The sequence below is a fragment of the Rhizobium sp. Leaf371 genome, assembly GCF_001424045.1.
Lineage (GTDB): Bacteria > Pseudomonadota > Alphaproteobacteria > Rhizobiales > Rhizobiaceae > Ferranicluibacter.
Genome location: NZ_LMQB01000001.1, coordinates 855,516 through 913,186, shown reverse-complemented (window position 1 = coordinate 913,186; position 57,671 = coordinate 855,516). Strand labels below are relative to the sequence as shown.

At 65.9% G+C, this 57,671-nt stretch carries 49 protein-coding genes (2 of these 49 cut by a window edge); 22 read left to right on the top strand and 27 right to left on the bottom strand.

What is annotated here, in order from left to right; genetic code table 11:
- Positions 1-733 carry the 3' portion of a multidrug effflux MFS transporter gene (locus tag ASG39_RS04040; RefSeq protein WP_062592998.1) on the top strand. 545 nt of this gene lie to the left of the window's left edge, so only the last 733 of its 1,278 coding nucleotides appear in the window; its start codon lies off the left edge, out of view; the stop codon is at positions 731-733.
- 77 nt (positions 734-810) lie between these two features.
- Here the strand turns inward: ASG39_RS04040 and ASG39_RS04035 are convergent, their stop codons facing one another.
- The 4 genes from ASG39_RS04035 to rpsD all read right to left on the bottom strand — a co-directional run bounded on the left by ASG39_RS04035 (position 811) and on the right by rpsD (position 4,313).
- Positions 811-1,638 (bottom strand): inositol monophosphatase family protein, encoded by an 828-nt coding sequence (locus ASG39_RS04035; protein WP_062592996.1) that lies wholly within the window; start codon positions 1,636-1,638, stop codon positions 811-813.
- Complete coding sequence (gene ttcA / locus ASG39_RS04030; protein ID WP_162242409.1) at positions 1,635-2,444, bottom strand: tRNA 2-thiocytidine(32) synthetase TtcA; 810 nt, start codon at positions 2,442-2,444, stop codon at positions 1,635-1,637. The genes ASG39_RS04035 and ttcA overlap by 4 nt, the downstream gene beginning before the upstream one ends.
- 205 nt (positions 2,445-2,649) lie before the next feature.
- A complete protein-coding gene (locus ASG39_RS04025) occupies positions 2,650-3,594 on the bottom strand; it encodes a glutaminase (RefSeq protein ID WP_062592994.1) in 945 nt (314 codons plus the stop codon).
- A gap of 101 nt (positions 3,595-3,695) precedes the next feature.
- A complete protein-coding gene (gene rpsD, locus ASG39_RS04020) occupies positions 3,696-4,313 on the bottom strand; it encodes a 30S ribosomal protein S4 (RefSeq protein WP_062592992.1) in 618 nt (205 codons plus the stop codon).
- Between the two features lie 263 nt (positions 4,314-4,576).
- Here rpsD and ASG39_RS23635 point away from each other — a divergent pair, with 263 nt between their 5' ends.
- Positions 4,577-4,816, top strand: coding sequence for a hypothetical protein (locus ASG39_RS23635; protein WP_156468001.1), 240 nt, complete (start codon positions 4,577-4,579; stop codon positions 4,814-4,816).
- Complete coding sequence (locus ASG39_RS04015; RefSeq protein WP_062592989.1) at positions 4,770-5,201, top strand: TA system VapC family ribonuclease toxin; 432 nt, start codon at positions 4,770-4,772, stop codon at positions 5,199-5,201. Before ASG39_RS23635 ends, ASG39_RS04015 begins: the two co-directional genes overlap by 47 nt.
- Positions 5,202-5,203: 2 nt before the next feature.
- Here ASG39_RS04015 and ASG39_RS04010 read toward each other — a convergent pair whose 3' ends face one another.
- The 5 genes from ASG39_RS04010 to ASG39_RS03990 form a co-directional block, all read right to left on the bottom strand.
- A complete protein-coding gene (locus tag ASG39_RS04010) occupies positions 5,204-6,715 on the bottom strand; it encodes an ATP-binding protein (protein WP_062592987.1) in 1,512 nt (503 codons plus the stop codon).
- A gap of 103 nt (positions 6,716-6,818) precedes the next feature.
- On the bottom strand, positions 6,819-7,613 hold the full coding sequence (murI, locus tag ASG39_RS04005; RefSeq protein ID WP_062592985.1) for a glutamate racemase: 795 nt from the start codon (positions 7,611-7,613) through the stop codon (positions 6,819-6,821).
- Between the two features lies 1 nt (position 7,614).
- The gene (locus tag ASG39_RS04000; protein WP_062592983.1) at positions 7,615-8,472 is read right to left on the bottom strand and encodes an RNA methyltransferase; all 858 of its coding nucleotides are present in this window, start codon (positions 8,470-8,472) and stop codon (positions 7,615-7,617) included.
- A gap of 144 nt (positions 8,473-8,616) precedes the next feature.
- Positions 8,617-9,165, bottom strand: coding sequence for a hypothetical protein (locus tag ASG39_RS03995; protein WP_082476898.1), 549 nt, complete (start codon positions 9,163-9,165; stop codon positions 8,617-8,619).
- Positions 9,162-11,303, bottom strand: a complete 2,142-nt coding sequence (locus tag ASG39_RS03990) for an FUSC family protein (RefSeq protein WP_062592981.1) — start codon at positions 11,301-11,303, stop codon at positions 9,162-9,164. The genes ASG39_RS03995 and ASG39_RS03990 overlap by 4 nt, the downstream gene beginning before the upstream one ends.
- Positions 11,304-11,490: 187 nt before the next feature.
- Between ASG39_RS03990 and ASG39_RS03985 the strand changes: the two genes are divergently transcribed.
- The 4 genes from ASG39_RS03985 to ASG39_RS03970 all read left to right on the top strand — a co-directional run bounded on the left by ASG39_RS03985 (position 11,491) and on the right by ASG39_RS03970 (position 14,659).
- Positions 11,491-12,705, top strand: coding sequence for an NADP-dependent isocitrate dehydrogenase (locus tag ASG39_RS03985; protein WP_062592978.1), 1,215 nt, complete (start codon positions 11,491-11,493; stop codon positions 12,703-12,705).
- Between the two features lie 221 nt (positions 12,706-12,926).
- Positions 12,927-13,391 (top strand): GNAT family N-acetyltransferase, encoded by a 465-nt coding sequence (locus tag ASG39_RS03980; RefSeq protein ID WP_062592976.1) that lies wholly within the window; start codon positions 12,927-12,929, stop codon positions 13,389-13,391.
- Between the two features lie 102 nt (positions 13,392-13,493).
- Entirely contained in the window at positions 13,494-14,006 is a 513-nt protein-coding gene (locus ASG39_RS03975; protein ID WP_062592974.1) for a DinB family protein, read from the top strand.
- Between the two features lie 68 nt (positions 14,007-14,074).
- Positions 14,075-14,659 carry a TetR/AcrR family transcriptional regulator gene (locus tag ASG39_RS03970; RefSeq protein WP_156468024.1) on the top strand — a complete coding sequence of 195 codons (585 nt, stop codon included), beginning with the start codon at positions 14,075-14,077 and terminating at the stop codon, positions 14,657-14,659.
- Between the two features lie 139 nt (positions 14,660-14,798).
- Here ASG39_RS03970 and alaS read toward each other — a convergent pair whose 3' ends face one another.
- On the bottom strand, positions 14,799-17,477 hold the full coding sequence (gene alaS / locus ASG39_RS03965) for an alanine--tRNA ligase (protein ID WP_062592970.1): 2,679 nt from the start codon (positions 17,475-17,477) through the stop codon (positions 14,799-14,801).
- A gap of 389 nt (positions 17,478-17,866) precedes the next feature.
- Positions 17,867-18,958 (bottom strand): recombinase RecA, encoded by a 1,092-nt coding sequence (recA, locus tag ASG39_RS03960; protein ID WP_062592968.1) that lies wholly within the window; start codon positions 18,956-18,958, stop codon positions 17,867-17,869.
- Positions 18,959-19,192: 234 nt separating this feature from the next.
- Here recA and ASG39_RS03955 point away from each other — a divergent pair, with 234 nt between their 5' ends.
- Entirely contained in the window at positions 19,193-20,173 is a 981-nt protein-coding gene (locus ASG39_RS03955; protein WP_062592966.1) for a carbohydrate kinase family protein, read from the top strand.
- The gene (locus ASG39_RS03950; RefSeq protein ID WP_062592964.1) at positions 20,170-21,093 is read left to right on the top strand and encodes a pseudouridine-5'-phosphate glycosidase; all 924 of its coding nucleotides are present in this window, start codon (positions 20,170-20,172) and stop codon (positions 21,091-21,093) included. Before ASG39_RS03955 ends, ASG39_RS03950 begins: the two co-directional genes overlap by 4 nt.
- Positions 21,094-21,193: 100 nt before the next feature.
- Here the strand turns inward: ASG39_RS03950 and ASG39_RS03945 are convergent, their stop codons facing one another.
- Together ASG39_RS03945 and ASG39_RS03940 are read right to left on the bottom strand one after the other, a co-directional pair.
- Entirely contained in the window at positions 21,194-21,664 is a 471-nt protein-coding gene (locus ASG39_RS03945) for a DUF3828 domain-containing protein (protein WP_062592962.1), read from the bottom strand.
- Positions 21,665-21,748: 84 nt separating this feature from the next.
- Entirely contained in the window at positions 21,749-24,355 is a 2,607-nt protein-coding gene (locus ASG39_RS03940; protein WP_062592960.1) for a response regulator, read from the bottom strand.
- A 454-nt stretch (positions 24,356-24,809) separates the two neighbouring features.
- Between ASG39_RS03940 and ASG39_RS03930 the strand changes: the two genes are divergently transcribed.
- Positions 24,810-25,844 carry a flagellar biosynthetic protein FliO gene (locus tag ASG39_RS03930; RefSeq protein WP_062592956.1) on the top strand — a complete coding sequence of 345 codons (1,035 nt, stop codon included), beginning with the start codon at positions 24,810-24,812 and terminating at the stop codon, positions 25,842-25,844.
- 165 nt (positions 25,845-26,009) lie between these two features.
- Here ASG39_RS03930 and dksA read toward each other — a convergent pair whose 3' ends face one another.
- Positions 26,010-26,429, bottom strand: coding sequence for an RNA polymerase-binding protein DksA (dksA, locus tag ASG39_RS03925; protein ID WP_062592954.1), 420 nt, complete (start codon positions 26,427-26,429; stop codon positions 26,010-26,012).
- Positions 26,430-26,791: 362 nt separating this feature from the next.
- Here dksA and ASG39_RS03920 point away from each other — a divergent pair, with 362 nt between their 5' ends.
- From ASG39_RS03920 to ASG39_RS03910, 3 genes are all read left to right on the top strand, one after another.
- On the top strand, positions 26,792-27,307 hold the full coding sequence (locus ASG39_RS03920) for a histidine phosphatase family protein (protein ID WP_162242406.1): 516 nt from the start codon (positions 26,792-26,794) through the stop codon (positions 27,305-27,307).
- A gap of 188 nt (positions 27,308-27,495) precedes the next feature.
- Positions 27,496-28,947, top strand: coding sequence for a YcjX family protein (locus ASG39_RS03915; protein ID WP_062592950.1), 1,452 nt, complete (start codon positions 27,496-27,498; stop codon positions 28,945-28,947).
- Entirely contained in the window at positions 28,944-29,999 is a 1,056-nt protein-coding gene (locus tag ASG39_RS03910; RefSeq protein ID WP_062592947.1) for a TIGR01620 family protein, read from the top strand. The genes ASG39_RS03915 and ASG39_RS03910 overlap by 4 nt, the downstream gene beginning before the upstream one ends.
- 23 nt (positions 30,000-30,022) lie before the next feature.
- Here ASG39_RS03910 and ASG39_RS03905 read toward each other — a convergent pair whose 3' ends face one another.
- Both ASG39_RS03905 and ASG39_RS03900 read right to left on the bottom strand, forming a co-directional pair.
- Positions 30,023-30,814 (bottom strand): molybdopterin-binding protein, encoded by a 792-nt coding sequence (locus ASG39_RS03905; protein WP_062592945.1) that lies wholly within the window; start codon positions 30,812-30,814, stop codon positions 30,023-30,025.
- Positions 30,811-31,686, bottom strand: a complete 876-nt coding sequence (locus ASG39_RS03900) for a cytochrome b/b6 domain-containing protein (protein WP_062592943.1) — start codon at positions 31,684-31,686, stop codon at positions 30,811-30,813. The genes ASG39_RS03905 and ASG39_RS03900 overlap by 4 nt, the downstream gene beginning before the upstream one ends.
- 247 nt (positions 31,687-31,933) lie before the next feature.
- Between ASG39_RS03900 and ASG39_RS03895 the strand changes: the two genes are divergently transcribed.
- Positions 31,934-32,491, top strand: coding sequence for a hypothetical protein (locus ASG39_RS03895; protein ID WP_062592941.1), 558 nt, complete (start codon positions 31,934-31,936; stop codon positions 32,489-32,491).
- Between the two features lie 63 nt (positions 32,492-32,554).
- Here the strand turns inward: ASG39_RS03895 and folK are convergent, their stop codons facing one another.
- From folK to folP, 3 genes are all read right to left on the bottom strand, one after another.
- Entirely contained in the window at positions 32,555-33,106 is a 552-nt protein-coding gene (folK, locus tag ASG39_RS03890) for a 2-amino-4-hydroxy-6-hydroxymethyldihydropteridine diphosphokinase (protein ID WP_062592939.1), read from the bottom strand.
- A complete protein-coding gene (gene folB / locus ASG39_RS03885; protein ID WP_062592938.1) occupies positions 33,103-33,477 on the bottom strand; it encodes a dihydroneopterin aldolase in 375 nt (124 codons plus the stop codon). The genes folK and folB overlap by 4 nt, the downstream gene beginning before the upstream one ends.
- Positions 33,478-33,542: 65 nt before the next feature.
- Complete coding sequence (folP, locus tag ASG39_RS03880) at positions 33,543-34,406, bottom strand: dihydropteroate synthase (RefSeq protein ID WP_062592936.1); 864 nt, start codon at positions 34,404-34,406, stop codon at positions 33,543-33,545.
- Positions 34,407-34,544: 138 nt separating this feature from the next.
- Here folP and ASG39_RS03875 point away from each other — a divergent pair, with 138 nt between their 5' ends.
- Complete coding sequence (locus ASG39_RS03875; RefSeq protein WP_244481108.1) at positions 34,545-35,183, top strand: DUF922 domain-containing protein; 639 nt, start codon at positions 34,545-34,547, stop codon at positions 35,181-35,183.
- A gap of 451 nt (positions 35,184-35,634) precedes the next feature.
- Here the strand turns inward: ASG39_RS03875 and ASG39_RS03870 are convergent, their stop codons facing one another.
- Both ASG39_RS03870 and ASG39_RS03865 read right to left on the bottom strand, forming a co-directional pair.
- Positions 35,635-35,955, bottom strand: coding sequence for a 2Fe-2S iron-sulfur cluster-binding protein (locus ASG39_RS03870; protein WP_062592931.1), 321 nt, complete (start codon positions 35,953-35,955; stop codon positions 35,635-35,637).
- Positions 35,956-36,160: 205 nt separating this feature from the next.
- Complete coding sequence (locus ASG39_RS03865; protein WP_062592929.1) at positions 36,161-36,529, bottom strand: Hpt domain-containing protein; 369 nt, start codon at positions 36,527-36,529, stop codon at positions 36,161-36,163.
- A gap of 592 nt (positions 36,530-37,121) precedes the next feature.
- On the opposite strand from ASG39_RS03865, the gene ASG39_RS03860 reads away from it, so the two are divergent.
- The 3 genes from ASG39_RS03860 to ASG39_RS03850 all read left to right on the top strand — a co-directional run bounded on the left by ASG39_RS03860 (position 37,122) and on the right by ASG39_RS03850 (position 46,667).
- Entirely contained in the window at positions 37,122-45,683 is an 8,562-nt protein-coding gene (locus ASG39_RS03860; protein WP_062592927.1) for a hypothetical protein, read from the top strand.
- A gap of 291 nt (positions 45,684-45,974) precedes the next feature.
- Entirely contained in the window at positions 45,975-46,274 is a 300-nt protein-coding gene (locus ASG39_RS03855; protein WP_062592925.1) for a hypothetical protein, read from the top strand.
- Positions 46,275-46,430: 156 nt separating this feature from the next.
- On the top strand, positions 46,431-46,667 hold the full coding sequence (locus ASG39_RS03850) for a hypothetical protein (RefSeq protein ID WP_062592924.1): 237 nt from the start codon (positions 46,431-46,433) through the stop codon (positions 46,665-46,667).
- 149 nt (positions 46,668-46,816) lie between these two features.
- On the opposite strand, the gene ASG39_RS03845 is transcribed toward ASG39_RS03850, so the two are convergent.
- Genes ASG39_RS03845 through petA form a run of 3 tightly spaced genes read right to left on the bottom strand, consistent with a single transcriptional unit; the run spans position 46,817 to position 49,610 of the window.
- Positions 46,817-47,713: a cytochrome c1 gene (locus tag ASG39_RS03845; RefSeq protein ID WP_062593431.1), complete on the bottom strand. Its 897-nt coding sequence runs from the start codon at positions 47,711-47,713 to the stop codon at positions 46,817-46,819.
- 32 nt (positions 47,714-47,745) lie between these two features.
- Complete coding sequence (locus ASG39_RS03840) at positions 47,746-49,017, bottom strand: cytochrome b N-terminal domain-containing protein (protein ID WP_062592922.1); 1,272 nt, start codon at positions 49,015-49,017, stop codon at positions 47,746-47,748.
- Positions 49,018-49,031: 14 nt separating this feature from the next.
- On the bottom strand, positions 49,032-49,610 hold the full coding sequence (gene petA, locus ASG39_RS03835) for a ubiquinol-cytochrome c reductase iron-sulfur subunit (RefSeq protein ID WP_062592920.1): 579 nt from the start codon (positions 49,608-49,610) through the stop codon (positions 49,032-49,034).
- Positions 49,611-50,110: 500 nt separating this feature from the next.
- On the opposite strand from petA, the gene ASG39_RS03830 reads away from it, so the two are divergent.
- Complete coding sequence (locus ASG39_RS03830; protein WP_062592918.1) at positions 50,111-51,058, top strand: endonuclease/exonuclease/phosphatase family protein; 948 nt, start codon at positions 50,111-50,113, stop codon at positions 51,056-51,058.
- Positions 51,059-51,071: 13 nt separating this feature from the next.
- On the opposite strand, the gene ASG39_RS03825 is transcribed toward ASG39_RS03830, so the two are convergent.
- The gene (locus ASG39_RS03825) at positions 51,072-52,955 is read right to left on the bottom strand and encodes an ABC transporter ATP-binding protein (RefSeq protein WP_062592915.1); all 1,884 of its coding nucleotides are present in this window, start codon (positions 52,953-52,955) and stop codon (positions 51,072-51,074) included.
- Between the two features lie 284 nt (positions 52,956-53,239).
- Positions 53,240-55,096, bottom strand: a complete 1,857-nt coding sequence (locus ASG39_RS03820) for an ABC transporter ATP-binding protein (protein WP_062592913.1) — start codon at positions 55,094-55,096, stop codon at positions 53,240-53,242.
- 456 nt (positions 55,097-55,552) lie between these two features.
- Here ASG39_RS03820 and ASG39_RS03815 point away from each other — a divergent pair, with 456 nt between their 5' ends.
- On the top strand, positions 55,553-56,008 hold the full coding sequence (locus tag ASG39_RS03815) for a tRNA (cytidine(34)-2'-O)-methyltransferase (protein WP_062592911.1): 456 nt from the start codon (positions 55,553-55,555) through the stop codon (positions 56,006-56,008).
- Here ASG39_RS03815 and ASG39_RS03810 read toward each other — a convergent pair.
- Positions 56,005-56,265, bottom strand: coding sequence for a hypothetical protein (locus ASG39_RS03810; protein WP_062593429.1), 261 nt, complete (start codon positions 56,263-56,265; stop codon positions 56,005-56,007). The two genes, ASG39_RS03815 and ASG39_RS03810, sit on opposite strands and share 4 nt — an antisense overlap.
- A gap of 184 nt (positions 56,266-56,449) precedes the next feature.
- Here ASG39_RS03810 and hemF point away from each other — a divergent pair, with 184 nt between their 5' ends.
- Both hemF and ASG39_RS03800 read left to right on the top strand, forming a co-directional pair.
- A complete protein-coding gene (gene hemF, locus ASG39_RS03805; RefSeq protein WP_062593427.1) occupies positions 56,450-57,361 on the top strand; it encodes an oxygen-dependent coproporphyrinogen oxidase in 912 nt (303 codons plus the stop codon).
- A 119-nt stretch (positions 57,362-57,480) separates the two neighbouring features.
- On the top strand, positions 57,481-57,671 hold the 5' portion of the coding sequence (locus ASG39_RS03800; RefSeq protein ID WP_062592910.1) for a BON domain-containing protein. 85 nt of this gene lie beyond the right edge of the window; the window shows 191 of its 276 coding nt (coding positions 1-191); its start codon is at positions 57,481-57,483; its stop codon lies off the right edge, out of view.

Here is a 57,671-nt window from a genome sequence, read left to right as displayed (position 1 = left end):
GCTCGGCGTCATCGGCGCCATCCTGTTCGTCTGGGCGAGCATGCGCATGCGTGAGTCCCTGCCCGTCTCGGAACGGCTGCCGCTGTCGGTCGCCGCGATCTCGGGCGGCTTCCGCACGGTGCTCACCAACCGCATCACCTGCGGCTACATGCTCGGCCTCACCCTGTTCACCGCGGTCATCTGCACCTTCATCGTCACGGTGCAGCAGATCTTCGGAACGGTCTACGGCCTCGGCGACTGGCTGCCGATCGCCTTTGCCGGCACGGCCTCCGGCATCGCGGTCGCCAACTTTGTCAACGGTTACTTCGTTCGCCGCTTCGGCATGCGCCGCATTTCCCACGCCTGCATGATCGTCTTCACGGCGCTCGGGCTGCTGGGCGTCGGCGTCGCGCTGTTCGGCACGCCGTCCTTCCTCTTCACCTATCTCATGCTCAGCATCATGCTGATGTTCTTCGCCGTGATCACGACCAACTTCACCGCCATCTGCTTGGAACCGATGGGCCATATCGCAGGAACGGCGACCGCCGTCACCGGCTTCGTCTCGACCACCGGCGGCGCGCTCCTCGGCGGCATGATCGGGCAGATGTTCGATGGCACGGTGCGCCCGCTCTTCGTCGGCTTCGCCCTTTTCGGCATCTTCACCATCCTCGCCGTGCTCTGGGCCGAACGCGGCCAGCTCTTCACCCACCCGGGCGACGAACCGGAGATGGAACCCGGCATGGGCGGCCACTGACCGACAAGCTCGGAGACAGAATCGAAAAGGGCGGCCCGGTGGCCGCCCTTTTGTCATTGGATCCCTGGTGACACGCCTCAGATCGTGAAAACCTCCTGCCGCAGCAGGTGCCAGCTCGCTTCGTCGGACGCGACCAGCAGGCCGCCGTCGAGGTGCTGCGGCTGGTAGCGCGAGCCATCGAACCGACGCACATAGGCGCCCGCCTCTTCCGCAATCAGGCAGCCGGCCAGATGATCCCACGGCATCAGCTTCTGATACATGAGGAAGTGGAAGTGCCCGGCGGAAAAGGCGCGGTATTCGTGCGCGGCACAGCGATAGCTGGTCGCAATCCGCACGCTCGCCATATTGCCCATGATGGTCCGGCGCGCATCCGGCGCATAGAAACCGGTGGAGGCGCAGCCGACGAGATCGGCCAGCGTCGTCGGTGCCGGGGTCACCGAAAGCTGGTCCTGCGATCCGTCCGCGCGGCACAACCAGGCGCCTGCGCCCTTCTCGGCGATCACCCAGTCGTTGCCCATGGGATCGTAAATGATCCCGGCAATCGTCTCGCCGCCCGCAATCACGCTCGCCATGACGCCGAAGAGCGGCATGCCCGCGGCATAGTTGAACGTGCCGTCGATCGGATCGACGATGACGGCGAGATCGGCACCGGCAAGCTTGTCGAGGAGCGCCGGATCGGCAGAAACGGACTCTTCGCCGATGAACAGCGCGCCGGGCACGACATCGCCGATGCGCGCCTTGATCAACCGCTCCGCCGCCTCGTCCGCCTCGGTGACGAGGTCGATCGCCTCGGTCTTCATCCGCACGTCGCCGCTCGAGAGGTTGCGGAAGCGCGGCATGATTTCGACCGCGGCGGCCTCCTGCAGCAGGTTGGCCAGTCCGGCAATGTCGATCTCGCGGGTCATGAAAACGGTTCCACTGTCTGGGGTTTCTGGGTCGTCAGCGACTGGAAGTCGAAGAGTTTTGGGTCGAGCAGATGCGATGGATTGGCATGGCCGAGCGCGCGCAGCATCGTGTCCTTGCGGCCGGGCATGCGCGCCTCGATGTCCGCCAGCATCGCCTTCATCGCATTGCGTTCCAGCCCGTCCTGCGAGCCGCAGAGGTCGCAGGGAATGATCGGAAACTGCATGGCGGCGGCGAATTTCGCAAGATCGTCCTCCGCCGCATAGGCGAGAGGACGCAGCACCGTCAGGTCGCCCTCGTCGTTGACGAGTTTGGCCGGCATCGTCGCCAGCCGCCCGCCATGGAAGAAGTTCATGAAGAAGGTCTCGAGGATGTCTTCCCGATGATGGCCGAGAACGAGCGCGTCGCAGCCCTCCTCCCGCGCGATCCGGTAGAGATTGCCGCGCCGCAGACGGGAGCAGAGCGCGCAATAGGTCCCGCCTGCGGGCACCTTCTCCTTCACGATCGAATAGGTGTCGCGATACTCGATTCGGTGGGCCACGCCGATCGAGGCCAGATAGTCCGGCAGGATATGCTTTGGAAAGTTCGGCTGTCCCTGATCCAGATTGCAGGCGATCAGCTCGACCGGCAGCAGGCCGCGCCATTTGAGGTCGATCAGCAGCGCCAGCAGGCTGTAGCTGTCCTTGCCGCCGGAAACGCCGATCAGCCACCGCTTCTGCCCGTTCAGCATGCCGAAATCGTCGATCGCCTGGCGGACGTTGCGCAAGAGCCGCTTGCGCAGCTTGTTGAAGCTGACGCTGTCCGGCATGCCGCGGAAGATCGCCGGCAGCTCTGCCGGCGAAGCGGTCTGCGAAGGCGCGTCGTCGCTCAGCAGCAGGGATTGAGGTGTCATCAGGAGGCTTTCCGGCAGGCGCATTCCGAGGCGAATGCCGACGGCCACGCACAGACAGTTGGATGGCCCTGCCATGCCCGCCCCGCGTGGCAAGATCAAGACAAATCGAACGCAGGCTCCCTCAGGCGCCGAACACCGACCATCCGGTGCGGTTTGCGAGCATCTCCAGCGCCGCCGAGCCGAGCTGCGAATTGCCGTTCTCGTTCAGCCCCGGCGACCAGACGGCGACCGAGGCCTTGCCCGGCGCCACCGCCATGATGCCGCCGCCGACCCCGCTCTTGCCGGGAAGGCCGACATGATAGGCGAAGTCGCCGGAGCCGTCATAATGACCGCAGGTCAGCATCAGCGCGTTGATGCGCCGCGCCCGCTGGCGTGAGACGATCGAATGACCGGTTCCCGGCTGCTGCCCGTTATTGGCAAGGAAGAGCCCGGCCTTGGCCAGCTGGACGCAGGTCATGGCAATGGCGCAATGGTGAAAATAGACGCCGAGCACATGCTCCACCGGATGATCGAGCTTGCCGAAGGATCGCATGAAATTGGCGAGGGCCGCATTGCGAAAGCCCGTCGCGGCTTCGGACTTCGCCACCTGCGGATCGATCGAGATATCCTCGTCATCGGCGAGCATCCGCATGAACCGCAGGATCTCGCCGATCACCTCCCGCGGCGTATGGCCGGCGAGAATGAGGTCGCTGATGGTGATGGCGCCCGCATTGATGAAGGGATTGCGCGGCTTTCCGCCCTCGTGCTCCAGCTGCACGATCGAGTTGAAGGCGGTACCGGACGGCTCGCGCCCCACGCGGCTCCACAGGCGCTCGCCATGCTTGCCGAGCGCCAGGGTCAGCGTAAACACCTTGGAGATGCTCTGGATCGAAAAGGGGATCGCAGCATCGCCGACGGAAAACACCGTGCCATCGACCGTGACGATCGCCATGCCAAAACGCTCAGGATCGATTCGCGCGAGCTGGGGGATGTAATCGGCAACCTTGCCCTCGCCCCGCCGCGGCTCGATGGCGGCGTAGATGTCGTCGAGCACAGATTGGAGATCGAGAGTGTCCGTATCCGACATGGGGTCCTCACGTCGTTGCATGACCGTTTCCGCATGAAAAAAGCCGCCCCGAATGGAGCGGCTTTTTCCCGAATGTGCAAGGCCGAAGCCTGGCCGAAAGCTTATCGCGAATAGAATTCGACGACGAGGTTCGGTTCCATGATGACGGCGTAAGGCACGTCGGCAAGGAACGGAATACGCGCGAAGGTCGCAACCATCTTGTTGTGATCGACTTCGACGTAGTCGGGAACGTCACGCTCGGCGAGGCCGACAGCTTCGAGAACGGACACGAGCTGCTTGGACCTTTCGCGAACTTCGATCACGTCGCCGACCTTGCAGCGATACGAACCGATGTTGACGCGAACGCCGTTGACCGTGACGTGGCCATGGTTGACGAACTGACGGGCAGCAAAGACCGTGGGCACGAACTTGGCGCGGTACACGATCGCGTCGAGACGCGATTCGAGCAGACCGATCAGGTTCTCCGAGGTGTCGCCCTTGCGGCGGTTGGCTTCGTCGTAGATCGCGCGGAACTGCTTCTCGCGGATATCGCCGTAGTAGCCCTTGAGCTTCTGCTTGGCGCGCAGCTGGACACCGAAGTCCGAGAGCTTGGACTTGCGACGCTGGCCGTGCTGGCCGGGGCCGTATTCGCGGCGGTTCACCGGGGACTTCGGACGACCCCAGATGTTCTCGCCCATACGGCGATCGATTTTGTACTTGGACGATTCGCGCTTGCTCATCGCATTTCCTTTCAGAACGTTGCACCCGCCCGTTGCCAGACAGGATGAAGGAAACACGCCCTCCTCTGAACCGCTTGCGCCGTTCTGACAGGTATCTCACATTACGCTAACGGAGACGCCACGGGACATGTCAAATAAAACACCGGGCTTTGCGGCCCGGCGTTGTCGCGGTGTTTAGGGACAAGTCATGGAATTGTCAACATCGGGATGCGTTGAGCGGGCAACGCTTCTCCTGTATATGAGAGACAATCAAAGGACGAGCGATGCAGATAACCTTGAACATCGATGACGACGTGTTCGAGACCGCCAGAAGGGTTGCCGAACGCCAGAGCCGCCCGGTCGCCAGCGTGATCTCCGAAATGGCGCGTCTGGGTATGGCGAACGATAAAGCCGCTGCGTTGGAACATATCCGGCAGATTGAGGAAGAGATGGACGAGGAGGAGGTTCGCCGAGCCAATGATTTTTCTGCTGGACGTCAACCTCCTGATCGCGCTGGCCGATGAGAAGCATGCCCATCATGACCTCGTGGAGGAGTGGTTCGCCACACAGGTCCTGGACGGCTGGGCGACATGCCCCATCACGGAAAACGGCCTGATCCGCATTCTTTCAAACGCCGCCTACAGCAACACCGTGCGCCACTGCGCCGCAGCGCAAGCCGCCCTTTCATCGCTCCGTTTGCGGGGAAACCATCAATTCTGGTCAGACGATATCAGCCTGACGGATCGCGCCATCTTCGATCTGAAGGGCCTGTCCTCCAAAGACAGCACCGGCACCTATCTCCTCGGCCTCGCAGCATCGAAGGGCGGCAAGCTGGCGACCTTCGACCGGCGCCTGTCGAGGCAGGCCGTCATCGGTGGCGCCGACGCCCTTCACCTTATCCCCACCTGACCCTACTCAGCAGCGCTCCGCTCATCCATGTCGAGCGCGGCGTTCGGGTCGCCCGGCGCCGTCTCTGCGTTCAGATCGGGAAACGCGACGATCCGCCGGCCCGATGCATCGCCATGCACGACGACCAGGCCCTGTTCCTCGAAATAGCCGAGGAGACGGCGGGCCCGTCTGGCCGAATGCGTTCCGTAGGCGCGCGCGATCATCAGGTCGGACGGGCACGAGAGTCCGCGCAAAGCCGCCTGCGCGACATTCAGGAACACGCCCTGCAGATCTTCCGTCACCTGCCGCGACAGGTCGAGCGCCGTCTTCCACGCGTCGGTGGAGGCGGTGTCGGCATCGACGCCGGAACGGCTGATCGCCATCTTGCGGCGGAAGGCGGAGAGGGACAGAGCAGCACCCGGCACCCGGCGTATGCGGCAGCGCACGAGAAAATCCTGGAAGAGCTCGGCATCGGCCCGAAAGGCCGCACCGGGATGATCGAGGATTTCGGCAAGGATCTGGTCGAGCAGCGCCTCCCGGTCGGCGGGCGGCATGTCGGGCTGCTGCGGCCGCACCTCGACGGGTGCGACCGGGTCCGGACGGGGACGCGAGAGTTCGGCGAGGATATCGGTCGCCGGCCGGGGTGCGGGCGCGGCGCGGCGCGTCAGCGGCCGGGTCAGTTCGTCCGGATCGGGCGTGAAGATCAGGTCTTCCACGTCCGCCAGCGCCTCCGGCAGCGGCGTCAGCATCGGGCTCGTGGACCGCGCCGAGGTCTCCACCGTGCCGATCGTCACCGGCAGAGGCCGACGCGACAAAGCCGGTCCGAGCGCCACGAACGAGCCGCGCTTCAGGTCGCGGAACATCTCCGCCGTCCGCCGGTCCATGCCAAGAAGGTCAGCGGCGCGCGCCATGTCGATATCGAGAAAGGTGCGTCCCATCAGGAAGTTGGAGGCTTCCGCCGCCACGTTCTTGGCAAGCTTTGCCAGCCGCTGGGTCGCGATCACGCCGGCGAGACCGCGCTTGCGGCCACGACACATGAGGTTGGTCATGGCGCCGAGCGAGAGCTTGCGCACCTCCTCCGTTACGTCGCCGCCGACGGAGGGCGCAAAAAGCTGCGCCTCATCGACCACGACAAGGATCGGATACCAGAACTCGCGGTCGGCATCGAACAGCGCGTTGAGGAAAAGACCGGCCGTGCGCATTTGCTGCTCGATATCGAGCCCTTCGAGCGACAGCACGCAGGAAACGCGATGCTGGCGGATGCGCGAGGCGATGCCGACAAGCTCTGCCTCGGTCCGTTCGCCCTCGACGACGACATGGCCGAACTTGTCGGCCAGCGTCACGAAGTCGCCTTCGGGATCGATGATGCACTGCTGCACCCAAGGCGCGGACTGCTCGAGAAGACGGCGGAGCAGATGCGACTTGCCGGAGCCGGAATTGCCCTGCACCAGAAGGCGCGTCGCCAGCAGTTCCTCGATATCGAGCGGTACGGACTTGCCGTCCAGCGCCGTCCCCATGTCGATGCCGACCTTCATGAAACCCTCGTTCTCGTCTGGAATGCCGCGCCGCCACGCTGCCAGCCTTCAGGCCTATCAGATTTTCCCCCGCCCCGCGCCCATCATCGGGCGCAACCCACAGCTAAAGCGGCGGCGACACCGTCAACCCGAACCCCTGCATCAGGCGTCGGGTGGGAAAATCCGGCGTTCCCGATGTGAAGATAGCGGGATCGATTCCCGTCAGCGGCACATAGTTTTCCGGGGCCGGCACCAGCCGGCGGGTCTGCCGGGCGATCGCCTCTGCCGGATCGAGCCAATCGACCGGCCAGGGCGCCAGCTTGCGGAAGAGGTTCGCCATGAAGGGATAATGCGTGCAGGCGAGCACGACGATATCGGTGCGGCGCCCGCCAACCTCCCGAAAACAGGGCGCGATTTCCGCCAGCACGGCCGCGTCGTCGAGCGTCTCGCCGCGAATATAGGCCTCCGCCATGGCCGCCAAAGGCTGCGACCCCACCAGCTGGACATCGCACTGCGCGGCGAAGGACTGGATCAGGTCGCGCGTATAGGCGCGCTTCACCGTGCCGGGGGTGGCGAGCACGGAGACCATGCCGGATCGGGTCCGCTCGGCGGCCGGCTTGATCGCGGGAACGGTGCCGACGAAGCGCATCTGCGGAAAGGCCGCGCGCAGATCCGCGCCCACCAGCGTGAACGCCGTGTTGCAGGCGACGATGCAGACCTCCGGATCGTGCTCCGCCAAGAGGTCGTCGAACAGGCCGATGATGCGCGCCTTCAGCGCCGGCTCGTCCGTCCAGCCGCCATAGGGAAAGCCGGCATCGTCCGCGACATAGACGAAGTGCCGTTCCGGCATCAGCACGCGCGCCTCGCGCAGAACCGTCAGCCCGCCGATACCGCTGTCGAAGACGAGGACCGGCTTCATGTCAGGCGTCGCTCTCGTCTGGCGTCGTCGTTTCCGGCACGGCCGGCCGGCCGGCGCCGCTGCGTCCATCGGCAGGCGCGCCCGCACCGCGCGGCGTTTCCCGCGTAAACCGGTCGAGCGAGGAGATGACGCCGCGAATGACGCGGATTTCCGTGGCGCTGAAGCTCGGCCGCGTCAGCACGGCGCGCAGGTTGTCGACCAGCTTCGGACGCTTGGCGAGCGGCCGGAAGTAACCGCGCGCGTCGAGCGCCTCTTCCACATGGTCGAACAGCCCCTGCAGGTCCGTCTTCGTTGCCGGCTGCTGCGGCAGGGCCTGAAAGGATGTCTGCTCCTCCGACACCATGGATGTCTTCATCCACTCGTAGGACATCAGGAGAACGGCTTGCGCGAGATTGAGCGAGGCGAAGGCCGGATTGACCGGAAAGGTCACGATCTCGTCGGCCAGCGCGATCTCCTCATTGGTCAGGCCCGTGCGCTCGCGCCCGAAGAGGATGCCGGTCTTCTCGCCGCGGACGAAACGACCACGCAGCGTCTCGGCCGCGACACCGGGCGCGCGCACCGGCTTGTAGCCGTAACGGTCGCGCGCCGTCGTCGCATAGACGAAATTGAGGTCGGCAACCGCCTCCTCCGTGGTCTCGTAGAGCTTGGCCTGGTTGATGACATGGTCGGCACGGCTGGCGGCCGCCTGCGCCTTCTCGCTCGGCCAGCCGTCGCGCGGATTGACGAGGCGCAGCTCGGCCAGCCCGAAATTCGCCATTGCCCGCGCCACCATGCCGATGTTCTCGCCGAGCTGCGGATGAACCAGAATGATCGCCGGTCCTTCCGCCAGAAGCGGGCGCTCGCTGTTCGTGCCTGCCATATCGTCCTCATTCAAAGCTGTGCGGGCTTGGCCGACGGTCAGACGGTCCACGGCCTTAACGCCGGCCGTCGGTGTCGCATCGTCCCGCACCCGTCCAAGATCGCCGCTACGTCGCATAGATCGGCAGATTTTGAAAGACGCCGGCTACTGGGCGCCCTGCGCGGCGATGGCCACGAGTTCCGCCTTCAGCGACCCCTGCTCGCCGCCCCGCAGGATATCGTCGATCACGGGTTTTCCGTTTTCCTCGACGACGATGAAGTGCAGTTCGGCGGGCTTGCGCTCGCCCGGATCCTCAAGGCAGGAAATATTGTCGAAGGTCACGGCGACATCGGCCCGGGCACCCTCAGGCGCCGCCGGCACGATCTTGACGTCCTTCAGCGAGCAGCTGTCCTGACCGCTCACGATCGGATCGTAGTCGAGCGGCGAATCGCCATCCTCGAAGGCCGGGAAACGCGTGGCATCCGTGTAGACGCGCGCGAAATCCTGGCTGTAGATCCGCTTCAGGCGCTCCTCGTCGAAATAATCCCGCGGCTCCCCGACCGGATTTTCCGACCAGCCGTTCTGGGCCTCCGTCATGATTTCCTTCACGGGCGCCGTGACATCGGCCGCCTGCGCCGCGGTGGCCGCCAAAGTCGTTGCCAGAGCGCCCGATCCGGCCATGGCAAGAAGGGTGAAGACAAGGGTTCGTTTCACGCAGGGCTCTCCTGATGCGTCCCCGGACCATCGCGCGGGGGTGTCTGTGGCGCGTCCCCCGCTTGCGGCGCCGGCTCCAATCGCGACAGTGTCCGCGCGATCATTTCCAGCCCGACGAGGGACGATTGCCGCGATAGGCGGAAATGACGGCGCTTGCGCGGCAGGGATATGCGCTTGGTCAAAAATAAAGCGCCGCCCTTCGCCTCGATCCGATCGACGGCCGCAAGCGCCTCCGCAACGAGCGGGGCCATCCGCTCGGATCGAAGCCGATCGCCGCCCGTCTCCCCTTCCGGACCGCCTGCCGCAGCCAGCCCACCGGCAAAAGTTCGCGCCCAGTAGGTCGCCGCCATCAGGGTCATCAGCGTCTGGCGCACGACGCCCGGCCGGGTGACGAGCTGCCAGGAAGAGCCGAGCGGCCGCACGACCGAGGAGAGCTCCGCATAGGCCTGCTCCAGCGCCTGCGACCGGTGAATGAGATCGAAGCTGCTGCGCCCCTCGGCGGCGTCCGCGAGCAGACGCCGCAGCGCCGCACACCACCGCCCCAACGCCTCCCCCGCCAGCGCCTCCGTGCGCGCGGGAAAGACGAGGAACGCGACCGCGAGCCCGGCAAAGGAGCCGATCATCGTTTCCTCCAGCCGCAGCACCAGAATATCCAAGGTCAGGCTGCCGATCAGGCTGTAGACCAGCGCCAGGACGATCGACACGAAGAAGGTCATGGCCGCGTAGGACACCGCCAGAAGATAGAAGGCGAGGAAGACGCAGAGAGCGGCCAGAATCAGAATGAGCGGCGTCATCGTCTGCAGCAGGCTCGCCGCGACGAGGCCGACCGTGATGCCGAAGAACGTTCCGACCGACCGCTGAACGGCGCGCATCGCCGTGTCTCCGCGCGAGCGCGTATTGGTGAAGACGAGAAAGGCCGAAAGCACGGCCCAGAACCATCGCTCCCGCGACAGCATCAGCCCGAACACCATCGCGATTGCCGAGGCCAGCGTGATCTGGATCGCGCTCCGCACCGCCGGATTGGCGAGCGAGAAGTCCGGCCACGTCGGCGCGCCGGCATTGACAGGGCCCGGCTTTGCCGACAGGGAAACGTCGGGTGCCGAGACAAGCTGCGACACCGCGGCCGCAAGCCGCCGGCGCACCGCATCGAGCGACAGGCAGGCATCGACGGTCTCCTGCAGCGTGACGTCATCCGCCGCCGCGCGCGACGCTTTGCGGGCCAGCCGCTCGACCGTCTCCCGCGTGCCCCCGCGCAGTGCGGAAACGAGGCGCGCGGGCGGAAAGGCCTGGCGGGAGAGAACGACGAGGCTTTCGGCGGCCACATGCAGTTCGAACAGGCAGACCGTGACCGCGCTGCGGCGGGGATCGTCCCGTTCCGCATCGTGTCGCCCGTCCGTTTCCGGCCGCGCCGGCACGAAGCTCTCGGCCATCAGCACCGCATCCTTCAGCCGCTCGACCTGCCCGTCCATTGGCCCGTCCATCGGCCCCTCCATGGCTCGATCCATCGTCCGCAGGTCGCGGTCTTCGATGCCGCCGGCGGTGGCCGAGATCTCCGAGAGAATGCGATCGACCCGCGTTTCCACCGCGGCCACGGCCCGGCCGAGATCGACCCGCCAGTCGTCGGCCAGAACAAAACGGCGGACGCCCTGCCCGACCAGAAGCGCCGTCAACGGCCCGATCGCCGCCAGGGGCAGGTCGCCGAGCGCAGGCTTGAGATAGGCGCCGATGAAAAAGGACATGAAGGCGAACATGCCGAGCGCGAAACCGCGCGGCCCGAAGACGCGCGCATAGGTCGCGACGAAGATCAACACGAGGAAGACGAGATCCGAGACAGATCGCGTGCCCTCCAGAAGGGCCGCGAGCGCCACGACGCCGAGACAGACGCCGCAGCCGAGAAGCCGCGTCACGAACTGATCGCGCATCGTGGCGTCCTTGACCGAAAGGCCGCTCTGGATCGACAGCGTGATGGCCAGCGCGTAGGCCGCCTTGGGGAGCGGAAACCAGAGTGTGTGCAGCGCCGCGAGAAGACCGACGGACAGGCAGACGCTCAGCGTCACCCGCAGGCCGGTTCGCAGCCGCGAAAATGCCGGGTCGTTGGCCAGCAGCCGATCACGAAGGGAGGAGACGTCCACGGTCATGTGCACTCAACCCGATCCACTGTTTTCAAACGATAAGATTGCAAAACCCGCACATGTTTACCGTGCAGCCCCCTGCCTGAGGCCTTTGCCTTCGGCCTTGCCAATGCTATAGCGCCAGCTATCGTCCGTTCCGCAAACGGGGGCATTCACACACCGAGCCCCATTCCAAGCTACGAGGCACGTTTTCATGACCAAGATCAAGGTTGCCAATCCCGTCGTCGAACTCGACGGCGACGAGATGACCCGCATCATCTGGCAGTTCATCAAGGACAAGCTGATCCACCCCTATCTGGACATCGACCTCGAATACTACGATCTCGGGATGGAAAACCGCGATGCGACCGACGACAAGGTCACGATCGACGCCGCCAACGCCATCAAGAAGCACGGCGTCGGCGTCAAGTGCGCGACGATCACGCCGGACGAAGCCCGCGTCGAGGAATTCGGCCTGAAGACCATGTGGAAATCGCCGAACGGCACGATCCGCAACATCCTGGGCGGCGTCATCTTCCGCGAGCCCATCATCTGCAGGAACGTGCCGCGTCTCGTGCCCGGCTGGACCAAGCCGATCATCGTCGGCCGCCACGCCTTCGGCGACCAGTATCGCGCAACCGATTTCAAGTTCCCCGGCAAGGGCAAGCTGACCATGAAGTTCGTCGGCGACGATGGCACGGTCATCGAGCGCGACGTCTATGACGCTCCGGCCGCCGGCGTGGCCATGGGCATGTACAACCTCGACGAATCGATCACCGATTTCGCCCGCGCATCGCTCAACTACGGCCTGCAGCGCGGCGTTCCGGTCTATCTCTCGACCAAGAACACCATCCTCAAGGTCTATGACGGCCGCTTCAAGGACATCTTCCAGCATGTCTTCGAAACGGAATTCGCGACGAAGTTCAAGGAAGCCAAGATCTGGTACGAACATCGCCTGATCGACGACATGGTCGCCTCGGCGCTGAAATGGTCGGGCGGTTATGTCTGGGCCTGCAAGAACTATGACGGCGACGTCCAGTCCGACATCGTGGCGCAGGGTTTTGGCTCGCTCGGCCTGATGACCTCGGTTCTGATGACGCCGGATGGCCAGACGGTGGAAGCCGAAGCCGCGCACGGCACGGTCACGCGCCACTACCGCCAGCACCAGAAGGGCGAGGAAACCTCGACCAATTCGATCGCCTCGATCTTCGCCTGGACGCGCGGCCTCGCCCATCGCGCCAAGCTCGACGGCAATGCCGAGCTGACGAAGTTCGCCGACACGCTGGAGCGCGTCTGCATCGAGACCGTCGAAGACGGCTACATGACCAAGGACCTCGCGCTGCTCATCGGCCCCGATCAGCCCTGGCTCTCCACCACGGGCTTCCTCGACAAGATCGACGAGAACCTCGGCAAGGCCATGGCGGCCTGATACGGCCCCGATCGACCACCACGACATCGAACCCGGCTTCACCGCCGGGTTCTTTCGTTTCGGGCCCCCGGTAACTCGAGCGGACACGTCCGACAACAGTCCGAAGCGGTTTTGCGGGAAAACGACGACGAGAGCGTTTTTGCGGTTCGAAGAAAAGTCGAAGCGTTTTAACATGCTCCGGAGCGCTCGACCCCGGCGCAGCAGGCAAACGCGAGATCCCGATGACCGACACGAAGAAGCCGACGATTCGCCCGCTCGCGCCACAGGACCGAGCCCAGTGGGAGCCGATGTGGCGCGCCTATCTCGCCTTTTACGAGACAATTCTGCCGCCCACGCAATACGACCTCACCTGGCAACGGCTCCAGGATGCGACCGAGCCGATGCATGCGCTCGGAGCCTTTGCCGCCGACGGTCGCCTGATCGGCCTCGCGCATGTGATCTTCCACCGATCCTGCTGGCTGCCGGACTGGACCTGCTACCTCCAGGATCTTTTTGTCGATCCCGCCACCCGCGGCTCCGGAACGGGCGCCGCCCTCATCGAAGCCACCGCCGACCTCGCCCGCGAAAAACAGGCCGGCCGCCTCTACTGGCTGACCCAGGAAACCAACACCCCCGCCCGACGCCTCTACGACCACATCGCCGCCGCCTCCGGCTTCGTGCAGTACCGGAAATCTTTGGACCTGTAACAGCACCGCATGGCATCGACCACGTCAGCCCATCCAATGACATTGATATTGACTGACTGTCAGTCATTTGATAAACTGTTCTCATCGGAAATGGAGGCTGTGATGTCAGCGAAGACTCTTCTGAAGGCTTTGTCCCGCTATAAAGTCCGCAGCGACGAGGAAATGCTCATCGCGCTGGCGTCCCTCCCGCAAGACGCACCGACGGATGCAATGACCGCAGCGCTCCGCGTTCTGAACCATGCGCATATCGTCGACAAAATATTCGCCGCCAACCTTCAGCAACACACTCACGACTTTACGGGAAGCTGGCAGGCCGACCCGCCGCCGCTCGATCAGCTCTCGAAGGATATGCGCGAAATCGGTACTTGGTACGTCGATTATATCGCAGGCATCACAGATGCCGAGCTGGAAGAGCACATCGATTTCGCCTTCACAGATGGGCAGTGCGGTCGCATGTCGCGTGAGGAGATGTTAGCGCACGTCATCACGCACGGCGGCTATCACCGCGGCGAGGTCGGCCGGCTCATTCCGGCAATCGAAACAACCGCGATGCGGGATGTTTTTGCCGGATACCTGCACGAAACGGAACCCGAGCGCCGGCAGCCGAGCGCGTGACACGCATGGCGAACCCACCTGCCAAATCCCCCCGAACCCGCCCCCCCGAAGAGCGCCGCCGCCAGTTGATGACAGCGGCCGAGAGACTGTTTCTCGAAAAGGGTGTCGAGAACACATCCATCGAGGACATGACCTCCGGTGCGGCGGTCTCCAAGGGATCATTCTACCTGCACTTCACGTCAAAGGCCGACGTCGTCGAAGCGCTGCGGAACGATTTCGTCGAAAACCTCGTCAGCTTCATAACGGCGAAGGTCGAGCGTGAGCATGAAGGCGATTGGTCCGCCAGGCTCACGACCTGGGTAACCGCCTGTGCTGAAGGCTATCTAAACGCCACGCGCTTGCACCATCTCCTGTTCAGCGCAGCCCCTGCACCGGCTCGGAAGGGTCTGACGCAGAACATTCTGATCGACGACCTGCGAGACCTTCTGGAGGCCGGATGTCGCGATCATGCCTGGTCACTGGAGGATCCGGCCTTCACGGCTGTCTTCCTGTTCAACGCGCTCCATGCCGTCGTCGATCAAGGCGAGAAGGGAAGGAGCGCCGAGGAGCGCGACGCGCTTCTCCGGAACATTCGCCTGCACACACAGCGCATCATTTCCGCGAGCGCGATCGAGACCATCAAGGCAGGCGCCGGGGACCAGAGATCACCGTGAGGTCTTCTGAAAACACGTGGCGTTAAGCGCGGAAGCATACCGATCTATTTTCGCCGATACCATCGAAGCGGCACTGCCGCTCGTGCGAGACATCGACCGCCGAACATGGCGGCCGACATCATCTGCCTATCGCCTTCGATCAGGCCGCCGCCGCGATATCCGCAATGGCTTGCGCAACCGCTTCGATGGCGTCTGCCGCAAGCGTGCCGTCGGGGCCGCCGGCCTGGGCCAGGTCGGGACGGCCGCCGCCGCCCTTGCCGCCCAGGGCGGCCGCGGCGATGCGGACGAGATCGACGGCGCTGTGGGCCTTGACGAGGTCTTCCGTCACGCCGATGACCGCGCTGGCCTTGCCGTCGTCGGCCACGCCGATGAAGGCGACGATGCCGGAGCCGAGGCTCTTCTTGCCGTCGTCGGCCAGGCCCTTCAGATCCTTCGGATCGACGCCGGTGACGACCTTGCCGAGGAACTTGATGCCGCCGATCTCGCGTGCGGCATCGGCGGAGCCGGAGGCGCCGCCGCCACCGAGCGCGAGCTTGCGCCGCGCGTCGGCCAGTTCCCGCTCGAGCTTGCGTCGCTCGTCCATCAGGCTCTCGACCCGGCCGATGACGTCGCCGGGCTGAACCTTGAGCGTGGAGGCCAGCGTCTTGACGCGTTCGTCCTGCTCGGAGAGATAGCCGAGCGCCGAGACGCCGGTTAACGCCTCGATGCGGCGCACGCCGGAGCCGACCGCACTCTCGCCGAGGATCCGCACGAGCCCGATTTCGCCGGTCGCACCCACATGCGTGCCGCCGCAGAGCTCGACCGAATAGGGCCGGCCGGCCTTGCCGCCGCGCACGCCCTGCCCCATCGACACCACGCGCACCTCGTCGCCATATTTTTCGCCGAACAGCGCCATCGCACCCTCGGCGATCGCGTCATCGACGCTCATCAGCCGGGTCGTAACAGCCGTATTCTGGACGATGATCTCGTTGGCCATATCCTCGACGATCTTCAGCTCCTCGGCCGTCATGGGCTTGGGGTGCGACACGTCGAAGCGCAGGCGCTCGGGCGCGACCAGCGAGCCCTTCTGCGCGACATGGGTGCCGAGCACCTCGCGCAGCGCCTCGTGCAGCAGATGCGTCGCCGAGTGATTGGCGCGAAGCCGCCCGCGGCGGGCGTGATCGACGGTCAGCGCGACCGCGTCGCCGGCCTTGATCGTGCCCTCGTCCACGGTCGCGATATGGACGAAGATGCCCTCGCCGCGCTTCTGCGTGTCGGTCACGCTGAGGCGTGCGCCATCGGCGGTGATGACGCCGGTATCACCCATCTGGCCACCGGATTCGCCATAGAACGGCGTCTGGTTGACGACGATCTGAACGCTTTCTCCGGCTGACGCGGTCTCGATCAGTGCCCCGCCGCGCACCAGCGCCTGCACGACGCCTTCGGCCGTCTCGGTGTCGTAACCCAGGAATTCGGTCGCGCCGAACCGATCCTTGAGTTCGTACCAGATCGTCTCGGTCGCGGTATCGCCGGACCCCGACCAGCTGGCCCGCGCCTCGGCCTTCTGGCGCTGCATCGCATCGGTGAAGCCGGTGAGATCGACGCCGATGCCGCGGCCGCGCAGCGCGTCCTGGGTCAGGTCGAGCGGGAAGCCATAGGTGTCGTAGAGCTTGAACGCGGTTTCCCCGTCGAGCGTGTCGCCCTTGTCGAGCGTCGCCGTCGCATCGGCGAGCAGCCCGAGGCCGCGATCGAGCGTCTTGCGGAAACGGGTTTCCTCGAGCTTCAGCGTCTCGGAGATCAGCGATTCCGCGCGCACGAGCTCCGGATAGGCGCGACCCATCTCGCCGACCAGCGCCGGCAGCAGCTTCCACATCAGCGGCTCGCGCGCGCCGAGAAGCTCGGCATGGCGCATGGCGCGGCGCATGATGCGGCGGAGCACATAGCCGCGACCCTCGTTCGAGGGCAGCACGCCATCGGCGATCAGGAAGGCGGAGGAGCGCAGATGATCGGCGATGACCCGGTGGCTGGCGCGCCGGTCGCCCTCGGCCTTGACGCCGGTCGCTTCCTCGGAGGCCGAGATCAGCGCGCGGAACAGGTCGATGTCGTAATTGTCGTGCTTGCCCTGCAGCAGCGCCGCGACGCGCTCCAGCCCCATGCCGGTGTCGATCGAGGGCCGCGGCAGATCGAGACGCTCCTCCTTCGTCACCTGCTCGTACTGCATGAAGACGAGGTTCCAGATCTCGATGAAGCGGTCGCCATCCTCGTCCGGCGAGCCCGGAGGTCCGCCCCAGATATGGTCGCCATGGTCGTAGAAGATTTCCGAGCAGGGGCCGCAGGGGCCGGTATCGCCCATGGCCCAGAAATTGTCGCTGGTCGGGATGCGGATGATCCGGTCTTCGGAAAGGCCGGCGATCTTCTTCCAGAGCCCGAAGGCCTCGTCGTCGGTGTGATAGACCGTCACCAGTAGGCGCTTGGCATCGATGCCGAACTCCTTGGTGATCAGGTTCCAGGCAAGCTCGATCGCGCGTTCCTTGAAATAGTCGCCGAACGAGAAATTGCCGAGCATTTCGAAAAACGTGTGGTGGCGCGCGGTGTAGCCGACATTGTCGAGATCGTTATGCTTGCCGCCGGCGCGCACGCATTTCTGCGCGGTGGTCGCCGTGGAATAGGGGCGCTGCTCCAGACCCGTGAAAACGTTCTTGAACTGTACCATGCCGGCATTGGTGAACATCAGCGTCGGATCGTTGCGCGGAACGAGCGGGCTCGACGGCACGACGGTGTGGCCGTTCGTCTTGAAATAGTCGAGGAAAGTCGACCGGATCTCGTTTACGCCGCTCATGTCTGGTCCTTCGTCCCTGCGCACCCAGGCAGCTGTTGACGAGCGGCTCCGGGCGATATCGATGGTTCACGTCTCCGCAAGGCCACCTCCATCGAAACAGGGCGCTTGCGCGAACCCGAGGCTTTTATCGCTCGCGCAAATGCCTGTCCAGCCGCATGTCCCGCAACGTTCCGATCCCGCGGACAATCTCCCGCTTTTTGCAGAGCGCCCCGCCGCAAAACCGCCTCCACCGCGCGATCCGCCTCCACTACGCGATGCTGATGTCGCAGACAGCAAAACGGCCGCTCCGGATGGAAGCGGCCGAATAGGATTCCGACGATCGGCCGAAACCGTCACGGGAGGACATCGGGGCGGCTTGCCGATCGAACCGGCGCCTCCCCCACGATATTCTAGCCGAGCGCGGCCTCGTCGCCATCGCTGTCCGGCTCCGGACCGCCATCTTCCAGAAACTTTTCGGCGATCAGGCCTGCGTTCTGGCGCAGCGACTGCTCGATCTCGCGTGCCGTTTCCGGATTGTCGCGGAGATAGGCCTTGGCGTTTTCACGACCCTGCCCGAGGCGCTGGCTGTTATAGGAGAACCAGGCGCCCGATTTCTCGACGATTCCCGCCTTGACGCCAAGATCGACCAGCTCGCCGGTCTTGGAGACCCCTTCGCCATACATGATGTCGAATTCGACCTGCTTGAAGGGCGGTGCCATCTTGTTCTTGACGACCTTGACCTTGGTCTGGTTGCCGATGACCTCGTCCCGCTCCTTGACCGCGCCGATGCGGCGGATGTCGAGACGGACGGAGGCATAGAATTTCAGCGCGTTGCCGCCCGTCGTCGTCTCGGGCGAGCCGAACATGACGCCGATCTTCATGCGGATCTGGTTGATGAAGATCACCATGCACTTCGACTTGGAGATCGACGCCGTCAGCTTGCGCAGCGCCTGGCTCATCAGGCGGGCCTGCAGGCCGGGAAGGCTGTCGCCCATCTCGCCTTCGATTTCCGCCCGCGGCGTCAGCGCCGCGACCGAGTCGATGACGAGCACGTCGATCGCGCCGGACCGCACCAGCGTATCGGTGATCTCGAGCGCCTGCTCGCCGGTATCCGGCTGCGAGATCAGCAGGTTTTCAAGATCGACGCCGAGCTTGCGGGCATAGACCGGATCGAGCGCATGTTCCGCATCCACGAAGGCGCAGATGCCGCCCGTCTTCTGTGCCTCGGCAATGGTCTGCAGCGCCATCGTCGTCTTGCCCGAGCTTTCCGGGCCGTAGATTTCGATGATGCGCCCCTTGGGCAGGCCGCCGATGCCGAGCGCGATATCCAGGCCGAGAGACCCCGTCGAAACGGTCTCGATCTCGACGATGCTGTCTTTTCCACCGAGCTTCATGATCGATCCCTTGCCGAACGACCGTTCGATCTGGGAGAGTGCTGCTTCCAGCGCCTTGCTTTTGTCCACCGATTTGTCCTCTACGAGCCGCAAAGAGTTCTGAGCCATTTCATCCACCTTTAGGTTATCGGGTCAATCGAGGCAATGAACCCGCCGCTGGTCTGTATGTACCCTTTTTGTTCTCATTCCGCAAGAGGCCTTCAACACATTGACGCAACAATCGAATTCGATCTTTGTTCTCCGGATGTTCTCAACCCTCCATGTCCTTGATGCAGAACCATGTTCCGCGACCGTCGACCTTGCGAATCGGTTCCCGGGCGGCCTGAAACGGGGAGAAACGAAATGAAGACCGTGGTCGTTTTCGGCGGCGCGCATATCGATCGTCGCGGCCGCATCGCCACGGCGACGACGCTGGGCGCCAGCCATCCCGGACACTGGTTCGAGGAAGCGGGCGGCGGCGGCTTCAATGCCGCCCGGGGCCTGGCACGGCTCGGCCTGTCCGTCAGCATGGTCGCGCCGCGCGGCGGCGATGCGGAAGGAGAAACGGTCGCGCGGGCGGCGGAGGACGCCGGTGTCGTCGATCGGTCCTTCACCTTCCTCGACCGGCGCACGCCGAGCTACACCGCAATCCTTGAGGCCGACGGAAACCTGGTCGTCGCCCTCGCCGACATGGACCTCTACACGCTGTTTTCGCCCCGCCGGCTGCGCCAGAGGGCGCTGCGGGATCTGGTGGAGGCGGCGCATCTCGTGCTCGTGGATGCGAACCTGCCGGCGGAGACGCTGCAGGCGGCCTTGCGGATGGCAAAGGCGGCCGGCGCGTCCACGGCGGCCATCGCCATCTCCCCGGCGAAGGTCGGCCGGCTCAGGCCGGCCTTTCCGCATCTTGATTGTCTGTTTCTGAACGAGGCCGAGGCGGCGGCGATCGGCGGTGAGAAGAGCGTGACGGCCGAGGGCTGGCCGGCGATCCTGCGCGCGGCCGGCATTGCCGGCGGCGTGGTCACGCGCGGCGGACGCGCGGCCGTCGCCTTTGCGGGGACGACGATCGCCACCGTGCGCCCACCCGAGATCGATGCGCTCGGGGACGTCACCGGCGCCGGAGATTCGCTCGCAGCGGGCTTTCTCGACGCATGGATGCAAGGTGCGGATCTCGGCGCATGCCTGCGGGCGGGCGTTGCCGCCGCCGCCATCACGGTTCGCTCGCCGCTGGCGGTCGCCGACGATCTCTCGCCGGAGCGGCTGGCGGAGCAATTGCGCCTTGTGTCTCCGGCCGAAATCCTGTTTTCACAGGCCCATCATCGCAGTGCCGAAAAGGACGCCCCATGACACGCCCCATCTCGCACGATCTCCCGATCGCCTACTCCGCCGAGGTCGCCGCCGCCAAGGCCCGCGGCTCGGCCATCGTCGCGCTGGAATCGACCATCATCACCCATGGCATGCCCTATCCCGGCAATCTCGACATGGCCCGCAGCGTCGAGGCGATCATCCGCGACCAAGGCGCCGTTCCCGCCACCATCGCCGTCATCGACGGCACGCTGCATATCGGGCTCGATGCCGAACGGCTGGAGGCGCTGGCCCAGACACGCGGGGCCATGAAGGTCTCGCGCGCCGACCTCGCCTTCGCCATCGCCGAGCGCCGCACCGGCGCGACGACGGTGGCCGCCACCATGATCGCCGCGGCGCGCGCCGGTATCCGCGTCTTTGCGACCGGCGGCATCGGCGGCGTGCATCGCAAGGCGGAGGAAACCTTCGACATCTCGGCCGACCTCGAAGAGCTCGCCCGCACCGGCGTCATCGTTGTCTGCGCCGGCGCGAAAGCCATCCTCGACGTCCCGAAGACGCTCGAAGTGCTGGAGACCCGCGGCGTGCCCGTGGTCACCTATGACAGCGAGATCTTTCCGGCCTTCTGGTCGCGCGACTCGGGGCTGAAGAGCCCGCTGATGCTGAACAGCCCGGCCGCGATCGCCAATTTCCAGCGGATGCGCGACCGGCTCGGCATCGACGGCGGCATGCTGATCGCCAATCCGGTGCCGGAAGACAACGAGATCCCGCGTGACGAGATGGAGATCTATATCGCCCGCGCGCTGGACAATGCCGATCGCGACAAGATCATCGGCAAGGCCGTGACGCCCTATCTCCTGCAGAGCATCTTCGAGCTGACGGATGGCCGGAGCCTCGAAACCAATATCGCCCTGGTCGAAAACAATGCCCGCCTCGCCGCGGAAATCGCCGTCGCGATGATGTGAACGGGCGCCGTGCGTGCAGGCCGGGCGGCGCTATAGGCCGTTCGGCCGGCACCACATGATTTGGTGCCGCCCTCACCTCTCGGCCCTCACCTCTGAGCCCTCACCTTTCGGCGGCGTCGAACAGTCCGGAGAGGCTCCAGGGCGTATCCCCCTGCTGATTGGCGATATCGTCCACCGTCCAGCCGCCATGCTCCTTCACCAGCGTATAATAGAGCGTCACCGGCCCGCCGTTTTCGAACCGCACCTCCAGCTCGGCTCTGTCGCCGAGGATGATCGGCGGACTGATCGTCAGATGACGCGCGCGGCCGTCATTGCCGGAGATAACCGGATCGAAGTCGATCGCGCCGACCTCGCCATCCGGCGTACGGTCGCGGTCCGCCTGGAAGCGGGCGTTGAGCGCATCCGAAAAGAACGGCGTATAGGGCGAAGGCGCCTCGGCGTCCGTCTCGTCCGGGTCGTAGCGGTAGAGCGCCTTGATCAGCGCCTCGGGCGTCGGATAGGGCGCAGCAAAGCTCGGCGCGGCCGACATCAGCGTCAGGAGCACGCCGAGGAACAGCAGGACGAGACGCATCGACTTCTCCCGATCATGGCCGGCCACCCTTGACCGACGTCGCATCATTCCCGAGACCGCATTGCTAAAAGCCTTGCGTCCCGATCAGCTGTCCAGCATTTCGCGGACGGCCACGGCCAGTTGCTTCAGCGAGAACGGTTTCGGCAGGAAGCCGAATTTCGCATCCGCCGGCAGGTTCCGCGCAAAGGCATCCTCGGCATAGCCGGACACGAAGATGAACTTGAGATCGGGATAGGTCTTGCGCAGCTCGCGCAGCAGCGACGGCCCGTCCATCTCGGGCATGACGACGTCGGAGACGACGATGTCGACCATGCCGTTCAGCTCTTCCATCACCTCGAGCGCCTCGACGCCGGACCCCGCCTCGTAGACCTTGTATCCCCGCGTTTCCAGCATGCGCTTGCCGCCGCGGCGCACCGCCTCCTCGTCCTCGACGAGCAGAACGATGGCGCTGTCGCCGGTGAGGTCGGTCGGCTCCTCGGCCTTTGCCGGCGTCGAGGTGGCGAGCGTCAGAGGCTGGTCGAGCGCACCGGGCGCGCCGGAGGCAGGCAGCACCTCCTCGATGAAGCGCGGCAGCAGGATACGGAACGTCGTGCCCTTGCCGACCTCGGACTCGGGATAGATGAAACCGCCCGATTGCTTGACGATGCCATAGACCATGGAAAGGCCGAGGCCCGTGCCCTTGCCGACCTCCTTGGTGGTGAAAAACGGCTCGAAGATCTTGTCGACGATTTCGGGGGCGATGCCGGTTCCCTCGTCGCTGACCTCGACGATCACGAAATCCTCCGCCGGAAGCTCGCGCCGGTTCAAGGCCGCCGCCTCCTCCGCCGGTAGATTGCGCGTGCGGATCGTGATCACGCCACCCTTGGGCATGGCATCGCGGGCGTTGACGGCCAGGTTGATCAGCACCTGCTCGAACTGACCGAGATCGGTGCGGACCGGCCAGAGATCGCGGCCATATTCGACCTCGAGCTTCACATGCGTGCCCGTCATGCGATCGACCAGCATGCGCAGATCGCCGATGACGTCGGTCATGTTGAGGACGGTCGGGCGCATGGTCTGCTTGCGCGAGAAAGCCAGCAGCTGGCGCACCAGCACCGCGGCGCGGTTGGCGTTCCGCTTGATCTCCATCAGGTCGGCAAAGCTGGCGTCGGAGGGACGCGCCGAGAGAAGAAGGTGATCGGAGGATAGCAGGATGGCGGTCAGCACGTTGTTGAAGTCGTGCGCGATGCCGCCGGCCAGCGTCCCCACCGCGTTCATCTTCTGCGTCTGCGCCATCTGCGTTTCGAGCGCCTTCTGCTCGGTGATCTCCACCGCATAGACGATGGCCGCCTCTTCGGGCGCCTGCTCGCTCTGGTCGATCACGGCATTGACGTAGAAGCGGAAGAACCGCTGCTCGTCGGTCGGATGCGGCAGGTCGAGGGGCGCGATATCGCTCTGCCGGTCCTTGGCTGCGGCCAGCGCTTCCTGCAGGCGGCCGCGCTCCGAGGTGCGCGCCACGCTCTCCAGCAGTGCGCCGCGCTCCATGTCGTCCTGCGACACCACGCCCGAGAAGAGTTTTAGGAATGGCGCGTTGGTGCGCAGGATCCGTCCGTTGCCGTCGACGGAGGCGATCGCCATCGGCGTATTGTTGAAGAAACGCGTGAAGCGGATGGCCGCGAGCGAGGCGGAGGGATCGGCTTCCTCGTCCACCGTGCGGGCCAGCACGATCGTCCGGCTTTCGCCCGGCGCGCCGTCGCGGGCCGACGAGACGCGGTGCACCATGCGCACGGCAAAACTCTGCCCGTTGGCGCGGCGAAGGTCGAGATCGAGCGTCTTCGTCTTGCGAAGGCCGGGATCCGCCTGCACCGACTGCACCAGCGCCAGGCCCTCGCCGGCCACGAGATCCGCGATCGTCATGGAGCCGGGCTGGAATTTCGTGAGGTCGAGGCCCAGCCAGTCGGCCAGCGTCGCATTGATATAGAAAATCTCGCCCTTCTTGCCGGCGGAGAAGAATCCGGCCGGCGCGTGGTCGAGATAGTCGATCGCGTTCTGAAGCTCCTTGAAGAAGCGCTCCTGATCGTCGCGATCGGCCGTGATGTCGGAAATCTGCCAGATGAAGAGCGGGTTGCGGTCGGCATCCTCCAGCGGCAGCACCCGCGCCTTCAGGCGGAACCAGTGGGCGCCCGAGCCCGCCGACCCGCCGGCCGCGCGCAGCGGCTTCATCAGCCGGAATTCCTCATGGCCGGCCTTGCCTTCGCGCAGGCCGTTGGTCAGCCGGTAGATCGCCTCCGTCGCTTCCCGATCGCGCGAGAGGATCGTCTCCAGCGACTGCACGTCGGTCGCCTTGTCGGTGCCGGTCAGCGCGCCATAGCCGGCATTGGCATAGACGATCCGCCCCTTGCGGTCGGTGATCAGCGTGCCCTCGGGGTGTCCGTCCAGAAAAGCGCGCGCCAGCTCGTCCGGGCGCGACTGCGGCATGACCTCGATGAAGCCGATGACGGCTGACACCAGGAAGAAGATCCCGACCATCGCGAGGATGCCGAGAATGCCGAGGACGACCTCGTTGCCGAGCTGATTCTTGAAGATCACGAAGGCCGCGGCCGAGGCGATCAGCACGATCGCCAGAAGCACGATGCGCAGCACGGTTCCCGGACGCGTTCCCCGATCGACGATCGGCATGCGATACTCGTCTGCCTGTCGCAGTTTCGTCATCAGGGTCCTCTTTGCCCCGCCGCTTGAAGTGGCCCGGCCCATGGAAGGTCCGCGCACGCGACGTCCGTGGTCGATTCTCTTTATCAGCCGGCGCCTGCCTGACAAAGCGTTCTCAGGCGCTCACCCGAGCAATCTGAGCCGAATTCACAAGGAATCACCGGATCGTAGCCGAACCCGCCGCATTCCGGGCACCAGCCTCGCCTCCCCCCTCGCAGAATGCCGTCTTGCGAAGATCGGGCCGGCCGAGACCGCGACGCGCCCGCGGCGAGAGCGCGTTTTCGACATTTGCGCGACGAAGCCGGTTTTCCGCCCGCCGATCTCTGGACGCGACCGACTGCCGCTCCATTTACCGGGACAATGCGTTCTCACGGCTTGTTTCCACCGGCAAAAAGACGTCAATTCCCATTTCGCGGCGCCGTCCCCACGCCGTCCGTTCCAGACGAGGAGAGCGAAGATGTTTGAAGATGTCGTCGGCAATAACGGCGGTCGGTTCATCATCGCTGCCGTGGCCGTGGCCGCCGGCCTGCTGCTGCTGGTGGCCGTCCTTTGGTTCATGCGCAATCGTGCATCGTCCCCCTTCATCCGTGGCGGCAAGAATCGCCTGCCGCGTCTGGCCGTGCTCGATGCCGCCGCGGTCGATACCCGCCGGCGCCTCGTTCTCGTGCGCCGCGACGATGTCGAGCACCTGATCATGATCGGCGGCCCGACCGATATCGTCATTGAAAGCCGGATCGTCGGCGCCAATCCGGGCCTGGAGCCGCCGAAGGCCGCAAACGCCGCCCTCGCCGCACCGCCGGCCAATGCCCAGATCGCAGCCCAGGCCGCGCCTGCAAACCTTGCCGGCCCCGCACGCACCGAGGCCTTGCCCGCACCACCCGCCCGTATCGCCCAGGAGCGGCGCCCCGAGAGCCGGGTCGAGAACCGCCCTGAGAGCCGGGCCGAGCCGAGGCCCGACGCCCGCGCGGAAGCACGACCGGCCGCACGCCCGGCCCAGCCCCCCGTTTCCAACATGGGCCAGGCGCTCTATGGCGACGACGCGGTCGCACCACGTCCGAACCCCGCCGCCCGCGTGACCGCACCGGCTCAGGCCGCGCCGCCGAAGCCGTCACCGAGACCGGCCGCGCCGGCTGCGCGCGCAGCGCCCGAGGATATCCTCGAAGCCGCCCGCGCCCGTGTTCTGCCGCAGATCCCGTCCCCGCCCCAGCCTCCTGCCCAGCCTCTTGCCCAGCCCCCCGCCCAGCCGCAAGCCTCTGCTCCAGCGGCCAAGGGAAGCCCGGCGGCAGCCGAAACCGGAAAGCGGGACGACGGTCGGGATTTCGAGCGCCTGCTGGATGCGCAGATTTCGGGAGACCTTGGCCGGATCGCATCGGAACCCGCTCCCCGCGCCCCGTCGATCGAAGCGCCCCGCCCCGCTGCGCGCAAGGAGCCGACGCTGGAGGAGGAGATGAACCGGATGCTCAGCGAGATGGGCAACGAACGCAAATCGTGACGTGTCGTGCAATGTCGGGAAGACCGATGGGGCTCGCCGTGGGATGCCCATAGCGTCTGAAGGCCGGCGCGCCACGGATTTTGTCATGACCATCCCATCACGAAAAATGGCCGCCGAAGGCGACCATTTCGAACTTTACAGGACTATGTCAGACCCGATGGCCGATCATTCGTCGCGATAGACTTTCTCGCGACGCTCGTGGCGCTCCTGCGCTTCGATCGACAGGGTGGCGATCGGACGGGCGTCGAGGCGCCGCAGGCCAATCGGCTCGCCGGTTTCCTCGCAATAGCCGTAGGTTCCCTCATCGATCCGCTGCAGCGCCGAGTCGATCTTGGAGATCAGCTTGCGCTGGCGGTCGCGCGCCCGAAGCTCGATGGCGCGGTCGGTTTCCGAAGAGGCGCGGTCGGCGAGGTCGGGGTGATTGGCGCTTTCCTCGGCAAGGTGACCGAGCGTTTCGCGTGCTTCCCGGAGAATATCGTTCTTCCAGGCGTTCAGCTTGGCCCGAAAATAGGCCCGCTGATTGGAATTCATGAATTCGTCGTCTTCGGAAAGAACGTAGGTACCAAGATCGATCTTCTCACTCAACGCGATTCTCCTGAAGAACATCTCATGCGGCGGGTCTATAGACCTATGAAGTCCGCGTTTCAAGTCTCCGCGCACGCCGCCCGCATATTTCAAACTGCTCGAAAACGAAGCTAGCGGCCTCATATTTCACCAGAATTACAAGAGCATGACAGGCACCCTCCGGTCTAGGCGGGACCGCCGCCCTACCACGCCAGGTTCGGCAGGGGTGCCGCGTACAATCGCGGCCTAAAAATCAGGCAGTGTTTTTTCCAATGTCCGCCGGACCTCCCCTGTATGGCCCGGCCGATGGTCGAGACCGCCGCTTGATCTTTCTCGGCGGCCGGGAGACAAGGTCTGATCTCAGTAAGTCCGGTGGCCACCCCATGTCGTCCGCAATGTCCCAGCCTGCTCTCTTTCTCGTGCGCCATGCCCGTGCGGGCGGCCCCCGGGCGGGAGAGCGGGATTTCGACCGCACGCTCGACGGAATGGGCCGGACGGACGCGGCCCGCGTCGCCTCGCTGCTGCAGGCACGGGGCTGGTCGCTCGGCCACATCGCCTGCTCGCCCGCGCGCCGCTGCCGCGAGACGGCCGAGATTTTGCTGGGCACAACACCCTCCGCCTCCATCGCCTTCGAGGCGCCGCTCTATGACGGCGCGCTCGATGCCTATCTCGCGGTGCTGGCCGACCTCTCCGAGAGAGCCGGCACCGGCGAACCGCTGACCCTCGTCGGTCACAATCCGATCCTGGAGCAGCTGGCCTGGGAATGCCTCGGCTCGACGGTCGCCACGCGGGTGCTGCCGGCCGGCTTCCTGCCCGGCATGGTCGTCGCCATCGCCCGCAGGCCGGACGCGGCGCCGGGCGAACGGCCAAGCCACCTCGTCGAGGTCCTCAAGCCCTGAGGTCGGCCCGCCTCATGCCGCTATCCCGTGCGGCTATCACGCGCGGCTCTCCCGCGCGGAACAAACCGGTTCATCTTTCCCTCGGGCGCGTGGCTCCCTATATCGCAACCGGGTCACCCGGCCCGGACATCCGTGGATGTCGTCGATCTCTTAGAGGGAAGCCAAGTCGCGTGTCATTTCTCACCCGCATGTCCGACGATGCGAAACTTGCTCTGGATACCCTCACGGATCGGGCCGCCGGTCTGGTCAATCCGTCCGTCCGCCTCGGCGTCACCGGCCTGTCGCGCGCAGGCAAGACCGTGTTCATCTCCTCCCTCGTCCACAACCTGCTGAACGGCGGCCGCCTGCCGGTGTTCGAGCCGGTGCGCTCGGGCCGCGTGTCGAAGATCCGGCTGGAGCCGCAGCCCGACGATGCCGTGCCGCGCTTTCAGTACGAGGATCACATCACGGCGCTGGTGCGCGACCGCATCTGGCCCGATTCGACCCGCGCCATCTCGCAGTTGCGGATCACGCTCGACTATGAAAGCGCCAGCGGCTGGAATCGCATGTTCTCGCCCGGCCGCCTGTCCATCGACATCGTCGACTATCCCGGCGAATGGCTGCTCGACCTGCCGCTCCTCTCGCAGGACTACCGCCAGTTCAGCGCCGCCACCGTCGCGCGCGCGCGCAGCGGCATCCGCCGCGAGCTTTCCGCGGAATGGCTGGCGCTCTGCGACACCGCGCCGGCCGAGGCGGATGCGGACGAGGGCCGCACCCGCGCGCTGGCCGAGGCCTTCACCCGTTATCTCCGCGCCTGCCGCACGGACGAGCGCTCGCTCTCCACCCTGCCGCCCGGGCGCTTCCTGATGCCGGGCGACCTCGAAGGCTCGCCCGCGCTCACCTTCGCACCGCTGCCCGACCTGCCCGACGGTCGCGCCGCCTCCGGTTCGCTCCATGCGATGATGGAGCGCCGCTACGAGGCCTACAAGACGCATGTGGTCAAACCCTTCTTCCGCGAACACTTCGCCCGCCTCGACCGCCAGATCGTGCTCGTGGACGCGCTCCAGGCGATCAATCGCGGGCCGGAGGCGCTGCTCGATCTGGAGAGCGCGCTGGCCGACGTCATGGGCTGCTTCCAGCCGGGCACCAATTCCTTCCTGTCGTCCTTCCTCACCCGCCGCATCGACAAGGTGCTGATCGCCGCCACCAAGGCCGATCACCTGCACCATGAGAGCCACGACCGGCTGGAGCGCATCACCGCGCGCATCGTCGCCCGCGCCATGGAGCGGATCGGCGGCAGCGGCGCCGGCGTCGAGGTCATGGCGCTCGCCTCGGTGCGCGCCACCCGCGAGGCCACCGTCAATCACGACGGCCATCCCCTACCGGTCATCGTGGGCACGCCCATTGCCGGCGAGCGCATCAATGGCGAGCTGTTCGACGGCGAGCGCAAGACGGCGATCTTCCCCGGAGACCTGCCGCGCGATCCCGACAGCCTGTTCCGCCGGATCGACGAGGTGCCCGGCCAGCCCCTGCCGGAGGTCAATTTCGTCCGTTTCCGCCCGCCGCATATCGAGGAAACGGGCGGCGGTCTCAAGCTGTCCGTTCCGCACATCCGGCTCGATCGGGCCATGCAGTTCCTGTTCGGAGACCGCCTCGCATGAGCGACCTTCCCCGCCGCCCCGCCGCCTTCACGGTCGAAGGCGAGACGACGCCAAGACCGGACCTCCGCCGCGCACCGACAAGCTTCGGCGATGGCGTCGTGCTCACGCCCGATGCGGACGACCCGTTCGCCGACACCACGCTCTCCACGCCCGTCGTCTCGGCGCTGGAAGAGCGCCGTCCGAAGCGACGGTTTTCGCTGGCCAAGCTCGCATTCGGTGCGCTCGGCGTGCTGGTGTCGCTCGCCCTCGGCCTCTGGATCGACAGCCTCGTGCGCGATCTCTTCACGCGCAACGATGCGCTCGGCTATGTCGCCATCGCCGCGGCCGCCATCGTCGTTCTCGCCGTGCTCGGCATCGTCGGCCGGGAGGTCCTCGGCCTGATGCGGCTGAATGCGGTGCAGGCGCTGAAGGACGAGGTCGCCGCCGCTTTCGCAGCCAGCGGCAACACGGCCGCCCGCAAGACCATGACCGACCTCGTGCACCATCTCGCCGCGCGTCCCGAAACCGCCCGCGGCCGCGAACGGCTGAAGGCGACGGAAGGCGAGATCATCGACGGTCCGCACCTGATCGAGCTCACCGAGCGCGAACTCCTGACGCCGCTCGACCGGGAAGCGCGCGCGCTGATCCTCAACGCGTCAAAACGCGTCTCCATCGTCACCGCGGTCAGCCCGCGCGCGCTGGTCGATCTCGGCTATGTCGTGTTCGAATCCGCCCGCCTCATCCGCGCCATGGCCGATCTCTATGGCGGCCGGCCGGGAACGCTGGGCCTCTTTCGCCTCATCCGGGACGTGCTCGCCCATCTCGCCGTCACCGGCTCGATTGCGGTCGGCGACAGTCTCGTCCAGCAGGTGCTCGGCCACGGCATCGCATCCAAGCTCTCGGCCCGTCTCGGCGAAGGCGTCGTCAACGGCCTCATGACCGCCCGCATCGGCATCGCCGCCATGGACCTCTGCCGCCCCATGCCTTTCCGCGCCCTGAGGCGCCCCGGCATCGGCGACTTCATCGGCGACCTCGCACCGGGCCAGAAAAAGTCCGTGGTCGACGAGGTCTGACCGTCCGTCGGGCGTCCGGCGGCTCAGATCCCGCCATACCAGTCATAGCCGACATCTTCCCAGAACCCGCCCTTGCCGCCGCCATAGGGGGAGAGCGTCGCGGCGAGTTCGATTGACCGGATGTATTTCGCCATCTTGTAGCCGAGCTGCCGCTCGACCCGGACGCGGAGCGGTGCGCCGTTCGCGACCGACAGGGCCGCGTCGTTGCAGCCATAGGCGAGAATCGTCTGCGGGTGGCGGGCGTCGAAAAGGTCGATGGATTCGTAATAGGGCGTCGGTCCGCCGAGCCCGATGTCCATGGCGTCGTAGCACCGGAACACGACGTAGCGGGCTTCCGGCCGCACCTTCGCCTGATCGAGAATGGCGGCGAGCGGCACGCCGGTCCATTTGGCGATGCAGCTCCAGCCCTCCACGCAGTCATGGCGGGTAATCTGGGTGCGCGCGGGCATGGCACGGATCTCGTCGAGGCCGAGATCGAGCGGCTTGTCCACGAGCCCGGTCACCGGCAATCGGTAGGTGGCGAACGCCGTCGCCTTCAGCGCGAGATAGTCAGCCCCGTTCGGATCCGTCGAGCCGTTCGGCCGCTGCCCCTGCCGGATTTCGGTGGCCGAAAATTCAGGCGCAAGCCTGTCGCCCGCCAGCAGGCGCTGGACGCGATAGCTCAGGCTGTTGGCGGAGGCGAGCGTCTTGCGAACCGCGCTATCGCCCGAGAGAACGCCGTCGAGCACGTCACAGCCGGAAAGCGGCACGGTCGAGGCGGCAACGCCGGCCAGCGTCAGGAAACGGCGGCGATTGGCCAGGAAGGTGCGGCTCATGATCTCGGTTCTCCGGAAGCGGCATCGGTGACAGGCACGGTGTCGCGCGTGCGGTAACGTCCGGTGATGATGGAGCGCAGCTCATTCAGCGGCCCTGCGAGCAGCACCATGAGGATGTGCACCACGAAGAACAGGACGAGCGCCAGCATGCAGGCGAAATGCAGCGTCCGCGCCGTCTGCCGCCCGCCGAAGAGATCGAGCAGGAAGGGCCAGGCGGCATTCATGGTCGGCGACATCGAAAGCCCGGTGAGGATCACCAGCGGAAACAGGATGAAGAGCACGCCGCCATAGGAAAGCTTCTGCAGCACGTTGTAGCGGCCGTCATGGCGAAAGCGCAGCCGGGCATGGTCGGCGATATCGCGCGGAATGTGGCGCAGTTCCTGCCCCGATGGCAGCAGGTCGCGCCGGAGCCGCCTGGTAACGAGGGCCGAGATCAGCCAGACGAGCAGCGTGACGGCAAGCACCCAGGCGAAGAAGAAGTGGACCACGCGGCCGGTGGCGAGATCCTGATAGGACGGCACGGTCGCCCAGGCGGGAAAGCCGCGATAGGCCGGCCGCTCCGCCGGCCCGCTCATGCCGAACACGCCGCTCGTGTCGAAGCTGTGCCCGAAGATGGTCGTTCGTCCCTGCGGCTGCCCGTCCGGCCCGTAGATCGCATCCATCTTCAGGACGCTGTTGTCGAAGGCAAAGCCCGACTGCGTGCCGATGTAGAGGGTGGGATGCGCGTTGAAGATCTGCAGGCCGCTCAGCAGCAGGAAGAAAAGCGCGACGGCCCAGCTCCAGTGCGTGAGGCGCGTCATGAGACCGTGCCGATAGATCAGCCGCCCTCCGCGCCGGGCACCGGATGCCATCTCTTCGGATACAGGCGTCATCGATGATCTCCCCCGCCGCGATTCGCATCTGCGATCTGCGGCGCATGTGAAAAAGCCGTCTTAGAATCCCGCGCGCGGACCATGCCAAGATAGGGCGACCGCGGCGGATCGAAAGCGTTGCAAATCTGCAGCGGTCCACCGGATCGTCACGGTCCGCGCGCGCCGTTCGGCCGAATGAAACGCTCCATTAACCATTCAAGTGCCAATGTCACCTCACGTTCTCGACACCGACCCTCAAGGATCGCCCATGTTCTCGCGCCCTTCTTTGATCGCGCGCGGCCCTGCCGCATGTATGGCCGCACTCACGCTTGCGGCATTCGCCGCCGTCCCTGCCCCGGCGCTCGCCGAAAGCCGCGACAAGGCCTTCTTCGAACAGGTCGCAGGCCAGTGGAAAGGCCCGGGCGAAATCGTCGCCGGCAAGTACAAGGGCACGAAGTTCACCTGCGAGCTGTCCGGCGAGCCGACGGATGCCACCGGCATCAAGCTCGACGGCTTCTGCCGCGTCGGCGTCTTCAAGCAGCCGATGTCGGCCGTCATCAGCCAGAAGGGCAACAGCTATACCGGCAAGTTCCTCGACGGCGCCGAAGGCAAGGGCCTCGACATCGTCTCGGGCAACGTGTCGAAGGACAAGATCGTCGTCGGCATCAACCGCAAGAAGCTGAACGGCGCGATGATCGCCCGCATGTCGGATCCCTCGCTCCTCAACATCACCATCTCGGTCAAGGTCGAGGAGACCATGGTCCCCGTCATCGGCGTCGCCCTGACGCGCCAGACCGACACCATGGCCGTCGGCTCGATCCGCTAGCATGTCCAGCCGAAGCGGGATCGCTTCGGCGTCGGACAACGCGTCAGAAACAAAGAGCCATGATCAAACGCCCCCGCTGACCTCCCCGGCCCGGTCGCGCCACCACGCCGCGCGACCGTCGGCGATCTCGATGCCCGCGGCATCGGCGTCACCCGCCCAGGCTGCGACGCTTCGCCCGCCCACCACATGGTCCGGCAGGATGTCGGCCAGCGGAAGAAGCACGAAGCCCCGCTCCGTCATCCGCGGATGCGGCAAGGTGAGCGCCGCGGTTTGCATCGTGATCGTATCGTAGGTCAGTACGTCGAGATCGATCGTGCGCGGCCCCCAGCGCTCCAGCCGCTGCCGCTTCATCGCCTTTTCCACATCGAGGCAGGCGTCCAGCAGCGCCAGCGGTTCGAGCGTCGTCTGCACCACCGCACAGGCATTGAAGAACCAGTCCTGGTCGGTCTTGCCCCAGGGCGGCGTGCGGTAGAGGCCGGAAACGGCAAGAACCGTCACGTCGGGATGCGCATCGAGCCGCGCGAGCGCCTGCGCGATGGCGGCTGCGGCGTCGCCGATATTGCCGCCAAGCCCGATCGCCGCCTGGTGCCATCCGCCGTCATCGATCGCGCTCATGATCTGGCGACATGCTCGACGGTGACGGCGACGTAGTCGAGCACGCCGGGCACGGGTGCGTTCGGCTTGCGGATGGTGATCTTCGCCCGGTGGATCTGCGGCCAGCGCGAACAGAGCATCTCGGCGATTTCCAGTGCCAGGGCCTCGATGAGATAGCGCCGGCGGCCGGTGATCATCTTCTCGATTTCGGCAAAGGCGATGCCGTAATGCACCGTGTCCTCGATCCGGTCCTCGCGCAAGGCCGACCCCTGTTCGACCACCAGTTCGGCATCGACGAAAAAGCGCTGCCCGAGAAACTCCTCTTCGTCGTGAACGCCATGCCGCGCGAAGAAGGCGCAGTTCTTGAGCGTGATCGTGTAGGTCGGCGTCATCACAGGGTCTCCTGCCGAGTGTCGCAGCCACGGCGTGACGCCGGCCGCTCGGAACGTTGAAGGCGTCAGGGTCGTGCCGCCAGGATAGCATCGGCGACCAGCAGGGCATCCCTGTTGAAAGCGACATCATGGACGCGAAATATCGCCCCCCCGGCAAGACGCGCCGCCGTCGTGGTCGCCGCCGTCGCGACATCGCGCGCATCCGCCTCCCGTCCGGTGGCAGCGCCAAGGAAGCGCTTGCGCGACGTGCCGATCAGCAGCCTGTGGCCGAGCCCGTGCAGCGCATCCAGCCGCGCCATCAGCGCCCAGTTCTCGGACGCGTCCTTGGCGAAGCCGAAGCCCGGATCGAGCACGATCGCATCCGCCCCGATCCCGGCATCGGCAGCGATCTCCAGCGACCGACCAAAGAACTGTTTCTGATCCGCGATCACGTCGCCGGCTTTCTCGCGCCCCCGCCCGGTATGCATGATGCAGACGCCGGCGCGCGCTGTCGCCACGACCCCGGCGATCTCGGGCTCGCGCTGCAGTCCGTGCACGTCGTTGACGATATGTGCGCCGGCAGCGAGCGCCAGCCGCGCCGTCTCCGCGCGATAGGTGTCGATCGAGATCAGCGCCTCCGTTTCCCGCGCCAGGCGCTCGATGACGGGGAGGACGCGATCCTGCTCCTGCACGGCAGACACGGCGTCCGCCCCCGGCCGCGTCGACTCGCCGCCGATGTCGAGAATGACGGCGCCGTTCTCCAGGCACGCCAGAGCGTGCACGACGGCCTTGTCGACACCGAGGAAAGCGCCGCCATCCGAAAACGAGTCGGGCGTCACGTTGACGATCGCCATGAGCACGCCGCGCGGACCGAGCGTCAGGCTGCGTCCATGACCGAGCGACCATTCGAAGGCGGAGAAAGGGTCGGCGGCGTGAAGGGGTTCAACCATGACGGATCTCGGCGAAAAGGGCCGACCTTGTGGGGCAGCCGCGCTAACCTTGTTTCAAGGCGGCGGGCATTTCCAGTTGCGCTTGCCCAGCCTATGCCCCAAGCTTTGGACGACATCAACCGTCGAGACAGCATATCCATGAACACGGCCCGCAAATACCTCCTCGTTCCGCTGGCCACTCTCGCGATCCTCACGCAACCGCTCGCCGCCGCTGCGGAGACGGTGATGAACAAGACGATCACCTATTTCTCGGTCGGCGGTCGCACCGCGGCCGAACTCGATGCGGCCTTGTCGTCGCAGGGCCCGCAAATGCGCGAAACCGGCGCCCGCCACCCCGGCGCCACCCGCATAAAATTCGGGGGAACCGTGAGCTATGTCCGCCGCGGGCGCCTCTGCGCCGTCGGCAGCGCCCGTGTGACGCTCAATACGCGGCTGATCCTGCCGCGGTGGACCAACCGCAACAAGGCCGGGCGTGACCTCGCACTCGTCTGGGACACGCTGTCGAGCGACATCAAGCGCCATGAGGAACGCCACGCGGAGATTGCCCGCAACCACGCGCGCGACATGGAAAAGGCGCTCCTCTCCCTGCCGGCAGAAGCCGATTGCGAGCGGATGCAGGCCCGCGTCGCCCGCATCAGCGAAGACGCGATCGCCGCGCACGACAAGGACCAGGCCGCCTTCGACCGCCGCGAAGCCGTCAATTTCGACCAGCGCATGGTGCGCCTCCTCCAGTATCGCCTGGAGCGCCTGAAAAAGGACGGGGCCGAGCTTCGCTAGGCAACGTCGTCCTGTTCAGGACGGCGGCTGCCGCGCCGATGCGACGGCAGACGGCATTCGCGCGCTACCGCCGCGTGCCGCAATAACTCATTGGTGATTTCTAGCGATAGTGCGTCCGGTAAAGGTCGGCTATAGTCTCATTATCGCAAGCGAAGAATAGACGAAGCTTAAAAGCTCTGAGACTGCAGACGCGCGGTGATGCGGTCATGCTCTCGACGCGAAGACGAAGACGATATTGCAGGAGCGGCAGGATGCCGGATCGCGTGGCGACCGGAAATGCTTTGCCCTGCCCCGGTGTTCTCCTGGCGTATCCTGTTGCCGCAGATGATCCCTCCCTCATCCTGCGTGCGATGCGCCCTCCTGCCCCGCTTGTCCCTGTGACAGGCGGGGCTTTTTTTGGCGCGAACGCCAAGGACGAATCGGGCCCTGCATACGATCGAGCCTGACGTAACTAAGCCTGACGTTCGGGCACATGCACGACGAGACCGTCGAGCGCGTCGCTCATCTTGATCTGACAGCTCAGCCGCGAGGTCGGACGGACGTCGTAGGCAAAATCCAGCATGTCCTCTTCCATCGCTTCCGGCGCGCCGACGGCCGCCGTCCAGGCCTCGTCGACATAGACATGACAGGTGGCGCAGGCGCAGGCGCCGCCGCATTCGGCCTCGATGCCGGGCACTGAATTCCGGACGGCGTTTTCCATGACGGTCGATCCCATCTGGACCTCCAGTTCGTGGCGGGTGCCGTCGAAGGCGATGATGCTGAGTTTTGTCATGATGGCGCGGTCTCGAATGCTGGATGCGCGGGACCGCCGGTGCCGACGGGCACGGCGCCCGCAAAAGGGGTGCCCGTTTTTCTCACATTGTTTCATGCGGGTCGTCAAGAAAACAGGTCGACAGGCCTGCTTTCCGGAGACGTGTGTCGCGCGGGATCCCGGACCGACACGGCTGGCCGGCAGGCCGGTCGCCGTCGGCTTTATGCTATCGGCAAAGCTTCAGGATGAAGATCTCGGTGTCGAGAACGGCCGAAGACAGCGCGGCGAGCGTTTCCGCGTCGTTCGGCTGGTGTTCGGCGGAAGCCGCGACGTCGGCCACCGTAAAGGCGCCGACGGCAAGCGCTGCGCCCCGCAGGCGGTGTGCGGCGGCCTTGCGGACCTGCGTGTCCTCGATCATCAGCTCCTTGACGATCTGGCGCGACTGGCGCGCGAAGATCTGCAGCACTTCGAGTTCCAGCGCCTTGTCGCCCATCGTCTGGGTGGCGAGATGCACGAGGTCGATCGGGCGACCGCGGGAGTGAAGATGGCCCAGTGCCGTTTCGGGACTGTCGAAGGCGATATTGAGGGCGGCCATGCACGGTGTTCCTTGTTCTGTTGTCATCGCTGCCGGCACGTTGCGGGACACCCCACGGGCTCGGAATCCGTGACGCAGATGTAAGCGACAGGTCGGAATGTGCACGGGCTCTGAAGCCCTGCGCATCCGGCCTGCAGCCGCGTCGTCGTCTCCTGTGGATTTCACAGCAGCGAGGCTGCTATCAGATGAAAACGGGGCGCAATCAGGGCACCTTTCGTCAAGTATGGTTAACAGAGGAAAACATCCGGCATTGCAGGGGGTTTGGCGCCATGCGGGCCGCATTTTCGTTAAGAACTTGTTAGCATTTTAACGAATGGCCGGGGGCGTTAATTGTAAGACTACCCCGGATGTGTCACTACGATACGTTACAGGATACCGGTTTCCCCTGAGGGCCGGCATCCGTCCGGGAGGCTCTTCCCATGGCTGTGCGACCATGGGAAAAGCATTGCCGGTCGCGGTATGAAATTGGTGCGGTCATTGTATTGCGTGCATCCAATGCGCAGGAACTGTCCTCACCCCCGATCCGGCATCGCCGGCAGCCTTGCGGCTGCGCGATGTCGAGACGGAAAGTTCGGTAACGAGGCGTATCTGCATGGCGACGAACAAGAGCAACGAGTCGATCGACGACAAGGCCTTCCAAGCGCTCGAAGACGCTTTGAGGATCGACTTCGACGAACTGAAGTCCGCCCTCAACGAAACGCCGCCCGAGGCGGGCCGCGCCGCGCCGAAGGCGCAGGCCGCCGCCGCACCCTCCCCGTCCCGCCCGGCAGGCCCCGCACGACCGGCCCAGCCCGCGTCTGCATCGAACGCCGCCAGTCAGAAGCCCGCGGCCGCGTCACGGGCCGACCAGCCCACCGACGATCCGCTCGCCACGCCGCGCAGCCTTGCGCCGGAATCCGTGCCCGCTGCGCCGGGCGCGAAATCGCCCACCTTCGTGCCGGCCAATGACGACAGCCGCCGCTCCGCCCCGGCCATGCTCCGCTCGCTCGAAACGCGCTCCGGCCGGGCCGCCATGCGCGGCGCCGCCATCCTGTCGCTGGTCTGGATCGTCGCCGGTCTCGGCATCGCCAATCTTCTCTATGGCCCGGAAATCTGGCAGATCCGCTCGCTGGCCGCACTGGCGGCCCTGCCCGGCGCCATCGTCGCCGCCATCTTCATCGTCCTCCCGGTCATGCTGTTCTTCGCCTTCGGCGTGATGATGGCCCGCGCGCAGGAGATGCGGAACGCCGCGCGGTCGATGACCGAGGTCGCACTCCGCCTCGCCGAGCCGGAAACCACCGCATCCGACCGCATCATGACCGTCGGTCAGGCCGTTCGCCGCGAAGTGTCGGCCATGAACGAGGGCATCGAGCGGACGATCGCCCGCGCGACCGAGCTCGAAACGCTGGTCCATTCCGAAGTCAACGCGCTAGAGCGCAGCTACAGCGACAACGAACTGCGGGTCCGCACGCTCGTGCAGGAACTCGGCCTCGAGCGCGAGGCGATCGTCGGCCATGCCGAGCGCATCCGCTCCTCCATCACCGGCGTCCATGCCCAACTGCGCGACGACCTGACGCACGCAAGCGAAGACCTGCAGACGCGTCTCGCCATCTCCGGCGAAGCGGCCGCGTCCCTCATCGAAACCCGCGCCGCCGCGCTCATGGAAAAGTCGCAGGCCGCATCGCAGTCGATCAGCACGCTTCTGAGCGCACGCACCGAAGCCCTCGTCAGCGGCCTGACCACGGCCGGTGCGGAGATCACCGACGAGTTCGACACCCGTCTGGAAGCGTTGAACCACACGCTGATCAAGCGCGGCCAGCAGCTTCTCGGACAGTTCGAGACGCGCGCCTCCACGCTCGACAGCAGCACCGAAAAGCTGAACGCCGCGCTGAACGAGCGTGCCCGCCAGCTGAACGAAACGCTGATCGCCCGGACGCGCGACCTCAACGAGAGCCTCGTCATCGGCCAGCAGGCGATCACCGGCGGCCTCGACGACATTCTTCACACGCTGAACGGCGCCCTCGACGAGAAGGGCGCGAGCTTCCGCCAGAACCTGAAGACCGCGGCCGACGACGCCATCATGGACCTCGACCTGCGCTCCGGCTTCTTCGAGGAGAAGCTGCAGGGCACGGTCGGCCGGCTGGCGACCACCTTCGACGGCCGCTTCCAAGAATTCGCCACCGCCTTCGACCGCCGCGCAAACCTTCTGGACGCCAAGATGGCCGACAGCCTGACGCGCATCGACACGACCGTGGCCGGCGGGTCCGATACGCTCGGCCGACTACTGGACGACGGCCTCGACAAGTTCCATTCCGCCATCAGCGACCAGTCGCTCGCCATCGCCACGACCCTCGGCACCTCGCAGGCCCTTCTGGAGGAAAGCATCTCCGCCCGGACCGGCGAGATGGACGGCGTCATCGGCCAGGCGCATGAGCGGATCGACGGCGTTCTCGCGGCCCGCTCGGGCTCGCTGATGAGCGCGCTGACCGCCGCGCAGGAGCGGATCGAAACAGGCTTTGCCGAACGCGCCGGCAGCCTCGAAACGGCGCTCGGCTCCACCCAGGCCCGCCTTGCGGAAACCCTCGACAGCCGCACCGGCGCGCTGATCGACGGCCTCGGAGCCTCCGAGGCCCGGATCGGCACCCTCCTGGCCGAGCGGACGGGCGCCGTCACCACGGCCCTGGACACCACCGAACGGCGCCTGTCGGACGCCCTCGACAGCCGCAGCGAGCGCCTCCTCGGCGCCCTCGACACGGCCCGTGGCAATATCGAACAGGCCTTCGCGACCCGCAGCGACGACGTCACCGCCGCGATCGGCAGTGCCGAACAGCGCCTTCAGCAAACGCTCGACACCCGCGCCCGCGGCCTGCTGGAAGGCCTCGACGCCGCACAGGGCCGCATCGAGGGCGCGCTGACCGCGCGCGCCGACGACCTGGCCAGCACGATCGCCAGCAGTCACCAGCGCCTGGACGACACGCTGTCGGACCGCACGCTCGAACTCTCGGTCATGCTGGCCGCGAGCACCGAAGCGCTCGACGGCGCGCTGGAAGGCAATGCCGAACGGATCGACGGCATCATGGCCGCCCGTGCGGCCACCATCACCGCAACGCTGTCGGACAATGCGTCGCGGATCGAAACCCTGATGAGCGACCGCGCCGGCGCGCTGGACGCGACCCTCTCGACGGCCGCCCGCACCATCGAAGGCGCCTTTGCCGGCACGGCGGAGCGCATCGACGACATCATCAGCGAACGCACCATGACCCTCTCGGGCGTGCTCGCAAGCTCGACCGCGGCGCTCGAAGGCACCGCCGAACAGATCGACACCATGCTGACCGAGCGCACGCTCGAACTCTCGGGCGTCCTCGCCGGCTCGACCGCCGGCATGGAGAGCCTGTTCGAGGGCACCACGGAGCAGATCGACACGCTGCTGTCTCAGGGCACCGCGACCCTCTCGGAAAAACTGTCGGGCGCGACGCGCATCATCGACATCACCTTTGCAGGGACTGCCGATCGCATCGACGAGGTCATGGCGGAGCGCACGACGCGTCTGGCCGGCGTTCTCGCGGGCTCGACGGCCGCCATCGAAGGCACGAGCGAGCAGATGGAGCAGATGCTGCTGCGCGGCACCAGCACCCTCAACACGACGCTCACCGACGCCACGCGCGCCCTCGACAACACGTTTGCCGGCAAGGCCGAGCGTATCGACGAGATCCTGACCGAGCGCACCATGACGCTCTCGGGCGTGCTCGCCTCCTCCACGGCCGGCATCGAAAGCGCCGTCGAGGGCACCGCCGAGCAGATCGACCTCGTGCTGACCCGCGGCACGAACACCCTGACGGGCGCCCTCTCGAACGCCACACGCACGCTGGACGCCACCTTCTCGGGCACCGCCGAGCGTATCGACGACATCCTCATCGAACGCACCATGACGCTCTCCGGCGTGCTGGCCTCCTCCACCGCCGGCATCGAAAGTGCCGTCGAGGGTGCGGCGGGCGAGATCGACCGGGTCCTCTCGCAGAACACCGAAAGCCTCGCCGGCAAGCTCGCCGAGGCCACGCGGACGCTCGACCGGACGTTCGACGGCACGGCCGAACGCATCGAAGACATCATGGCGGAGCGGACCATGTCGCTCTCGGGCGTGCTGGCCTCGTCCACCGCCGGCATCGAAAGTGCCGTCGAAGGCACAGCCGAGCAGATCGACCGCGTGCTGAGCCGCGGCACGACGACCCTGACCGGCTCCCTGTCGGAAGCGACGCGCGCCCTCGACGCCACCTTCACGGGCACCGCCGAGCGCATCGACGACATCCTGATCGAGCGCACCATGACCCTGTCGGGCGTGCTCGCCTCCTCCACCGCCGGCATCGAAGGCGTGATCGAGGGAACCGCGGAACAGCTCGACACGCTGCTGGCCCGCGGCACCACGGGCCTCTCGGAAAAGCTCGCCGGCGCGACCACCTTGCTGGATGGCACGCTCGCCGGCTCCGCCGAGCGCATCGACGCGGTTCTCGCGGCCCGCGCCCGCGAACTTGCCGCCACCACCACCGCCATCGAGGCTGCGGTCGAAGGCAATGCCGACGACATCAATGCCGTCCTCGTCCGCGGCGCCAGCAACATCAAGAGCACGCTTTCGGAAGCGACGCGTCATCTGGACAAGACCGTCTCCGGCACATCCGACCGCCTGGACGCGATCCTCGCAGACCGCACCGCCGCCTTCACCGACGTCCTCGGCGGCTCGACCGCCGCCATCGAGAACGCGATCGACGGCACCACCGAACGCCTGGACTTCCTGCTGGCCACCAGCGCGTCCAGCATCAGCGACATGCTGAACGATGCGACCGGTGGGATCGAGGCGCGCACCGCCGCCCTCTCCGGCTCGCTCACCGGCGCCACCGATCGCATCGAACGCGCGCTCGACGGCACCACCGCGCGCCTCGGCACCATGATCGATCAGCACGCCCGCGCCCTGGACGAGACGCTGACCGGCCAGACCGCCGCCATCGACAACCGGCTTGCCGCGCGCACGGAAGACCTGTCGCGCATCCTCGTCGGCCGCGCCGCCGAAATGGGCGACACGCTGACGACGCGCGTCGAGGACATCGCCGACCAGCTCGCCTTGCGCGCGACGACCATCTCCGAGACGATGACCGACCGGATCGCCGAGATCGATCGCGATCTGACGAACCGCACCGCCAACATCGCAGACGACATGACCGGCCGCGTCAACGCCATCGCCGGCACCATGACCGGCGCGAGCGGCGAAATCGCCGGCGCCCTGTCCGCCCATGCAGCCGAGCTCGCGGCCGCCATCGACACCCGCGCCGGCGCGATCGAACAGACCCTGTCGGCCCGCGCCGCCAGCCTCGACCAGACGCTGTCCACCACGGACGATCGCCTGCGCGTCACGCTCGACACCCGCATTGCGGCCCTCAACAGCGCGGTCGCCGATGGCTCGAACCAGCTTGCCGACATGCTGAACGACCAGGCGGCCACGATCGCCACCACGATCGCCGCCAGCGCCGGCATGCTCGAAATGACGCTGGAGGAGCGCCAGGAGGCCTTCGCCCGCACGATCGACCAGAGCGCAGAAGCGCTCGACGGTCGCCTGCGCGACAGCACCAGCCGCGTCGCCACGCGCCTGAGCGACACCACGGCCGAACTCGCCCGCGCGGCCGACGGCCTGACCGAGCGGATGGACAGCTCCATCACCGGCATCAACACCCGCTTCGACGAAACCGGCGCCCGCATCGAGGCGAGCCTCGGCCAGCTCGAGACCCGCATCCGCGACAGCGTCGGAAATGTCGATGCGCTGGTGGACGAAGCCGGCAACCGCATCGCCGGCACCCTGTCGGAACGCGTCTCCGAACTCGACCAGGCGAGCCGCACCGCCGCCGAGCGCATCTCCGGCAGCCTTGCCGGCCGCACCGAGGAAATCGCGCGCATCAGCAGCGAAGCGGCCAGCCGCATCGCCGAGACGCTCGCGGCCCGCACCGGCGAACTCGATCGGATCAGCAGCGAAGCCGCAACGCGGATCGAGACGACGATCGAGCGCGGCACGGGCCGTCTCGAAGAGCGCCTCGGCACCATGGATCGCGCGCTGACCGTCGGCCTCGACAATGTCAGCCGCACGATCGAAGGCAAGGCCGCCCATCTCGTCGGCAGCCTGCGCAGCGCCGTCTCCGACACCACCCAGGATATCGACGCCGAGGCCGTCCGCTCGTCCGACGTGCTCGCCAAGGTCGGCGGTGATTTCGCCGAAGCCATGGCCGCGCGCCAGGCCGATTTCCAGAACGCCATCGAACGCACGGCCGCCACGGCCGCCATGCGCAGCGCCGAGCTCGCCCGCAGCGTCGGGGAAGCCGCCGACGCGACGCTCGTGCGCGCCTCGGCAACGCAGGACCGCATCGCCGAGCAGGGCAACGCCCTGCAGCGCGATCTCTCCGACGTCGAAAAGGCGCTCGAAGCCCGCGGCGAGGCGATCCGCACCACGCTCGACGAGCGGACGCGCGATCTCAATTCCATGCTCTCGGGCCGCACCAGCGAACTGTCGCGCCTCATCGAGGATCAGGCCCGCCCGGTGCTGGACTCCTACGTCGCCGCCGGTCGCGATGCCGCCGACCGCCTGACCACCGCCGCCCGCGACGGCGCGGAGCGCCTGCGCGCCGAGAACGATGCTCTCGTGACGGCCCTCTCCGCCCGCACCGGCGAGCAGCTCGGCGCCATCTCGCAGCGTGCCGAGGAAACGGCGCGTGCGATCCAGATGGTCGAGAACCGCCTGCAATCGACCGCGGAAGCACTGATCGAACGCCTTTCGGCCAGCAATGCCGCCATTGCCGATGTCGTGGGCGAAGCCACCAGCACCTTCGGCGCCATGGACGAGCGTCTGAACGCCACGGGCGACCGTTTCTCGGAAACCGCCGAGCGGACCTCCGACATGCTCGCGGCCTCGACCCGCCTTCTCGAAGGCAAGGCCGACCGTCTGGTCTCGGTCTCGTCCAACACGCTGTCGCAGGTCGGCAGCCTCGTCGGCCGGTTCGAGGATCACTCGCGGATGCTCGGCCAGGCCTCCGATCTCCTGGCCGCCGCGCAGTCCAACCTCGCCGGCACGCTGGAAGAACGCCAGGAAGCCCTGCGCACCCTCTCCGTCGGCCTCGTCAGCCGCTCGGAAGACATCGAGCGCACCATGCGCGCGCTCGAAGGTTTTGTGGAAGGCTCGTTCCAGCGCGCCGAGGATCGCTCGAACCAGATCGCCGGCAACCTGCGCAACGGCATCCAGGCCTCGTTCAACGATGTCGGCCGCATCCTCACCGATGCCGAAGAGCGCACCCAGACGGCGGCACTCGCCATGCGCGACGCGTTGGCCCAGGTCGGCGAAGATGCCGGTCAGTCGGTGGACGCGCTGCTCGCCCGCACGCAGGAACGGTCCGGCCAGGTCGCCGGCACGCTGCGCGACGGTGTCCGCGCGGCCGCCTCCGACGTCGATCGCACGCTGACCGACGCAGAGAACCGCACCCGCACGGCAGGCGATGCCATGCGCGAGGCGATCGCCTCGGCGACGGACGCCGCCGGTGCCTCCGTCGATCGCACCTTCGCCCGCGCCGAAGAGCGCTCCAGCGACGTCGCGGCCCGCCTGCGCGGCAGCGTCGGCGCCTCGCTGTCGGACATTGACGGCCTGCTCGACGAAACGGGCAAGCGCTCCGACGCTCTGTCGGAAAACATGCGCGAGCAGATCCGCCAGTCCGTGGACGAAGCGATCGGCCGCTTTGCCGGCGCAACGGATGAAATCCGCCGGTCCGGCGAGGAAATCCGTCGCGAACTCGACATGACCCGCGCCGAACTGAAGCGCGGCGCCTTCGATCTGCCGGAAGAAGCCAAGGAAAATGCGGCCGTCATGCGCCGCGCCGTGTCGGAACAGATCAAGGCGCTGCAGGAACTGTCCGACATCGTCGGTCGCTCCTCCAGCCAGCTCGAAATCGGCGAACCGACACCGTATCGCGGCCGGGCGACGAGCCAGCAGGCACCCGCCCAGCCGGTCTATGCACCGACCCAGCCGGCCTATGCCCCGCCGCTCTACGCCCAGCCGCAGCCGACCCAGACGGCCGTCGCGCAGACGTCGCAGGTCAATCCCTACGCGGCCTATCCGACGACCCCCTCGACGCTGCTCGGCGCCCGCACGGCGGAGGCCGCACCGGCGCGCACGGTTGCCACGACGCAAGCCCCTGTCCTGCCGCAGCGCCACCCGGCGCCGGTACCGGCATCCGGTCCCGCACAGTCGGCTCAGCCGCGTCCCGCCCCGACGGATCGGCCCCAGGCGGTGGAACAGCGCGCAGAGGTCCAGCCTTCAGCCGGCCGGGCCCCGCAGGACAGGCAGCCGGCCGCACCGGTTCGGCAGACCCTGACTCCGGCCTCAGCCCCGGCCCCAGCCCCGGCCGCCTCTGCCCAGCCGCGCCCGCTTCCGGCACAGCCCGTCCAAACCCCGACACCCATACAGGCTGCCACCGCCCGTCCGCAGGCGGAGCCGCGCCAGGCCGCAACGCCGTCGCCGGAAGCCCCACGCACTCTGCAGGAGCCTGCGGCCCAGCCACGGTCCTCCGCGACGGCCGAAACGCCGCTGCGCGGCAGCGTCGGCCTGTCCGACCGCTCGCCGCTCCGCCCGGCGTCATCCGCAGAGGATGACATGCGCGAAGGCGGCTCGGGCTGGATGCGCGATCTCCTGCGCGGTGCTTCCCGCGAGGAGGAGCCCCAGCAGATCGCTCCGGCACGGCTGCGGCCGGAAGCGGCACCTGCCCCGGCCCCGCAGGGCCAGCGCAGCACCGACAGCCGCAATCCGCGCCACGTGATGGAATCGCTGAACTCGCTCTCGGTCGATATCGCCCGCGCGATCGATCACGACGCCTCGGTCGATCTCTGGCGCCGCTACCAGCGTGGCGAGCGCGACGTGTTCACGCGCCGCCTCTACACGCTGAAGGGCCAGCAGACGTTCGACGAGATCCAGCGGAAATACGACCGCGAACCGGAATTCCGCACGGCCGTCGATCGCTACATCGCCGATTTCGAGAAACTGCTGGCCGACGTCGCCCGCAACGACCGCGACCGAGTCATCACCCAGACCTACCTGACCTCCGACACGGGCAAGGTCTACACCATGCTTGCCCACGCCGCCGGCCGCTTCAGCTGACGCCTGCCAGCCGATCGCCTGCGCCCTTCGAAACCCGCCGCATGATCTCTCGTGCGGCGGGTTTTTCGCGTCCGGTCGATCCGCAGGAAGAGCGGGGCATCGACGCGCCGGATTTGCATGGCCATCGACCCCTGCCGTTGAAACGTCGTCTCGGAACACCAGATCACCTGTCATGGAACGATATCGTCCAGGAAATCGTTTTCGAGGTGCGATGCGGCCCCGACGCGTGTCCCGCCCGACGCGCGTCCCGCCATTGAGAGACGCGTGTCCCGACATTGAGAGAGGTGATCGATGAACAGACTGGCTCTTGCCACCGCGACCGCCGCACTGCTGGCCCTGACGGCCTGCACCACGCCGGGCACGTCATCGGGTGCCGCCGGCGGCTCGGTCGCGCCTATTCCCGGCAGCATCACCTATGGCGGCCAGCCACAGACCAAGCTGACGAAATCCCCCATCGGCAGCACCTTCCCGCACCGCTTCCGCGCGCCCGATGGACGAGAATGGTCGGAGACCTACCGCATCGCGCCGGACAGATCCCTCGATCTGATCTCGCGCCGCGAGATCGAACTGGACGTCGAAAACAACCGCTAGAGTGTGTCAGGGATCCGTGGAATCCGGTTCTCCCGAAAAGACGAACGACAATCTCTAGTGTTGGTCGGAAAACGACAGACGGAGACTGGGCCGACACATCAGTGCCCGATCACACACAGACAGCCCGACCACATACACAGAAAAGAGGAGAAACAGATGACCAATCTCGACTTGCCCCAGGGCCACCGCGAGAATGAAACGAGAGCCACCAAAGCGGTGAACGTCGTCAGATCGGAAGCCGCAGCCGTTCGCCAGACGGCCACCGAGCATCCGTCCTCGACCGTCCTGCTTCTCGGCCTCGTCGGCCTCGCAGGCTTCCTCATCGGCCACGGCGTCGGCTACCGCAAGGCCGAGGCCGATCATATCCCGACATTCCGCCGCTTCTGGTCGTAAAACCATATCGGCAACAGCCCATCAGGCGGCCGCTGTCAGCGGCGCTGGAGAGCGGACAAAAAATGGCCTCGCAGAACGCTGCGAGGCCATTTTCATTTCCGTGTCATGTCTGCTGCAGACCTGAGAGGCCGGGCAAGGCCCGGAGCGCCTCAGTGCTCCTTGCTGGCGTAGACGGACTTCTTCGTCAGGTAGATCAGGCCGGTGAAGATCAGGAGAAAGATCAGCACCATGAAGCCGGTCCGCTTGCGCTCTTCCAGATGCGGCTCGGCGGCCCACATCAGGAAAGACGCGACGTCGCGGGAATACTGCTCCACCGTCTGCGGCGAACCATCTTCATAGGTCACCTGGCCCTCGTTCAAGGGCTTGGCCATGGCCAGAGCCGCGGCATTGGCGAAGTAGGGGTTGTAGTGCGTCCCCGCCGCGATCTCCACGCCGGCCGGCGGCTCTTCATAGCCGTTGAGCAGCGCGTGGATATAGTCCGCTCCGCCTTCCTGATACTGTGTGAAGATGTCGAAGACGAAGGTCGGGAAGCCGCGCTCGATGCCGCGCGCCTTGGCGATCAGCGAGAAGTCCGGCGGCGCCGCGCCGTTGTTCGCTGCGGCCGCAGCCTCCGCGTTCGGGAAGGGCGACACGAAATGGTCGGACGGCAGGGCCTTGCGGGTAAACATCTCCCCCTCGGCGTTCGGTCCGTCCTGGACTTCGTAATTCGCCGCGAAGGTCTTCACCTGCGCTTCGGAATAGCCAAGCTCTTCCAGCATGCGGAAGGCCACGAGGTTCATCGAATGGCAGGCGGAACAGACTTCCGTATAGACCTTGAGCCCGCGCTGAAGCTGGCCTTTGTCGTAATGGCCGAACGGGCCGGCAAACGACCAGTCTTCTTCCTGCGGCTTCTTGATCGGGAAGTGCGGCGTTCCCCCGCCATGCTCCTCGGTCGCGGTCTTGCCCTCGTGCGGCGCGTTTTCCTGCGCCAGCGCGCTTGTCGCGCCGGCAAGGGAACCGCCCAGCACGAAGGCCGAAACGAAGAGGCCGGTGATCAGCTGTTTCATCGTCATGCTTTCCTTGGTCTCGTCTCTTGCCATCACGCCGCCACCGCGGTCTTGCGGGCCTTCTGTTCCAGCACCGCTTCGGTGATGGAGTTCGGAATGCGCCGCGGTGTCTCGACCAGGCCGAGAAGCGGCATGATCACCAGGAAGAAGCCGAAATAGTAGAGCGTGCCGATCTGCGACATCACCACATAGGCGCCTTCCGCCGGGCGCGAGCCGAGCCAGCCGAGCAGGATCGCGTTGACGACGAAGATCCAGAAGAACAGCTTGTACCAGGGACGATAGACGGCCGAGCGGACCTTCGAGGTGTCGAGCCAGGGCAGGAAGAACAGGACGATGATCGCCCCGAACATCACGAGAACGCCGCCGAGCTTGGAGTCGATCGGGCCGACATTGAAGGTGATGGCGCGCAGCATGGCGTAGAACGGCAGGTAGTACCATTCGGGCACGATATGGGCCGGCGTCTTCAGGGCATTGGCCGGCACGTAGTTGTCGGGATGGCCGAGATAGTTCGGCATGTAGAACACGAACCAGGCGTAGACGAGAAGGAAGACGGACACGCCGAGCGCATCCTTCAGCGTCGCATAGGGCGTGAAGGAGACGGTGTCTGTCTTGGTCTTCACCTCGATGCCGGTCGGGTTCGTCTGGCCGGTCACATGCAGGGCCCAGATATGCAGCACGACGACGCCGGCGATCATGAAGGGCAGCAGATAGTGCAGCGAGAAGAAGCGGTTGAGCGTCGGCTGATCCACGGCGAAGCCGCCGAGCAGGAACTGCTGGATCCACTCGCCGACCAGCGGGAAGGCGGAGAAGAAGCCGGTGATGACGGTCGCGCCCCAGAAGGACATCTGCCCCCAGGGAAGCACGTAGCCCATGAAGCCGGTCGCCATCATCAGGAGATAGATGACCACGCCGAGGATCCAGAGGATTTCGCGCGGCGCCTTGTAGGAGCCGTAATAGAGGCCGCGGCCGATATGCAGGTAGACGGCGATGAAGAAGAACGAGGCGCCATTGGCATGCATGTAGCGCAGCAGCCAGCCATGGTTCACGTCGCGCATGATCTTCTCGACCGAGTTGAACGCGACGGTCGTTTCGGCGGCGTAGTGCATGGCCAGCACGATGCCGGTGACGATCTGGATGATCAGCATCACCGACAGCATGGCGCCGAAGGTATAGGCATAGTTCAGGTTCCGCGGAACCGGATAGGACACGAAGCTGTCATGGACCAGCCGCGGCAGCGGCAGCCGCGAATCCACCCACTTTTCCAGTCCCGATGTCGGTGTATAGGTTGAATGTTCCCCACTCATATCGGCAATCCCCCTCAACCGATCTTGATGACTGTATCGGACGTGAACGCAAAGTTTGGCACGGCGAGGTTCATCGGCGCCGGGCCTTTTCGAATGCGGCCCGCCGTATCGTAATGCGAGCCATGGCAGGGACAGAACCATCCGCCGAAATCGCCGGCCTGGCCGAGCGGAACGCAGCCGAGATGGGTGCAGGAGCCGATCATGACGATCCAGTTTTCCTTGCCCTCGCCGGCCGAGCGGTCGATATCCGTCGCCTGCGCGTCGGCCGCGATGTTGGCGTTGCGCGCCACCGGGTCCTTGAGATCGGCGAGCTGGACGGCCTTGGCCTCCTCCACTTCCTTCTCCGTCCGGTTGCGGATAAAGATCGGCTTGCCCCGCCATTTCGCCGTCAGCGACATGCCGGGCTGCAGGCTGGACACGTCGACCTCGATGGAGGCGAGCGCGAGCGTCGAGGCGTCCGGCCGCATCTGGTCGATGAATGGCCAGGCCACCGCTGCGACGCCGACGGCGCCGGCCATGCCGGTCGCCAGATACAGGAAGTCGCGGCGCGTCGGCTCGCTCGGTGTCTCGCTTGTCGTGTGGTGTTCGCTCACGGCCTTTTCATCCTCTCAACCCGGCGGCTTAAAAAGCCGCACACGCGTCCCCGACGCCGGTTCTGTCCTCCCGCACTTGATCGAAAGAACGGCGCCAAATCAATAAGGCGAGACCAGCTCGCCACACTTTCTTGACCGCTTGCCCCGCGGCCTCCCCGCCGGAAAACCGGCAGCCCGAAGCCGCTCCGGATTCCCGAGCCATGTCCCGGGTTCTATGCTTGATAAACGGGCATGTCCAGCCTTGCAAATGCCGCAAGGCAGCCTTGCGTCAGTCCCACTGTGACGCATTGTCGCGGCCGAACGTCGCAGGCCTTGAATGACCCGCACCGCAAGCCGAGAGCCTGGTGCAAAGCCGGGGAACATCTCGCGGGAATGCGCGGAGCGAAGGGTGCCCGCCTGCCCGGAGCGACGGCCGTCCTGCCCCGTCGCTTATGCTGCGTTGCAGCATTTTCCGCTTCGTGCTACCGGCGTTTCAACCGGATCGGCAGAAAGAGCCCCGCATGCGCAAGACCCTCGGCATCGTCCTCAATACGCTTGCGATCATCGGCCTTGTCCTCTGCGCCCTGCGCTATGTCGAGACCCTGTGGCCGCTGCTGCTGCTCAACAGCATGCAGACCCATGTGGCGGTCGCCATCGCGCTTGCCATGCTCGCCTCTTTTCTCCTCTGCCGCAGCCGCTTGAGCCTGCTCCTCCTCGTCGCAGCGCTTGGGCTCGCCGGTCACGGCGTCCTGATGAAGCGCGAATTCGCGATCGAGGCGACGGCAGCCGACGGGGCACTGGGGCCGAGCCTGCGCATCGTCTCGTTCAACATGCTGGGCGACAACATGGAAGGCGCCACCGCCATTGCCGACATGGTGATGGCGTCGGAGGCCGATGTGGTGGTGATTCTCGAGGGCGAGCCGCTGTTCATGCAGATGCAGCGCCTCGTCGCCGTCTATCCCTACCGGATCGGCTGCGGCGAACACACGCCGACCTGCGATCTCCTGATGTTTTCGAAACACCCGCTGATGGACATCTCGGTCGGCGATCTCAGCGATCTGCGCAAGGACCGGGTGATGTCGGCGCGGATCGCGGTGCCGGGCGGAACCTTCCGCATGGTGGCCGCCCATCTGTCGAAACCCTTTTTCGACAATTACCACATGAAGGAACTCGCCCACCTCACGGCCTTCATGCGCAACACCACCGAGCCCGTGATTCTGGCGGGGGATTTCAACTCCGGCACCATCGCGCCGGATATGCAGAGGATGCTCCGCGTCCTGCGCCTGCGCACCGTCCCGCGCGAACCGGCGACCTGGCCGGTCCAGCTGGCCGATACCGGTCTCGGCGTGGCCATCGACCACATCTACAGCCGCCCGCCGCTCGTGCCGCTGTCGGTGAAGCGGCTCGACCGCGATTACGGGTCGAACCACGACGGCCTCGTCGCCGAGTTCGCCTTCCGCACGCCGTAACGATCGGCTGACATCAAAACGACGGTATCGCCTGTGCCGCCTCGTCCCGGGCGAGGAAGCCGCCGGACTGCCGCGACCAGAGTTCGGCATAGAGCCCCTTCTCGGCGATCAGCTGCGCATGCGTGCCGTCCTGCACGATCGCGCCGGCATCCATCACGATCAGCCGGTCGAGCGCCGCGATGGTCGAGAGCCGGTGCGCGATGGCCAGCACGGTCTTGCCCTGCATCAGGGCGTCCAGATTGTCCTGGATGGCGGCTTCCACCTCCGAATCGAGCGCCGACGTCGCCTCGTCGAGCACGAGAATCGGCGCGTCCTTCAGCATGACGCGGGCAATGGCGATGCGCTGGCGTTGACCGCCCGAGAGCTTGATGCCCCGCTCGCCCACATGCGCATCGAATCCGGTCCGCCCGCGCTGGTCTTCCAGCCGCTCGATGAAAGTGAGCGCTTCCGCCTGCTCCGCCGCAAGCCGCAAGGCGCGATCGTCCGCGTCCGGCCGACCGAAGAGGATGTTGTCGCGAATCGAGCGATGCAGCAGAGAGGTGTCCTGGCTGACCATGCCGATCTGCGCGCGAAGCGATTCCTGGCGAACGCCGGCAATGTCCTGTCCGTCGATCGTGATCCGCCCGCCCTCGAGGTCGTAGAAGCGCAGCAGCAGGTTGACGAGCGTCGATTTGCCCGCGCCCGAGCGCCCGACGATCCCGACTTTCTCTCCCGGCCGGATCGTCAGCGAGAGATCGTCGATGACGCCCTTTTCGCGCCCGTAATGAAAGCGGATCGCCTCGAACGCGATGCCCGGCTCCCGCACGAGAAGATCCGGCGCCTGCGGCCGGTCCACGAGGTCGATCGGCTGCGCGATCATGTCGGCCGCGTTCTGGATCGTCCCGATATTGCGCATGATGCCGTTGAACTGCACCATCATCCGCGACAGCAGGAAATTGAGCCTGAGCACGAGCGCCAGCGTGAAGGCCACGGCGCCCGAGCTGATCGACCCCGCCAGCCACAGATGCACGCTGAGGGCCGCCATCGTCACGATCATGATGCCGGAGAGCAGCGCCATCGACGCCCGCACCCCGGTGATGAACCGGGTGAACCGCAGCGTCGTCGCCTGGAACGTGTCGAAACCGTCGCGCATATAGCGGTCGTTTTCCTCGTCCCGCCCGAACAGTTTCAGCGTCTGGATATTGGAATAGGCGTCGACCATCCGGCCGGACAGCATGGAGGAAGCCTCCGCCGTTTCCTTGGAATGCGCCCGGATGCGCGGCACGAAAAAGCGCGCCAGCGCGGCAAAGACGACGAGCCAGACGAGCACGACTGCGGCCATCGTCAGGTCGAGCTGCCCGACCAGCACCAGCGTCGAGACGGAGTAGATCCCGACGAACCAGACGCTTTCCATCAGCGATGTCACCACGTCGCCCGCCGCCTGCCCGCCCGACCAGACCTTGGTGACGATGCGTCCGGAAAAATCGTTCTGGAAGAAGGAAACCGATTGCCGCGCCACATGCAGATAGGATTGCCAGCGCACAAGATTGTAGAAGCCGGGCGTGATGATCTGCTGATCGACCAGCGCCATGACGAGCGTCACGACGAAACGGACGATGCCGATGAGAAACAGCATCCCCACCAGCTCCCGCCCGTGGTTCGCCAGCAAGCCCTCCCAGCCTGCCGACCGATCGACCGTCGCCAGGATATCCACGAGCCGCCCGACGAACCAGAACAAGGCCGCCTCGATCGCCGCGCTCATCCCGCCGAGCACCAGCATGGCGACGAACGGCGCCTTGGCCTGCCGGATATAGAACCAGATGAACCCCACCAACCCCCGCGGCGGCTGCAGGGCCGCCTTGTGCGCGAAGGGCTCGATCCAGGTTTCGAAATAGCGGAAGACGGGGCGCAGGAACATGCCGGGGAATATACGCGCCGGACCTGTCACGGCAATGCACGCGCGCCGCCGACGCGCGTTAAATTCCGTCCATGATCGGACGATCTGTCACCTCATGCGGCCGGCCCCTCATCTGCCTGCCCGCATCGTCTCCCCGCTTGGCGGGGAAACGAGACCCGGAGCGCCCGCCCCAGGCCGCGACCACGTTCCCTCTCCCCGCCAAGCGGGGAGAGGGCTAGGGTGAGGGGCAGCCAAGTCCAAGGAGCCCCGACAGAAAGCACGGCAGGCCGCAAAACCGAGGCCCGCTACTCCGCCGCCTCGTCCGCCGCGTCGTCGTCTTCCCGCAGGAAGCCGCCCGACTGGCGGGACCAGAGATCCGCATAGAGCCCCTTGGTCGAGACCAGCTCGGCATGGGTGCCGGTCTGGATGATCTCGCCCTGTTCGAGGATGACGAGCCGGTCCATCTCCGTCAGCGTCGACAGCCGGTGGGCGATCGCGATGACGGTCTTGCCGGACATCAGGGCGAACAGGTTCTCCTGGATCGCCTGCTCCACTTCCGAATCGAGCGCCGAGGTCGCCTCGTCGAGGATCAGGATCGGCGCGTCCTTGAGGAACACGCGCGCGATCGCGATCCGCTGGCGCTGGCCGCCGGACAGCTTGACGCCGCGCTCGCCGACCTGCGCATCGAGACCCTTGCGGCCCTGGTTGTCCTCCAGGATCGAAATGAAGTCCCAGGCGTTCGCCCGCTTGGCGGCCGCGACGATCTCCGCGTCGCTCGCTTCCGGCCGTCCATAGGCGATGTTGTCGCGAATGGAGCGGTGCAGCAGCGAGGTATCCTGCGTCACGACGCCGATCTGGCGGCGCAGGCTGTCCTGCGTCACCTTGGCGATGTCCTGACCGTCGATCAGGATATGCCCCGATGTGAGGTCGTAGAACCGCAGGAGCACGTTCATCAGCGTCGTCTTGCCGGCCCCGGACCGGCCGACCAGGCCGACTTTCTCGCCCGGCGCGATCGACAGCGACAGCCGGTCGATGACCTTCTTGTGCTTGCCGTAGTCGAAGCCGATGGCATCGAAGACGATCCCGCCGCGCGCGGCATCGAGCACCTTGGCGTCGGGCACATCGACGATGTCGTGCGCCTTCGTCATCATCGCCATGCCGTCATAGACCGTGCCGATGTTTTCGAACAGCGCCGAGACCTCCCACATCACCCATTGCGACATGCCGTTGATGCGCATGGCGAGCGAGACGGCGATCGCGATCGAGCCGATCGAGACGTCGCTCGTCATCCACAGGTGAATGCCGAGCGCCGCGATGGCAAACAGCGCGATGCAGTTGTTGGTATAGACCAGCACGTGGAACAGCGTGACCTTGCGCATCTGCTTGTGCACGGTGCCGAGAAACGCGTCCATGCTGTCCTTGGCATAGACCTCTTCCCGGCCGGCATGCGAGAACAGCTTCACCGTCGCGATGTTGGTGTAGCTGTCGACGATCCGCCCCGTCATCATCGAGCGCGTATCGGCCTGCTCCTTCGAGATCTTGCGCAGGCGCGGCACGAAGTAGGCGACGATGGCGATGTAGCAGATCATCCAGACGACGAGCGGCGCGAGCAGCCGCCAGTCGGCCGCCGCCACCACGACGAGCATCGAGACGAAATAGCTGACGACATAGACGAAGACGTCGAGGATCTTCATCACCGTCTCGCGAACGGCAAGCGAGGTCTGCATGACCTTGGTCGCGACCCGGCCGGCAAATTCGTTCGCAAAGAACGTCATGCTCTGCCGCAGCAGGTAGCGATGCATCTGCCAGCGCGCGATCATCGGATAATTGCCGAGCAGGATCTGGTGCATGACCATGGAGTTCAGCGCCACGATGCCCGGCAGGCCGACGAGGATGATCGCACCCATGATCATCAGGCGCGTCCCCTCCGTCTGGAAGAACGTGTTCCGGTCGGCCGCCGCCAACCAGTCGACGAGGCTGCCGAGGAACTGGAAGAGCGCGACTTCGCCGACGGCGATCAGCATGGCGCAGACCGCCATGATCAGCAGCCACGGGGCTGCGGGTTTGGAATAGTGCCAGCAAAAGGCGACCAGACCCTCCGGAGGTGCCTTCGGCTCCTCCGCGGGATAGGCTTCGAGGCGGGATTCAAACCAGCCGAACATGATCAGGCTCCAAAAACAGGAGATTCCGGAGCGATCCTTGAGGCCGAAAAGCGGTCGTGTCAGGGATCGCGGCGAGAAAGTGGGTGTTTGGAAGGCGGAAACATCCGCATTCGGAATAATGAAGCCGCAATCGGCGTCAGGCGGGGTTCACGGGGATCGCTGCTGGAAAGCACGATCGAACCTTGGCGAGCGGCGCTGGTATATCCGGAAACGGAGAAGAAGCGGCGCGAACCGGTTAGCGGTGCGAGGCGGTCCGAACGGGTCGGAGCCACATCACCCGGAGGTTGACGGTCACTGAGATATCCATGCAATCCTCCATCAGGTTCGTGTGGGCGCTGACAGTCTCTTAACGAAATTTTCACGGCCGCACCAGATCGGCCTTCACCTTTTTTCGCGATCAAGGGCGACGGATCTTGCGCTGTTGCCAATTCGGCACGGATCGCCTACCGCACAGTCATGCTGCGCATCGCTCTCTACCAGCCCGACATTGCCGGAAACACCGGCACCATTCTGCGCCTCGCCGCCTGCCTCGGCCTCGGCGTCGATATCGTCGAGCCGGCCGGTTTCGACCTGTCGGACAGGAACCTCAAGCGTGCCGGCCTCGATTATCTCGCCTCGGTCACGCTCGCACGCCACGTCAACTGGCTGTCGTTCGAGGAGGAGCGCCAGCGACAGGGCCGGCGGCTGGTGCTGGCGAGCACCAAGGCGGCCCTGCCCTATACCCGCTTTGCCTTCAGCGCCGATGACACGCTGCTTTTCGGCCGCGAGAGCGCCGGCGTGCCGGACACGGTCCATGCGGCGGCCGATGCGCGCGTCGTCATTGCCATGGTCGAGGGTCAGCGCTCGCTCAACCTCGCCATGTCGGTGGCCATGATAACGGGGGAAGCCCTGCGGCAGACGACGCCGGCCTAATCCGCCGTCGGCAGCCGGCGCATGGTGAATTCGATCCGGTCGCCGTCGAGCCGGCGCCAGCTTTCCACCTCGGTCCAGTAGGCCGCCTTGGGATAATGCTCGAACCATTCCAGCGCCTTTTGCCGCGCGGCAATGCGATCGAGCAGAAACGTCTCGCGAACGAACAGACCGCCGCCGGTCGCTGCCTGCCGATCGCGATGCCGCGCGATCTGCCGCTTCAACCCGTCAAGCGAGGGCGGTGCCGGAGGTCTTGCCATGCCACGCCCTTTCGTCTCGGGAAAACCGGTGGTGAGACCAAGATAGGCACCGCGGCGCGGCTTTGCGAGTCGAATCGTCGCGCCGGGAATCCCGTAAAACAACGGGATAGGTTTGGCCGGCGATTCCGCTCGTCACGGAAATGGTCTAGAAATGGTCGAACGCCACGCACCAAGGACCGCCGCGATGGAACGACCCGATCTGCCACCCGGCCTGCCGGACGATATCGAGGACAAGAAGCTGCGCGCCCGCGCCTGGTTCGAGAGCCTGCGCGACACGATCTGCACAGCGCTCGAGACGATCGAGGACGACCTCACAGGCCCCCTCGCCGACGAGCCTCCGGGCCGTTTCGAACAAAAACCCTGGGCCCGCGATGGCGGCGAAGGCGGTGGTGGCGTCATGTCGATGATGGCCGGGCGCGTCTTCGAAAAGGTGGGCGTCCACACCTCCACCGTCCATGGCGAGTTTTCCCCGGAATTTCGCGCCCAGATCCCCGGCGCCACCGACGATCCCCGCTTCTGGGCCTCCGGCATTTCGCTGATCGCCCATCCGGTCAATCCCAACGTGCCCGCCGTGCACATGAACACGCGCATGGTGGTGACCACCAGCCAGTGGTTCGGCGGCGGCGCCGACCTCACCCCGGTTCTCGATCGCCGCCGCGTCATGACCGACCCGGACACGATCCTCTTCCACAAGGGCTTGGAAATCGCCTGCGGTCGCCACGCGGTCGCCGATCACGCCCGCTACAAGGCCTGGTGCGACGAGTATTTCTTCCTGAAACACCGCAACGAGCCGCGCGGCACAGGCGGCATTTTCTATGACTGGCTGCATTCCCCGGACGAACAGGGCGGCTGGGAGGCGGATTTCGCCTTCACCCAGGATGTCGGCCGGGCCTTTGCCATGCTCTACCCGAAAATCGTCCGCGCCAACGTCAACAATCCCTGGACGGAAGAGGATCGCGACGAGCAGCTCGTGCGGCGCGGGCGCTATGTCGAGTTCAACCTGCTCTACGACCGCGGCACCATCTTCGGCCTGAAGACCGGCGGCAACGTCGAATCGATCCTGTCCTCGCTGCCCCCCGTCGTCCGCTATCCCTGACGCGCTCGGTGGCGCGGTTCGCGCGCGCAACCATTCGTCGCCAGAGACGTTTGCCCGATGACAGCGCTGTGCGCCCGGAGGCGCGGGATCAAAGGCGCGGGATCAGAGGAGACAACACGATGGTCTACAAGGAACGGACGTTTTTCGGCACGGATCCGGGTGATGCCGCGGCCAATCAGCCGGCGGATCTGGAGGCGCGCGTCGCCGATACGCTCGCCGCCATGCGGGATGCCGAGGTCAGCGACGTCAGCGTCGTCGCGCGCGGCAGTACCATCGTCCTTGCCGGCTTCATCGGCTCGCCCGACGAGGC

Bases quoted from the DNA above. Each gene is read 5' to 3' on its own strand.
- ASG39_RS03950 (WP_062592964.1), top strand. From the start codon at position 20,170: ATGACACGCCCCATCTCGCACGATCTCCCGATCGCCTACTCCGCCGAG.
- ASG39_RS03915 (WP_062592950.1), top strand. From the start codon at position 27,496: ATGTCCGACGATGCGAAACTTGCTCTGGATACCCTCACGGATCGGGCC.
- ASG39_RS03810 (WP_062593429.1), bottom strand. From the start codon at position 56,265: ATGGCAAGACCTCCGGCACCGCCCTCGCTTGACGGGTTGAAGCGGCAG.
- ASG39_RS03845 (WP_062593431.1), bottom strand. From the start codon at position 47,713: ATGAAACAGCTGATCACCGGCCTCTTCGTTTCGGCCTTCGTGCTGGGC.
- ttcA (WP_162242409.1), bottom strand. From the start codon at position 2,444: ATGCCGGACAGCGTCAGCTTCAACAAGCTGCGCAAGCGGCTCTTGCGC.
- folK (WP_062592939.1), bottom strand. From the start codon at position 33,106: ATGAGCGCGATCGATGACGGCGGATGGCACCAGGCGGCGATCGGGCTT.
- ASG39_RS03980 (WP_062592976.1), top strand. From the start codon at position 12,927: ATGACCGACACGAAGAAGCCGACGATTCGCCCGCTCGCGCCACAGGAC.
- folP (WP_062592936.1), bottom strand. From the start codon at position 34,406: ATGGTTGAACCCCTTCACGCCGCCGACCCTTTCTCCGCCTTCGAATGG.
- ASG39_RS04015 (WP_062592989.1), top strand. From the start codon at position 4,770: ATGATTTTTCTGCTGGACGTCAACCTCCTGATCGCGCTGGCCGATGAG.
- ASG39_RS03860 (WP_062592927.1), top strand. From the start codon at position 37,122: ATGGCGACGAACAAGAGCAACGAGTCGATCGACGACAAGGCCTTCCAA.
- ASG39_RS03930 (WP_062592956.1), top strand. From the start codon at position 24,810: ATGTTTGAAGATGTCGTCGGCAATAACGGCGGTCGGTTCATCATCGCT.
- ASG39_RS03955 (WP_062592966.1), top strand. From the start codon at position 19,193: ATGAAGACCGTGGTCGTTTTCGGCGGCGCGCATATCGATCGTCGCGGC.
- alaS (WP_062592970.1), bottom strand. From the start codon at position 17,477: ATGAGCGGCGTAAACGAGATCCGGTCGACTTTCCTCGACTATTTCAAG.
- recA (WP_062592968.1), bottom strand. From the start codon at position 18,958: ATGGCTCAGAACTCTTTGCGGCTCGTAGAGGACAAATCGGTGGACAAA.
- ASG39_RS03830 (WP_062592918.1), top strand. From the start codon at position 50,111: ATGCGCAAGACCCTCGGCATCGTCCTCAATACGCTTGCGATCATCGGC.
- ASG39_RS03875 (WP_244481108.1), top strand. From the start codon at position 34,545: ATGAACACGGCCCGCAAATACCTCCTCGTTCCGCTGGCCACTCTCGCG.
- ASG39_RS03910 (WP_062592947.1), top strand. From the start codon at position 28,944: ATGAGCGACCTTCCCCGCCGCCCCGCCGCCTTCACGGTCGAAGGCGAG.
- hemF (WP_062593427.1), top strand. From the start codon at position 56,450: ATGGAACGACCCGATCTGCCACCCGGCCTGCCGGACGATATCGAGGAC.
- ASG39_RS03970 (WP_156468024.1), top strand. From the start codon at position 14,075: ATGACAGCGGCCGAGAGACTGTTTCTCGAAAAGGGTGTCGAGAACACA.
- ASG39_RS03870 (WP_062592931.1), bottom strand. From the start codon at position 35,955: ATGACAAAACTCAGCATCATCGCCTTCGACGGCACCCGCCACGAACTG.
- ASG39_RS03855 (WP_062592925.1), top strand. From the start codon at position 45,975: ATGAACAGACTGGCTCTTGCCACCGCGACCGCCGCACTGCTGGCCCTG.
- ASG39_RS03985 (WP_062592978.1), top strand. From the start codon at position 11,491: ATGACCAAGATCAAGGTTGCCAATCCCGTCGTCGAACTCGACGGCGAC.
- ASG39_RS03945 (WP_062592962.1), bottom strand. From the start codon at position 21,664: ATGCGTCTCGTCCTGCTGTTCCTCGGCGTGCTCCTGACGCTGATGTCG.
- ASG39_RS04010 (WP_062592987.1), bottom strand. From the start codon at position 6,715: ATGAAGGTCGGCATCGACATGGGGACGGCGCTGGACGGCAAGTCCGTA.
- ASG39_RS04000 (WP_062592983.1), bottom strand. From the start codon at position 8,472: ATGGCAGGCACGAACAGCGAGCGCCCGCTTCTGGCGGAAGGACCGGCG.
- folB (WP_062592938.1), bottom strand. From the start codon at position 33,477: ATGACGCCGACCTACACGATCACGCTCAAGAACTGCGCCTTCTTCGCG.
- ASG39_RS03940 (WP_062592960.1), bottom strand. From the start codon at position 24,355: ATGACGAAACTGCGACAGGCAGACGAGTATCGCATGCCGATCGTCGAT.
- ASG39_RS04025 (WP_062592994.1), bottom strand. From the start codon at position 3,594: ATGTCGGATACGGACACTCTCGATCTCCAATCTGTGCTCGACGACATC.
- ASG39_RS03895 (WP_062592941.1), top strand. From the start codon at position 31,934: ATGTTCTCGCGCCCTTCTTTGATCGCGCGCGGCCCTGCCGCATGTATG.
- ASG39_RS03825 (WP_062592915.1), bottom strand. From the start codon at position 52,955: ATGTTCCTGCGCCCCGTCTTCCGCTATTTCGAAACCTGGATCGAGCCC.
- ASG39_RS03850 (WP_062592924.1), top strand. From the start codon at position 46,431: ATGACCAATCTCGACTTGCCCCAGGGCCACCGCGAGAATGAAACGAGA.
- ASG39_RS03865 (WP_062592929.1), bottom strand. From the start codon at position 36,529: ATGGCCGCCCTCAATATCGCCTTCGACAGTCCCGAAACGGCACTGGGC.
- ASG39_RS04035 (WP_062592996.1), bottom strand. From the start codon at position 1,638: ATGACCCGCGAGATCGACATTGCCGGACTGGCCAACCTGCTGCAGGAG.
- rpsD (WP_062592992.1), bottom strand. From the start codon at position 4,313: ATGAGCAAGCGCGAATCGTCCAAGTACAAAATCGATCGCCGTATGGGC.
- ASG39_RS23635 (WP_156468001.1), top strand. From the start codon at position 4,577: ATGCAGATAACCTTGAACATCGATGACGACGTGTTCGAGACCGCCAGA.
- ASG39_RS03840 (WP_062592922.1), bottom strand. From the start codon at position 49,017: ATGAGTGGGGAACATTCAACCTATACACCGACATCGGGACTGGAAAAG.
- ASG39_RS03975 (WP_062592974.1), top strand. From the start codon at position 13,494: ATGTCAGCGAAGACTCTTCTGAAGGCTTTGTCCCGCTATAAAGTCCGC.
- ASG39_RS03920 (WP_162242406.1), top strand. From the start codon at position 26,792: ATGTCGTCCGCAATGTCCCAGCCTGCTCTCTTTCTCGTGCGCCATGCC.
- ASG39_RS03815 (WP_062592911.1), top strand. From the start codon at position 55,553: ATGCTGCGCATCGCTCTCTACCAGCCCGACATTGCCGGAAACACCGGC.
- ASG39_RS03820 (WP_062592913.1), bottom strand. From the start codon at position 55,096: ATGTTCGGCTGGTTTGAATCCCGCCTCGAAGCCTATCCCGCGGAGGAG.
- ASG39_RS03900 (WP_062592943.1), bottom strand. From the start codon at position 31,686: ATGACGCCTGTATCCGAAGAGATGGCATCCGGTGCCCGGCGCGGAGGG.
- murI (WP_062592985.1), bottom strand. From the start codon at position 7,613: ATGAAGCCGGTCCTCGTCTTCGACAGCGGTATCGGCGGGCTGACGGTT.
- ASG39_RS03905 (WP_062592945.1), bottom strand. From the start codon at position 30,814: ATGAGCCGCACCTTCCTGGCCAATCGCCGCCGTTTCCTGACGCTGGCC.
- ASG39_RS03990 (WP_062592981.1), bottom strand. From the start codon at position 11,303: ATGACCGTGGACGTCTCCTCCCTTCGTGATCGGCTGCTGGCCAACGAC.